The sequence below is a fragment of the Schaalia sp. 19OD2882 genome, from assembly GCF_018986735.1.
Lineage (GTDB): Bacteria > Actinomycetota > Actinomycetes > Actinomycetales > Actinomycetaceae > Pauljensenia.
In genome coordinates this window covers 2,011,924-2,069,594 of record NZ_CP065521.1, presented here as the reverse complement: position 1 = coordinate 2,069,594, position 57,671 = coordinate 2,011,924, and the positions used below count along the sequence as shown (strand labels likewise).

At 68.6% G+C, this 57,671-nt stretch carries 45 protein-coding genes (2 of these 45 only partly in view); 28 read left to right on the top strand and 17 right to left on the bottom strand.

Translation table 11 applies throughout. The features are described from left to right. Window positions 1-3,103, top strand: partial view of a cadherin-like beta sandwich domain-containing protein gene (locus I6B53_RS08990; protein ID WP_253953849.1) — the 3' portion only. The gene continues 443 nt to the left of window position 1, outside the view; 3,103 of the gene's 3,546 nt are visible here — the last part of the coding sequence; its start codon lies beyond the left edge, outside the window; the stop codon is at window positions 3,101-3,103. A gap of 55 nt (window positions 3,104-3,158) precedes the next feature. Here the strand turns inward: I6B53_RS08990 and coaA are convergent, their stop codons facing one another. After that, a complete protein-coding gene (gene coaA / locus I6B53_RS08985; RefSeq protein ID WP_253953848.1) occupies window positions 3,159-4,121 on the bottom strand; it encodes a type I pantothenate kinase in 963 nt (320 codons plus the stop codon). Between the two features lie 200 nt (window positions 4,122-4,321). On the opposite strand from coaA, the gene I6B53_RS08980 reads away from it, so the two are divergent. The 14 genes from I6B53_RS08980 (at window position 4,322) to tsaD (ending at window position 22,288) form a co-directional block, all read left to right on the top strand. Continuing rightward, window positions 4,322-8,011 carry a cell wall protein gene (locus I6B53_RS08980; protein WP_216763900.1) on the top strand — a complete coding sequence of 1,230 codons (3,690 nt, stop codon included), beginning with the start codon at window positions 4,322-4,324 and terminating at the stop codon, window positions 8,009-8,011. Between the two features lie 78 nt (window positions 8,012-8,089). Then, complete coding sequence (glmS, locus tag I6B53_RS08975; protein WP_216763899.1) at window positions 8,090-10,006, top strand: glutamine--fructose-6-phosphate transaminase (isomerizing); 1,917 nt, start codon at window positions 8,090-8,092, stop codon at window positions 10,004-10,006. 16 nt (window positions 10,007-10,022) lie between these two features. Beyond that, complete coding sequence (locus I6B53_RS08970; protein WP_216763898.1) at window positions 10,023-11,630, top strand: bifunctional ADP-dependent NAD(P)H-hydrate dehydratase/NAD(P)H-hydrate epimerase; 1,608 nt, start codon at window positions 10,023-10,025, stop codon at window positions 11,628-11,630. A gap of 151 nt (window positions 11,631-11,781) precedes the next feature. Continuing rightward, on the top strand, window positions 11,782-12,735 hold the full coding sequence (locus I6B53_RS08965; protein ID WP_216763897.1) for a sugar phosphate isomerase/epimerase: 954 nt from the start codon (window positions 11,782-11,784) through the stop codon (window positions 12,733-12,735). A 90-nt stretch (window positions 12,736-12,825) separates the two neighbouring features. Beyond that, on the top strand, window positions 12,826-13,725 hold the full coding sequence (locus I6B53_RS08960; protein WP_216763896.1) for a GRP family sugar transporter: 900 nt from the start codon (window positions 12,826-12,828) through the stop codon (window positions 13,723-13,725). 115 nt (window positions 13,726-13,840) lie between these two features. Next, on the top strand, window positions 13,841-15,043 hold the full coding sequence (gene alr, locus I6B53_RS08955) for an alanine racemase (RefSeq protein WP_216765443.1): 1,203 nt from the start codon (window positions 13,841-13,843) through the stop codon (window positions 15,041-15,043). Beyond that, window positions 15,040-15,600, top strand: coding sequence for a tRNA (adenosine(37)-N6)-threonylcarbamoyltransferase complex ATPase subunit type 1 TsaE (tsaE, locus tag I6B53_RS08950; RefSeq protein WP_253953847.1), 561 nt, complete (start codon window positions 15,040-15,042; stop codon window positions 15,598-15,600). Before alr ends, tsaE begins: the two co-directional genes overlap by 4 nt. 10 nt (window positions 15,601-15,610) lie before the next feature. Beyond that, a complete protein-coding gene (gene tsaB / locus I6B53_RS08945; protein WP_216763894.1) occupies window positions 15,611-16,330 on the top strand; it encodes a tRNA (adenosine(37)-N6)-threonylcarbamoyltransferase complex dimerization subunit type 1 TsaB in 720 nt (239 codons plus the stop codon). Beyond that, window positions 16,327-16,773 (top strand): ribosomal protein S18-alanine N-acetyltransferase, encoded by a 447-nt coding sequence (gene rimI, locus I6B53_RS08940; protein ID WP_253953846.1) that lies wholly within the window; start codon window positions 16,327-16,329, stop codon window positions 16,771-16,773. Before tsaB ends, rimI begins: the two co-directional genes overlap by 4 nt. A 209-nt stretch (window positions 16,774-16,982) precedes the next feature. Beyond that, a complete protein-coding gene (locus I6B53_RS08935) occupies window positions 16,983-17,684 on the top strand; it encodes a succinate dehydrogenase cytochrome b subunit (protein ID WP_216763893.1) in 702 nt (233 codons plus the stop codon). A gap of 16 nt (window positions 17,685-17,700) precedes the next feature. Beyond that, window positions 17,701-19,680: a fumarate reductase/succinate dehydrogenase flavoprotein subunit gene (locus tag I6B53_RS08930; protein WP_216763892.1), complete on the top strand. Its 1,980-nt coding sequence runs from the start codon at window positions 17,701-17,703 to the stop codon at window positions 19,678-19,680. After that, window positions 19,677-20,420: a succinate dehydrogenase/fumarate reductase iron-sulfur subunit gene (locus I6B53_RS08925; protein ID WP_216763891.1), complete on the top strand. Its 744-nt coding sequence runs from the start codon at window positions 19,677-19,679 to the stop codon at window positions 20,418-20,420. Before I6B53_RS08930 ends, I6B53_RS08925 begins: the two co-directional genes overlap by 4 nt. A gap of 192 nt (window positions 20,421-20,612) precedes the next feature. Further along, the gene (locus I6B53_RS08920) at window positions 20,613-21,155 is read left to right on the top strand and encodes a zinc ribbon domain-containing protein (RefSeq protein ID WP_216763890.1); all 543 of its coding nucleotides are present in this window, start codon (window positions 20,613-20,615) and stop codon (window positions 21,153-21,155) included. Window positions 21,156-21,223: 68 nt separating this feature from the next. Continuing rightward, a complete protein-coding gene (gene tsaD / locus I6B53_RS08915) occupies window positions 21,224-22,288 on the top strand; it encodes a tRNA (adenosine(37)-N6)-threonylcarbamoyltransferase complex transferase subunit TsaD (protein WP_216763889.1) in 1,065 nt (354 codons plus the stop codon). A gap of 36 nt (window positions 22,289-22,324) precedes the next feature. Here tsaD and I6B53_RS08910 read toward each other — a convergent pair whose 3' ends face one another. Both I6B53_RS08910 and I6B53_RS08905 read right to left on the bottom strand, forming a co-directional pair. Continuing rightward, window positions 22,325-23,548, bottom strand: coding sequence for a glutamate--cysteine ligase (locus I6B53_RS08910; protein WP_253953845.1), 1,224 nt, complete (start codon window positions 23,546-23,548; stop codon window positions 22,325-22,327). A 106-nt stretch (window positions 23,549-23,654) separates the two neighbouring features. Beyond that, a complete protein-coding gene (locus tag I6B53_RS08905; protein ID WP_216763887.1) occupies window positions 23,655-24,905 on the bottom strand; it encodes a methyltransferase domain-containing protein in 1,251 nt (416 codons plus the stop codon). Between the two features lie 155 nt (window positions 24,906-25,060). On the opposite strand from I6B53_RS08905, the gene groES reads away from it, so the two are divergent. After that, window positions 25,061-25,375, top strand: coding sequence for a co-chaperone GroES (gene groES, locus I6B53_RS08900; RefSeq protein WP_301554143.1), 315 nt, complete (start codon window positions 25,061-25,063; stop codon window positions 25,373-25,375). Window positions 25,376-25,494: 119 nt separating this feature from the next. On the opposite strand, the gene I6B53_RS08895 is transcribed toward groES, so the two are convergent. From I6B53_RS08895 to I6B53_RS08885, 3 genes are all read right to left on the bottom strand, one after another. Then, the gene (locus tag I6B53_RS08895) at window positions 25,495-26,358 is read right to left on the bottom strand and encodes a cytochrome c biogenesis CcdA family protein (protein WP_216763885.1); all 864 of its coding nucleotides are present in this window, start codon (window positions 26,356-26,358) and stop codon (window positions 25,495-25,497) included. Window positions 26,359-26,374: 16 nt separating this feature from the next. Further along, the gene (locus tag I6B53_RS08890; RefSeq protein WP_216763884.1) at window positions 26,375-27,250 is read right to left on the bottom strand and encodes a thioredoxin domain-containing protein; all 876 of its coding nucleotides are present in this window, start codon (window positions 27,248-27,250) and stop codon (window positions 26,375-26,377) included. A gap of 177 nt (window positions 27,251-27,427) precedes the next feature. After that, window positions 27,428-27,718: a WhiB family transcriptional regulator gene (locus I6B53_RS08885; RefSeq protein WP_216763883.1), complete on the bottom strand. Its 291-nt coding sequence runs from the start codon at window positions 27,716-27,718 to the stop codon at window positions 27,428-27,430. Window positions 27,719-28,086: 368 nt separating this feature from the next. On the opposite strand from I6B53_RS08885, the gene I6B53_RS08880 reads away from it, so the two are divergent. The 4 genes from I6B53_RS08880 to I6B53_RS08865 all read left to right on the top strand — a co-directional run bounded on the left by I6B53_RS08880 (window position 28,087) and on the right by I6B53_RS08865 (window position 32,778). Beyond that, a complete protein-coding gene (locus tag I6B53_RS08880; protein ID WP_216763882.1) occupies window positions 28,087-29,001 on the top strand; it encodes a MerR family transcriptional regulator in 915 nt (304 codons plus the stop codon). 109 nt (window positions 29,002-29,110) lie between these two features. Further along, window positions 29,111-30,388 carry an AGE family epimerase/isomerase gene (locus I6B53_RS08875; protein WP_253953844.1) on the top strand — a complete coding sequence of 426 codons (1,278 nt, stop codon included), beginning with the start codon at window positions 29,111-29,113 and terminating at the stop codon, window positions 30,386-30,388. 73 nt (window positions 30,389-30,461) lie between these two features. Continuing rightward, entirely contained in the window at window positions 30,462-31,985 is a 1,524-nt protein-coding gene (guaB, locus tag I6B53_RS08870; protein WP_216763881.1) for an IMP dehydrogenase, read from the top strand. Window positions 31,986-32,076: 91 nt separating this feature from the next. Beyond that, complete coding sequence (locus I6B53_RS08865) at window positions 32,077-32,778, top strand: transaldolase family protein (protein ID WP_216763880.1); 702 nt, start codon at window positions 32,077-32,079, stop codon at window positions 32,776-32,778. Window positions 32,779-32,808: 30 nt separating this feature from the next. On the opposite strand, the gene I6B53_RS08860 is transcribed toward I6B53_RS08865, so the two are convergent. Then, the gene (locus tag I6B53_RS08860; RefSeq protein WP_216763879.1) at window positions 32,809-33,540 is read right to left on the bottom strand and encodes an exonuclease domain-containing protein; all 732 of its coding nucleotides are present in this window, start codon (window positions 33,538-33,540) and stop codon (window positions 32,809-32,811) included. Between the two features lie 51 nt (window positions 33,541-33,591). On the opposite strand from I6B53_RS08860, the gene I6B53_RS08855 reads away from it, so the two are divergent. From I6B53_RS08855 to I6B53_RS08845, 3 genes are all read left to right on the top strand, one after another. Next, on the top strand, window positions 33,592-34,716 hold the full coding sequence (locus tag I6B53_RS08855; protein ID WP_216763878.1) for a GuaB3 family IMP dehydrogenase-related protein: 1,125 nt from the start codon (window positions 33,592-33,594) through the stop codon (window positions 34,714-34,716). A gap of 1 nt (window position 34,717) precedes the next feature. Then, on the top strand, window positions 34,718-35,353 hold the full coding sequence (locus I6B53_RS08850) for a hypothetical protein (protein WP_216763877.1): 636 nt from the start codon (window positions 34,718-34,720) through the stop codon (window positions 35,351-35,353). A gap of 180 nt (window positions 35,354-35,533) precedes the next feature. Then, window positions 35,534-38,473, top strand: a complete 2,940-nt coding sequence (locus I6B53_RS08845) for a CshA/CshB family fibrillar adhesin-related protein (RefSeq protein ID WP_367880381.1) — start codon at window positions 35,534-35,536, stop codon at window positions 38,471-38,473. A 12-nt stretch (window positions 38,474-38,485) separates the two neighbouring features. Here the strand turns inward: I6B53_RS08845 and I6B53_RS08840 are convergent, their stop codons facing one another. The 5 genes from I6B53_RS08840 to I6B53_RS08820 form a co-directional block, all read right to left on the bottom strand. Further along, window positions 38,486-39,253, bottom strand: coding sequence for an ABC transporter ATP-binding protein (locus I6B53_RS08840; protein ID WP_253953843.1), 768 nt, complete (start codon window positions 39,251-39,253; stop codon window positions 38,486-38,488). 20 nt (window positions 39,254-39,273) lie between these two features. Beyond that, window positions 39,274-41,682 carry an FtsX-like permease family protein gene (locus I6B53_RS08835; RefSeq protein WP_216763875.1) on the bottom strand — a complete coding sequence of 803 codons (2,409 nt, stop codon included), beginning with the start codon at window positions 41,680-41,682 and terminating at the stop codon, window positions 39,274-39,276. A 124-nt stretch (window positions 41,683-41,806) separates the two neighbouring features. Further along, window positions 41,807-43,138, bottom strand: coding sequence for a HAMP domain-containing sensor histidine kinase (locus I6B53_RS08830; protein WP_216763874.1), 1,332 nt, complete (start codon window positions 43,136-43,138; stop codon window positions 41,807-41,809). Beyond that, on the bottom strand, window positions 43,135-43,860 hold the full coding sequence (locus I6B53_RS08825) for a response regulator transcription factor (protein ID WP_216763873.1): 726 nt from the start codon (window positions 43,858-43,860) through the stop codon (window positions 43,135-43,137). Before I6B53_RS08825 ends, I6B53_RS08830 begins: the two co-directional genes overlap by 4 nt. Window positions 43,861-43,915: 55 nt before the next feature. Then, complete coding sequence (locus I6B53_RS08820; protein ID WP_301554133.1) at window positions 43,916-45,586, bottom strand: fumarate hydratase; 1,671 nt, start codon at window positions 45,584-45,586, stop codon at window positions 43,916-43,918. Between the two features lie 326 nt (window positions 45,587-45,912). On the opposite strand from I6B53_RS08820, the gene I6B53_RS08815 reads away from it, so the two are divergent. From I6B53_RS08815 to I6B53_RS08800, 4 genes are all read left to right on the top strand, one after another. Beyond that, entirely contained in the window at window positions 45,913-47,229 is a 1,317-nt protein-coding gene (locus I6B53_RS08815; RefSeq protein WP_216763872.1) for an MFS transporter, read from the top strand. 117 nt (window positions 47,230-47,346) lie between these two features. After that, window positions 47,347-48,234: a class I SAM-dependent methyltransferase gene (locus tag I6B53_RS08810; protein ID WP_216763871.1), complete on the top strand. Its 888-nt coding sequence runs from the start codon at window positions 47,347-47,349 to the stop codon at window positions 48,232-48,234. Between the two features lies 1 nt (window position 48,235). Then, window positions 48,236-48,607 (top strand): cupin domain-containing protein, encoded by a 372-nt coding sequence (locus tag I6B53_RS08805; protein ID WP_216763870.1) that lies wholly within the window; start codon window positions 48,236-48,238, stop codon window positions 48,605-48,607. Between the two features lie 55 nt (window positions 48,608-48,662). Continuing rightward, window positions 48,663-49,148, top strand: coding sequence for a DUF456 domain-containing protein (locus I6B53_RS08800; RefSeq protein WP_216763869.1), 486 nt, complete (start codon window positions 48,663-48,665; stop codon window positions 49,146-49,148). 10 nt (window positions 49,149-49,158) lie between these two features. On the opposite strand, the gene I6B53_RS08795 is transcribed toward I6B53_RS08800, so the two are convergent. The 3 genes from I6B53_RS08795 to I6B53_RS08785 are packed head-to-tail and all read right to left on the bottom strand — an operon-like array spanning window position 49,159 to window position 52,936. Then, window positions 49,159-50,421 (bottom strand): alpha-amylase family protein, encoded by a 1,263-nt coding sequence (locus I6B53_RS08795; protein WP_216763868.1) that lies wholly within the window; start codon window positions 50,419-50,421, stop codon window positions 49,159-49,161. Continuing rightward, on the bottom strand, window positions 50,418-50,810 hold the full coding sequence (locus I6B53_RS08790) for a hypothetical protein (RefSeq protein WP_216763867.1): 393 nt from the start codon (window positions 50,808-50,810) through the stop codon (window positions 50,418-50,420). The genes I6B53_RS08795 and I6B53_RS08790 overlap by 4 nt, the downstream gene beginning before the upstream one ends. Beyond that, window positions 50,807-52,936, bottom strand: coding sequence for an NAD(+) synthase (locus I6B53_RS08785; RefSeq protein WP_216763866.1), 2,130 nt, complete (start codon window positions 52,934-52,936; stop codon window positions 50,807-50,809). The genes I6B53_RS08790 and I6B53_RS08785 overlap by 4 nt, the downstream gene beginning before the upstream one ends. 386 nt (window positions 52,937-53,322) lie before the next feature. Between I6B53_RS08785 and I6B53_RS08780 the strand changes: the two genes are divergently transcribed. Next, window positions 53,323-55,587 (top strand): bifunctional UDP-sugar hydrolase/5'-nucleotidase, encoded by a 2,265-nt coding sequence (locus tag I6B53_RS08780; RefSeq protein WP_216763865.1) that lies wholly within the window; start codon window positions 53,323-53,325, stop codon window positions 55,585-55,587. 82 nt (window positions 55,588-55,669) lie between these two features. On the opposite strand, the gene I6B53_RS08775 is transcribed toward I6B53_RS08780, so the two are convergent. Both I6B53_RS08775 and pta read right to left on the bottom strand, forming a co-directional pair. Beyond that, entirely contained in the window at window positions 55,670-56,863 is a 1,194-nt protein-coding gene (locus tag I6B53_RS08775) for an acetate/propionate family kinase (protein WP_216763864.1), read from the bottom strand. A gap of 55 nt (window positions 56,864-56,918) precedes the next feature. After that, window positions 56,919-57,671, bottom strand: partial view of a phosphate acetyltransferase gene (gene pta / locus I6B53_RS08770; protein WP_216763863.1) — the 3' portion only. It continues 747 nt past the right edge of the window; the window shows 753 of its 1,500 coding nt (coding positions 748-1,500); the start codon falls outside the window, past its right edge; it ends in the stop codon at window positions 56,919-56,921.

Below are 57,671 nucleotides of genomic sequence, written 5' to 3'. Positions count from 1 at the left end.
GAAGTGGCGCACGGATGTGCAGGCCGGGACGTGGGGACAGGGTGTTGAACTCGCCCACGCCTCCGAGCTCGTGAAGACGAATGAGGAGCAGTACATCACCTTCGCCAGGACGACGAAGCCCGTCATCACCTTGACCGGCCTGAGCGCCCTGGTCCCGGCGAAGAAGGACATGGCCCTGTCCGACATCAAAGTGCTGCCCTGCGACGCCGACGGCAATGCCATCACCGACCACCCGAAGACGCCGGCTCCCGACCCCCGGCCCAAGCCCGAAGTGCCGCACCCGAGCGAACCCGGCGCCGGGGAGGGTTCGGATGCTCTGGTCCTCGACTTCGTCATCGACCAGCTTCCGTACGGCAAGCCGGGCGAGCCCGTCGACTTCGCCGCGGGGACCCACACCTACGAGGCGACCGGCTACTTCCACGCGCGTGAGGTCTCGGCGCGCATCCGGACCGTCGAGGGCGCCACTGCCTCGATCAACGGGGCGCCGGTCGACGAGAACGGGCGCGTGTCCGGCCTCGAATTGAGCGACGGCCTCAATGTGGTCACCGCCGAAGTCAGCAAGGGCGACGAGAAGGCGACCTACGTCGTCAACATCACCAAGGTGGCCACCGATTTCCGCGGCAATGTCCTCATACCCGCCAAGGCCTCGGTCAACGGTGGCACTGCAGCCGACAATGCGGCCCTGACCGACGGCGACCGGAAGACCTCCTTCACCGCCAAGCCGCTCAAACGCGGCCAGGAGTGGAGCCAGGAGGTCACCGGATTCGAATTGGACCTGGGGGCGACGCGCCACGTGCACCGTGTCAACGCCTTCGGCTGGCCCGAACTGCCCCCGGGTGTCGAGGGGTGGCACGGAGGAAACTCCGTGGCCATCGCCGTCCAGGAGAAGGAGGGGGCCCAGTGGAAGACCATCGTCACCCACGCCTCTCTCACCCGTGACGCCAGGGGCCTGTGGTACTGGGACTTCAACGCCTACCACGCCGCCCACAAGATCCGCGTGTGGATGAACACCGCCACCGAACCGCAGACGCCCCAGAACATCGCCACCGCCGTCGAGATCAAGGACGTCGAGGTGTGGGGCCTGCCCGAGGGCGAGCAGCCCAAGCCCCCGGTGGTCGACAACTCCGTCTACGAGCGCTACCACGACTTCGACCCTGGCCAAGGCAAGTGGGGCGTGAACCGGGCGCAGACCCTTGCCCTCCAGTACGGCGTCATGATGCCGGCCTGGGTGCCTTCCGAGGGCTACGGGCGCGGCGGCTTCGACGCCCATGAACGGGACCTCACCAACGGCGCCTTCCCGATGTTCTACGACCTGCCGATGTTCAACACGGCAATGATGGAGTCCTTGGGCAAGGGCGCTCCGTGGGCGATCGCGAAGGCGCCCTTCGGCAAGAACGGCATCAGCGCCGCCGGGGAGCCTCGCGACTTCTTCAACGAGTACATGAAGCCCTACGCCAAGACCCTGGTCGACATCCAGTACGGGGACGAGGGAGGCTTCACCAAGTACGAGGCCGACAACTTCGGCAAGTGGTTCGACTGGTCCAAGACGCACATTCCGGGCGCAGTGGTCCACGCGAATTCGTGGAACGACCCGTCGTGGTTCCACCCGGCGCACCTCGACTACTACGTGCGCAATGCCAAGCCCGACCTGCTCAGCTGGGACACCTACTACTACGGGGTCAACCGTGGTCCGGCTCCGTCCGAGGTCGTCCTGAACCTGCTCAACACCCAGACGTGGAAGGCGCAGCGCGAGTACGCCCTCAAGGGTCTGAGCGGCGACGGGGCCAGTCCGATCCTGTACGGCCAGTACCTGGACTACAACTGGGACGCCAACGTCTCCGAGTCGCAGAAGGCCATCGTGCCCGCACTGGGTCTGGCCACAGGCCAGAAGTGGTTCGGCCTGTTCCGCATGGAGTACAACGGCTACGACCGCTCCTCGATCATCGACCACGACGGTGCGCCGACCCGCTCCTTCTACGAGTTCTCGAAGATCTTCGGGCACGTGCGTCACCTGGGTGACTACACGAAGGCCATGAACTCGACCTTCGTGGCCTACAAGTCGGGCGAGTACGAGGGGCGCGCCGGCGCTGCGAAGCTGGAGGGGTACACCTACGGCAACTTCGCCGAAGGTGAGGCGGCCAAGGCGGCCAACGCCGCCGTGGGCCTGGAGGACCTTTCCGTGAAGAACGTGGGTTCGGTCAATGGCGGCAAGGCGGGTGACGTCGTTGTCGGCTACTTCGAGCAGATCCCCGGCCTGAGCGCGGACAAGTCGAAGGAGATCTTCGGCCAGTCCACGAGCGCCCCCAAGGGCTTCATGGTCGTCAACGCCCTGACCGGTACGACCAAGTTCCCCTCCCAGCTGTTGGATCCGCGAACCGATGACGGTTCCTTCGCCGAGACCGCCCAGGACATCACCTTGACCGTGAGGAAGCCGTCGGCCGACTCCCACCTCGTCCTCGTCGACCCGCAGGCGAAGACCGCCGACGAAGTCGACCTGGGCACGGGTGAGAGCGCCACCGTGACGCTTCCTGCCGTCGGTGGTGGCGATGCGCGCCTCCTGTACTGGGTGACGCGCGACGCTCCGGCTCCCAAGCCCCAGATGAAGGTCGAGGTCAACAAGGACACCTTGGGAGTCGGTGATGAACTGGTGGTCTCCGTCTCCGGCCTTGCCGCAGGCGAGAAGGTCACCGCCACCATTCACTCCGACCCTGTGACCATCGGCAGCGTCACCGCCTCCGCGGACGGTGCAGCCGGCTTCACGTGGAAGGTTCCCGACGGATTCGCCGCGGGCCAGCACCGCCTGGTCGTGGCCGCAGCCCAGAGCGGAACGGTGGAGAGGAAGCTCACCGTGACGAAGTCGCCGACGCCCCCTGCACCCAAGACCGAAAAGGGGGGGCGCGCAGTCGAAGACCGACAAGGGGAGCACCTCGCCCAGCGGCAAGGACACGAAGTCCCCCCTGGCGAGGACGGGCGCGGCAACGCTGCTCATTATCCTGACCTCCGCCGTGGCCCTGTGCGTGGGCCTGGGGCTTCGTTTGACCCGCAAGCACCTGGCACGGGTCAAGAAGTGAGAACCCGTCGGATGACCCACACGGGCCAATGACACGGCTCGAAGGCGGGGTGGCCGAAGCGCCGACTTCGACCACCCCGCCCGTGTCTCAGTCCTTCCTCAGCAGGATCGACTCGACACGGTGGTCGGGGCCCTTGGTGAAGACCATGGTTGCGCGCTCGCGGGTGGGGGCAATGTTCTCGTGCAGATTCGGCAGGTTGATGGCGCTCCACACCATGCGGGCCGTGGCTTCGGCTTCGATGTCGCTCAGCCCCGCATAGGTGCGGAAGAAGGATCCCTTGCGTGAAAAGGCCGTGCGACGCAGGGTGAGGAAACGGTCGACGTACCACTGTTCGATGTGGGCCTCGTCGGCGTCGACGTAGATGGAGAAGTCGAAGTAGTCCGACACGGCGACCCTGGCCCCACCCGGGCGAAGACGCGGCGGCTGCAGGACGTTGATGCCCTCGACGATGAGGACATCGGGACGGTCCACCACCGTGAACTGCCCGGGCACCACGTCATAGACCAGGTGCGAATACACCGGCACGTGCAAGTCCCCCACACCGGCTTTGACCGAGGCCATGAAGTTCACCAGTGCGACCCGGTCGTAGGACTCGGGGAAGCCCTTGCGGGCGAAGATGCCGCGCCGCTCCAGCTCCGCATTGGGCAGCAGGAATCCGTCGGTGGTCACCAAGTCCACGCGCGGGGTGTGCGGCCAGCGCGAGAGCAAGAGTTGCAGCAGGCGCGCCACCGTCGACTTGCCCACCGCCACCGAACCGGCAATGCCGATGACGAAAGGAGTTTCGGGGGCACCGGTCTCGCCCAGGAAGGCGCGCCGTTCGGCGGCAGTGCGGCGCCTCCCGTCCACGTACAACTGCAGCAGGGCCGACAGGGGCCGGTAGATCGCGTCGACCTCGCTCATGTCGATCGGGTCGCCCAGGGAGGCGATCCGATCGATGTCCTCCTGGGTCAGGGGCAGGGGAGTCCGGTCGGCCAGCCGGTCCCATTCGCTGCGGTCGTAGTGCGAGTGGGGTGAGGGCGGGTCCGCGTGTGTGTCGACGATGGAGCTCACGTGGAAATCCTGCCGCAGTGCGCAGTGCGGACACGGGCGAGCCGGGCCACATGTGTCGTGAGGAAGCCCTCATTGGCGCCCTCGGACGCCCGAGGTCGGATCCGACCCCTTGGAAGTCGCCCACGGCTTTGCTACCATCACTTCCTGTCGTGAACTAAACCGCTTCAGTAGATGTGCGAACACGAGCAAAGGAGCTTGTCGTGCGGACTTCATCACATTCACGAGTCGGCGTCACCTCGTCAAGGCGGAAGGGCAGGGTGGTCGCCTTCCTGCTCGCGCTGTCGCTGACCTTCCCCCTCGTCCCCAGTGCGCTCGCCGCGGACACCTACCCTCCTGATGAGGATTCACGCGTGGGCAGTGCGCAACCTGTCATCACGGGGTATCGAATCCAGGACCTCAAGACGTGGACGCCGGAGGGCGACCCGTATTCGAAGCATCTGCGGGCCAGTGTGCCCCTCCAGGAGCGGATCGCCCGCAACCCCGACACGCAGGTCAAGCCCGAGCTCGATGGCAAGGCGCAGATCATGCTCATGCAGGGCGACTACGGCAACGCCTTCTTCGACGCCACCACGCACAACAACACCTTCACCGACCACGCCATGAACTTCTGGCAGTACGTCGACTACTGGGCCCCATGGCACGGCGGGGCATCCTTCGGAGTTCCCAAGGGGCTGTACGATCCGGAGAACTCACTGTGGACGAACAGAGGATTCGAATTCGGGATCCTCTCCATTCCCACACCCGAATACACGAACGCCGCGCACCGCAACGGTGTGAAGTCGATCGCCGTGTTGTACTTCGACCCGTCGTTCCGCCCCGGACTCACCTTGAACGAGATCTTCGACAAGGACGACTCCGACGCCTACATCGTCGCCAAGAAGCTCGTCGAGATGGCGAAGTACTACGGCTTCGACGGGTACTTCCTGAATGAGGAGGAACACGGGGACCGTCGCGACGAGTTCAAGCCGTTCATGTCGTACCTGACGTCCCAAGGGCTCTACACCCAGTGGTACGACACGAACTCGTCATTCAACGCGAGCAAGGCGCAATGGCTCCGGGACGCCCAGTATCCACGGATCCACGAATCGGTGTTCGTCAACTACGGAAACGACGGCCGATCCATGCACGACTGGGCGGTGAAGAACGGATACGATCCCCATGCGGAAGTCTTCGCCGGCATCGAGGCGAATCAAACCGGGTTCGACGGTCGCAGGCACAGTGGAGTTCGTGACATCCGGGCAGGGTACTCCTCCGATGACAACCATTCGCCGCTGACGTCGATCGCCCTCTTCGACCCGTCCAACTTCTACCAGCGAGGACTCGACGACCAGATCGAAGAACTGACCGGGCGGAAGAGCCCCCAGCGTCCTTTCATGCAGCAGCAGCCCTATCAGTGGATGATCGCTCAGCGTGAACGCATGTACTTCTCCGGAATGAAGCAGGACGTCACCCGCACCGGCGAGGAGGCTGCGAACCCCGACGTGGCGATTGACTCCCCGGGCAGGTGGATGGGGGTCGCAGATTTCACTCCCGCACGCAGTGTCATCCAGGGCGATTCCTTCCACACCCACTTCTCCACGGGCAAGGGGATGGCCTCGTACACCGATGGTGCGATCACGAACACGTCGGCATGGACCGACATGGGTGCCCAATCCATTTTGCCGTCATGGCAGTGGTGGATCACCTCGAAAGGCGAGGTGACGCTCGGTGCCGATTTTGACTACGGTGAAGAGCCGCGCGTGGACATCCGCGGGGAATCCATTGCGTCACCATTTGTCCCTCAAGGCGCTTGGCAGGGCGGCAACTCACTCGTCCTCCATGGAAGCGCCGGGACGCCCCAGACGATTCGACTCTTCAAGACGGACCTCGGCGTGTCCTCCCGATCCACGGCGACAGTCACGTGGAAGAGGAGCGTCGGAAATGGCGAACTGAAGCTCGGGCTGGTCTTCGCCGACGCCCCGGAGGTCGTCGAAGAACTCGCCCTCCAAGCCGATGGTGGGAACGAATGGACGAGCTCGACCGTCGACCTGGCTCCGTACGCCGGCAGGAGGATCGCGACCATTGGATTCGTCGTCAGAGGTGCTCAGGGCGAGCAACTCCAGATCAACGTGGGGCAGGTGTCACTGGGGTCCGCAGGTGCGAAGCCCGCAACGCCGTCCGGACTGCGCGTCGATGAAATCACCTCCGATGGTGAGCTCAACGTCTCCTGGGATCGTGCCGACTTCTCGGAGGTGGACAGTTATCGCCTCGAAGCCCTCGATTCCCAAGGCCGTGTCCATCATCTCGCCGATGCCTATGCCGACACTCGATACGTGAAGAACGTCGGCATCGACGGGGACTTCACCGTGCGTCTCAGGGCCATTGGCAAGGATGGATCGAGTTCCGAGCCGGCAGATCTTCCGGTCTCCCGTCTTCACCTGCCCGGCAGCGTCACCATCGACACGGCGAAGGATTCGACAGGACTCCACGTCCACGCAGCCGAGGCGGGAAAGGTGTCGGTGCACTGGACGCCACCTGCTTCAGGAGCGCCCAAGGGCTACAAGGTCAGGATCGAAACCCTCTTCGCCGGTGCCGACAACCCCTACCGCGGACATGCGGAGATCGTGGTCCCCGCCGATGCGACCAGTGCCACACTCCAGGCCCCTCCGGAAGGGCTTCCTTTCAGGGCGAGCGTCGAACCACTCGGAGAGGAAACGGTCGGCGCACTGTCGGTCCGTGGGCGCTACCACGACCACTTCGCGCGGCCCATGGGAACCGAGGACGTCGTCGTCGACCAGGGCCGTACCTTCCACCTCAACAATCCGGCCACAACCGATTGGCGGCGCATCGACTCCACGGGCGACCAGACCTGGACGGCGACACGCGGCAAGAACAATCGTTCGGATTGGGGCAACGACGACGAGAACGGCCAACTGGGTCGCCCACGTCGAGTGGACAACACCTTCTCATTCGTCATCGGCGACTATGCCGGCAACACGTCGGAGGTCTTCGGACTGACTCGCAAGGGCGAGAACCTGGAGGTCGTCGATGCGGCGGCTCCTGAGGTGTGGGCGACACCGTGGCAGGACCAAGACGTGCCCGCCGGCGAAGAGATCACTGCGATCACCGTTTCAGCACGTGACAACGTGTCGAAGGCGCGTGTCGCGGTGCGCCTGAGGGACGCTGCCCGGCCGCAGGATCCGCCAACGGAGGACCTGCAGGGCCTGACCTTCGATCCGGCCAAGAACTCCGTCACGGGCTCTCCGCGGTGGGACGGCCTGCGAAGGCTGGAAGTCACCGCCACCGACGAGGCGGGCAATGCGGCCACCTTCACTCTTGACATCAAGGGGCACGGCGCCTCGCCCGACCCGGACCCCAAACCGAACCCGGACCCCAAACCGAACCCGGATCCCAAACCGAACCCGGATCCCAAACCCAATCCGGATCCCCAGCCGCAGCACCTCGTCCTGGAACTGAGCACGGATTCGGCGGCTCCCGGCGAGTCGGTGGTCATGACAGCCTCCGGTGCGACGGCGGGGCAGGACGTCGAGTTCACCATCCATTCGGATCCGCTGCGTCTTGGAAGCGTCAAAGCATCCTCGGACGGGCAGGCGAAGCTGACGTGGGTGGTTCCCGAGAACTTCCCCGCAGGAACGCATGAGGTCATTGCCACCACGGCGAAATCGCGGGCGACGAAGTCCCTCGTCATTCGCTCCGACGGCACTGGGCCGAAGGCCCCACGAGACGGATCGGGCTCGACCGAGGGCTCCACGAAGGGCAATCTGGCTGCGACCGGCGCAGACCTCGCCACGGTCCTGGGTGTGGCCGGGGCCCTGGGGCTGGTCGGGATCGTGGGAGGAGTCCTCGTGCGCACAAGGCGACTTCAACGCAAGGTCGACTCGTCGAAGTGAAGTCCTCCGCTTCGCGCCGTCGTCCGGCGTCGGGACTGCTGTGGATGTGGGTGGGTGGCCTGTGGTCCAATGGCTGCCATGTGCGGAATCGTCGGCCACGTGGCCTCCACCCCCTCCCAGCGTTCACGCGAGGTCGTCCTCGCAGGTCTTGCCCGTCTCGAGTACCGCGGATACGACTCCGCCGGCGTCGCCCTCGTCGACGCGGACTCGCTGCACGTCCACAAGGCCGTCGGCAAACTCGCCAACCTCGTCGACCTGCTCGACACGGCCGAAGTGGCCCCTGCCCTCAGCGGCATCGGCCACACCCGCTGGGCCACCCACGGGCGCCCCACCACCGCCAACGCCCACCCCCACACCTCCATGGACGGACGCTTCGCCCTCGTCCACAACGGCATCATCGAAAACGCCGATGCCCTGCGCGAGAAGTTGCGCGGAGAAGGCGTCGTCCTCGCCTCCGAGACCGACACGGAGGTCCTGGTCCACATGCTCGCCCGCGCGGTCGACGACCCGCAGGTGCCCGCATGGGAAGGAGACGTCGCCGGGATCGCCCCGCAGCACCACGACACTGCCCGCGCCATGGTCGGCGCCATGCGTCACGTCGCCGGCCGGATCGACGGCACCTTCACCCTGCTCCTCGTGTGCGCCGACGCACCTGACGTCGTCGTCGCCGCGCGCCGCTCCTCCCCGCTGGTCGTGGGCCTGGGCCAGGGGGAGAACTTCCTCGGATCCGATGTCCTGGCCTTCGTCGAACACACCTCCACCGCGGTGGAGATCGGCCAGGACCAGTTCGTCGCCGTCACCGCCACCGCAGTGACCGTCGTCGACGCCGACGGAAGCGTCATCGCCTCGCCCAAGACCTACGAGGTCGACTTCGCCTCCGACCGGGCCACGAAGGACGGGTGGCCGACCTTCATGGAAAAGGAGATCCACGAGCAGCCCCGCGGCGTGGCCGACACCTTGGCGGACCGCCTCGACTCCCTCGGGCACCTCACCCTGGACGAAGTCCGCATCCCCGAACACGTCCTGCGCACCATCGACAAGATGGTCATCGTCGGCTGCGGCACCGCCTCCTACGCCGGTCAGGTGGCCAGATACGCCATCGAACACTGGTGCCGCATCCCCGTCGAGGTCGAATTGGCCCACGAGTTCCGTTACCGCGACCCGGTGGTCACCGAGAAGACCCTGGTCGTGGCCATCTCCCAGTCGGGTGAAACCATGGACACGATCATGGCGATCCGGCACGCCCGCGAGCAGGGGGCCAAGGTCGTGGCCGTGGTCAACACCCCGGGCTCGACCATCTCGCGCGAGTCCGACGCGGTCCTGCTCACCCACGCGGGCCCGGAGATCGCCGTGGCCTCCACCAAGGCCTTCACCTCGCAGGTCACCGCCTGCTTCATCCTGGGCCTCTACCTGGCGCAGGTGCGCGGCAACAAGTACGTCGACGAGATCCAGGACTACCTGGAAAAGCTCGGCAAGCTGCCCGACCAGATCCAGCACGTCCTGGACGGCGGCGAAACCGTCCGCCAGGCGGCCCGCGTGATGAAGGACGCCACCTCCGTCATCTACCTGGGGCGTCACGTCGGCTTCCCGGTGGCCATGGAAGGCGCTCTCAAACTCAAGGAGATCTGCTACATCCACGCCGAAGGCTTCGCCGCAGGAGAACTCAAGCACGGCCCGATCGCCCTGATCGACGAGGGGCAGCCCGTCATCATCATCGTGCCGACCCCGCGCCGGCCCGAATTGCACAACAAGGTCGTCTCGAACATCCAGGAGGTTCGCGCACGCGGGGCCCGCACCATCGTCGTGGCGGAGGAAGGGGACTCCTCGGCGGACGAGTTCGCCGAGATCGTCTTCAGGGTCCCGCCCACCCCGACCCTGTACGCGCCACTGCTGACCGTGGTGCCCCTGCAGATCTTCGCCTGCGAGTTGGCCACCGTGAAGGGCTTGGACGTGGACCAGCCGAGGAACCTCGCCAAGTCGGTCACCGTGGAGTGAATGGAGTGAATCGCCCGTGATTCCCGCGCACGTCCCGCTCGCCGTCCGCGAAGCGGAAAGGACTCCGGTCGCCTCCGCGGCGGCCGAGGGCGAGCCCGACCGGTACATGCTGCGTGCCGCGCGGGCCGTCGCCGACTCGGTCCGGGTGCGCCTTCGCCAGGGCGAGGAGGTCCTCGCCCTGGTCGGGGGAGGGGACAACGGGGGCGACGCCCTGTACGCCGCCGCCATGCTCGCCGACGAGGGTGTGGCCGTGCGCGCCGTCCTCGTCAGCGACCATCCGCACGCCCATGCGTTGGAGGCGGCCACCCGTGCCGGGGTCGAGGTGGAGACCCTGCCCCTGTGGTCCTCCCTGCAGGCCCCCGGCGAGGGCGACCTGCTGTGCCTGCCGGCGTCGATGCGCGACCGCGACCTGCTCGACGCCCCCGTGTGGATCGACGGGGTCCTGGGCACGGGGGCGTCCTCGCCCATCCGACGCCCCTTGGCCACAGTCATCGAATTCCTCGCCGAACAGGCCAAACGCCGCAGACCCTTCGTCGTCGCCGTGGACATGCCCTCGGGCCTGTGGCACCCCGACGGCGAGGTGGAAGGGCCGGTCCTGCCCGCCGACCACGTGGTCACCATGGTGGCGGCCAAGACGCCGCTGCTCCTCCCGCCCGCCTGCCACCTGGTCGGCAGCGTCGAGGTCGCCGACATCGGGATCCCCGCCCCCACGGCCGCGGTGTGCGGAATGCTCGAAGCCGCCGATGTGGCAGGTACCCACCTGGTGCCCGGAGTGCACGACCACAAGTACACCCGCGGCGTGGTCAGTGCCGCCGTCGGATCACGCAGCTACCCGGGTGCCGGAGTCCTGGCCGTGCGCGGCGCCCTTGGGGCGGGCCCGGGAATGGTCCGCCTGCTCGCCGACCCGCGCGTGGAGGCCCTGGTCGTCTCGCGCCATCCGGCCGTGGTCACCGTCCCCGGCCGCTTCCAGGCGGGCGTGGTCGGGCCGGGAATGGACGAGGAGTCGCGGGCGCGCGCCGAAGCCCTGGCCGGCCAGTGCCTGCGCAAGGCACTGCCTCTGGTCGTGGACGCCGAAGCCCTGGGGCTGGTCGATTCCCTGCACCGCGCCCACGGGAGCCTGGCCCAGGTGATCCTCACCCCGCATGCGGGTGAGGCAGCGGTCCTCCTGTCCGCCCTGCGCCGTGACGAGGGCGTCACCCGCACCTGGGTGGAAGCCCACCCCGTGGCCGCCGGGCGACTTCTTGCCGAGGCGAGTGGAGCCGTCGTCGTCCTCAAGGGGGCGCGCACCGTCGTGGTGGCTCCCGACGGGCGCATCTGCGTGGCCCCGACGGGCATCGGCTGGGCGGGTGTGGCCGGGGCCGGGGACGTGCTGGCCGGGGTGCTGGCCACTTTGGCCGCCGCCGCGCGTGTGCGGGCCGAGGCCGCCACCTCCCCCGGGGGGCGGGTCACGGTCGACATGTTGGAGGTGGCCGCCAGGGGAGTGTGGATCCACGCCGAGGCGGCCCGCGCAGCCTCACTGCGTCTCGGGGCGGTGGGAGGTCCGATCCTGCCCGATGACATCGCCGAGGCGGTGCCTGGCGTCATCGGCGCCGCCCTGGAGCAGGCCCGGCCCTGCCGGCGTTGAAGCCCCCCGGTCCGCAAAACCTTGAACAAGTGCGGGCGCGGCCGGTAACGTTCAAGGAGCGGTGCACACGGGAGTGCCGACTGTGCCGCACCCGGTGACGACAAGAGGCGATGGGGCCTTTGCGCCGGGGAAAGCGAATGGGGTGGACGCAATGGGTGAACAAGTGGTGGACCGCTGGCGCCGACAGGTGCGTGAGCAGTTCCTGAGCGCCAAACGGGACAGGCCCGATGCCTTCGAACGCAGGATCGACCTGTCGTGGTCCAACTGGGGCTTCGGCCTGGAGGACCTGGAGGTGTCCTGCGCCAGACTGGCCCGCGAAGGCCTGTCCTTCATCGAATTGCACGGGAACCACTACGGGGACGACCTCGGCTACGACGTCGCCCGGACCCGGCGCGTCCTCGACGCCCACGGCCTGTCCACCTCCGGGGTGTGCGGAATGTTCTCCGACGACAACGACCTGTCCTCCAACCGGCCCCTCGAACAACAGGCCGCCATCGACTACATTCGCCGCGAGGTCGCCTTCACCGAGGAAATGGGCGGGCAGTACCTGCTGGTCGTCCCGGGCTCCGTCGGACGCCCCGACGCCTACGACTCCAGCGAGTTCCCGCGATCGGTGCAGGCCCTGCGCACAGTGGCCGAGGTCTTCGTCGAGGCCGGTGTCAAAGCCGCCATCGAACCCATCCGCTCCGCCGAAGTCTCCCTGGTGCACACCGTCGAGGACGCGGTGGCCTACATCGAGGCCGTCGACCACCCGGGCGTCGCCCACATCAACGGGGACGTCTACCACATGCTCGTGGAGGAGGCGAACATCCCGCTGGCCATCCTTGACGCAGGGCAGCGCCTCGTCAACCTCCACATGGCCGACACCAACAGACTTGCCCTGGGCAAGGGGTCCATGGACCTGGACACCATCATCATGGCCCTGTACCTCATCGGCATGAACACTCCCGGACGTTTCGTCACCCCTGAACCCCTCGGCCCCGGAGCCGGCCCCTACGCCGCGCGCACTGCCGTGCCCGATGCGGCGGTGCTCGACGCCCTCGTCCACGACACCATCACCTACTTCCGCGAGCGCGAGGAAGCGGTCCTGGCCATGGAGGAATGAGCCGTGCGCGCCCGGGTGTGACAGGTTCCGCCCTCGAAGGGGCACTTCGCGGTCAAGTCGTGGGTGCGCGGCGCACTAGTGTCTGACCTCGTGGCAGACCTACTCCTCGCGCTCAGCCCGTCCCTCATCCTCGGAACGATGAGCCTCATGCTCATCGCCTTGGGTGGGGACGACCGTCAACGGGTCATGGGCATGTACATCGGCGGCTTCGTCATGGCGGTCGTGGCCACGCCCTTCCTCGGCGTCCACTGGGACGCCAGGACCCTGCTCATCTCCTACGTCTCCGGTCTGCTGCTCGGATGGGGCCTGTTCGAACAGACCGTGTGCCTGCGGGTCCTGGGCGTCTCACGCACCATGCCGATCTCCACCGGCGCCCAACTGGTGTCCATGAGCCTTGGAGGGGTCCTCCTCTTCGGCGAGTGGCGCCAAGTGGGTTCCTTCGGTTTCGGCGCCGCCGCCATCGTCGCCCTCGTCCTCGGAGTCTGGCTGACCTCTCGCACGGAGAAGTCGGCCGAGCCCGCAGGTGGAAGCGCCCTCGACTGGCGTCGTGGCATCAAATTGCTCATCACCTCGACCTTCGGCCTGGTGGTCTACCTGCTTCTGGTCCAGTGGTTCGGCATCGACGGACGCTCCGCCCTGCTGCCCCAGGCCGCCGGCTACCTGACGATCGGCCTGGTACTGTCCGCCCCGCGCTTGACCCCGTGGGTGGGGCCCACCGAGACCCGCTGGTCGGTCGGCACCGCCAAACAGGTCCTGACCGGCATGGTCTGGGGCTGCGCGGTGCTCATCCTGCAGATCTCCGCCGCCCGCGTGGGGGTCGCCGCAGGATTCACCCTCTCGCAGCTCGGAGTCGTCATCTCGACCTTCGGCGGCATCCTGCTGCTCGGCGAGAAGCGCACCCGCAAGGAAATGGTGTGGACCATGACGGGGGTCGCCCTCCTCGTGGCAGGAGCCGTCCTGGCGGGGGTGGCCAAGTCCCTGGACGGGTGAGGGCACCGGGCCTCGGTGGAATACTGGCAGGGTGAATGAGGACCCGACCGCCACCCGCCCACCTGCCGACCAGTCGTCCCTCGCCCGGCCGACCCGGCAGGACTCCTCGGCCGAGGTGCACCACCCGGGGCGGGTCGTCGTCGACCTCGATGCCATTGCCCACAACCTTCACCGCCTGCGCGAGGCGGCCCCCAATGCCCTGCAGATGGCCGTCGTCAAAGCCGACGCCTACGGTCACGGCCTGCTTCCCGTGGCCCTGACCGCCCTGGAGGCGGGCAGCCAGTGGCTGGGCGTGGCCCAACTGAGCGAGGCCCTCACCTTGCGTGCCGGCCTCGACCGGGCCGGGATCCCCCGCACCAGTGCCCCCGTCCTCACGTGGATCGCCCCCACGCAAGCCCCGTGGGCCCGGGCGATCGAATCCGACCTGGACCTGTCGGTGTCGTGGACCTGGGTCCTCGACGAGGTCGTGGCCGCCGCCCGCAAGGTCGGTCGCCCAGCCCGCATCCACCTCAAGGTCGACACCGGCATGTCCCGGGCCGGCTCCACCCCGGAGGACCTGCCTGCCCTGGTCGATGCGGTGGCACGGGCCGTCCAGGACGGCCAAGTCGAAGTGGTGGGCCTGTGGTCGCACCTGTCCCGCGCCGACGACCCGAGCCCCGACGGCCTGGCCTCCACCGGCGAGCACCTGGAGACCCTCCTGTCGGCAGAAGAGCTGCTGCTCACGCGAGGAGTGCGTCCGCAACTGCGTCACCTGGCCGCCACCTCGGGCATCCTGTGGCACCCGGACACGCACCTCGACCTGGTGCGCGCAGGCATCGGCCTGTACGGCCTGAGCCCCGACCCGCAGGTCGCCACCTCAGCGGACCTCGGGCTGCGCCCCGCAATGCGCATTGAAGCGCCCTTGACCTCGGTGAAGAGGGTTGCCGCCGACAGGCCCGTCTCCTACGGCGGCACCTGGCGCACCCCCGGACCCCGCTGGCTCGGCCTCGTACCCCTCGGCTATGCCGACGGGATCCTGCGCACCGCATCCGGGCGGGCCCACGTCACCGTCCTGACCGGCGACGGCCCCCTCGATGCCGCGCAGGTGGGCCGTGTGTGCATGGACCAATTCGTCATCGACCTCGGCCCGGCCACCCCGGCAACGGCGGCCCCCGCACGCGTCGGCGACACGGTCGTCCTCGTCGGGGACCCCGCCGCCGGCCAGGTCGGCGCGGATGACTGGGCCGAGGCGGCCGGCACCATCAACTACGAGATCGTCACCCGCGTGGGGGAGCGCCTCCACCGCATCCACCAGTCACGGAGGACACCATGCGCATGAGCTTTCGCACGAACAGCCCCGACCAGACGCGCGACCTCGGGCGCGCACTGGGCGCCCTGTTGCGCGCCGGCGACCTCGTCATGCTCTGCGGGGGCCTGGGAGCGGGAAAGACCACCTTCACCCAGGGCCTCGCTCAGGGCCTGGGCGTGCGAGCGGGGGTGACCTCCCCGACGTACATCGTCGCCCGCGTCCACCCCTCCACCTGCGGTGGCCCGGATCTCATCCACGCGGACGCCTACCGGATCACCGGGGTCGAGGACCTGGAGACCCTGGACCTGGACTCCACCGTGGACGAGGCCGTGACCGTCGTCGAATGGGGCCGGGGCAAGACCGAGGCCATGTCCGAATCCCGCCTGGAGGTCGACCTGACCCGAGGCACCGGCGGCGCAGCCGACAGGGACGAGGAGGGCTCCCTGGACTTGGCGCACATGGACGACGGCTCCCGCCTCATCACCCTGAATCCCCACGGCGCACGCTGGGACGGGGTCCTCGAGGCCCTGGCCGACCGGGAAGCGATCAGCGGGACGCAGGGCGATCCCGCGGAGCCCGACGAGTAGGATCCATGCCGTGATCCACCTGTGCCTCGACACCTCCTCGACCACCTCCATCGCCCTCGTCAAGGACGGCCAGGTCCTGGCCCGCGCGCACGGGGACTCCCCGCGCCACCACGTCGAAGCCATCACACCCCTCCTGCGGCGGGTCCTCACCGAGGCCGGCCTTCCCACGGACCTCGCCAGGCACCAGGAGGACCTGGCGCCCGAGAAGCGCTTGGAGGCGGTCCTGGTGGGAACCGGACCGGCCCCCTTCACGGGCCTGCGCGCCGGGCTGGTCAGCGCCCGCGTCCTGGCGGCCGCCGTGGGCGTGCCCGTGTGGGGCGTGCCCTCCTTGGCGGTCCTGGCCAGGGCGGCACTGGACCGCCTGCCCCCCGAACGCAGCGTCTTCGCCGTCTCCGACGCGCGCAGACGTGAACTCCACTGGGGCCACTTCACCGCCGAAGGCCCCGATGACGTCGCGCTGGTCGGGCGCCTCGAGGTCGGCTCACCCGCCCAACTCGCGAACCAGATGCGTGCGAGCTCCGCCCTGGTCGTCGTCGAGGAGGCCCTGCCGGCCCACGCCCGCGACGCCATCGACACGGCCCTGTTGGGCCCGTTGGAGGCACTGGACCCGGCCGTCATGGTGCGCATCGTCGGTGCGCGTCTGGCCCGTGGGGACCGTGCGAGCCTGGGCACCGAGCCCCTCTACCTGCGCCGACCCGACATCCAGGGGCGCGCCCCGGAGCGGATGTGAGCGCCCCCGTCCTGCTCCCCCTGGGGCCCGAGGACGCCCAGGAGGTCCATGCGCTGGAATCGGTCGTCTTCGCCGAAGACCCGTGGACCTTTCCCATGGTCGCCGAGGAGCTGTCGTCCCCCCGGCGTCACTGGGTCGGGGTGCGCGAGGAGGGAGTCCTCGTCGCCTGGGCGGGGATCGCCCTGGGAGTGGATGCGGATGTCATGAGTGTCGGCGTCGCGCCTGCCCACCGGGGACGCGGTATCGGGCGGGCCCTGGTCGAAGACCTCCTGCGGGCCGCCCGAGAGGCCGGGGCCGAGCGCGTCTTCCTGGAGGTCCGACGCTCCAACGAGGGTGCCCAGCACCTCTACCGGGCGGTCGGATTCAAGGAGATCGGACGGGTGGCCCGCTACTTCCGAAACCCCGTCGAGGACGCCGTGACCATGTGCGCCCGGCTCGCGTGAGCAAATGTGAAGCGGAGTCCTTCGTAAAATGCAGGTCAGCCCACCTTGCGCCGATGGGTACCCGGGTGCGCCCGCACCGGGGAGGACGCTCGCCGAAGCAGAGTGGATCCGCGGAATTGCGCGGAAAATGATTGCGCCGGATTCGTCGACGTGACCGGGCGCCCATCGGTCCCACGATCGTGGCCCGCGACACCCCTAGTCTTGCGCTCATGGCCACAACGAATGTCGCGACGAAGAAGCGTCACGCGTGGACCACCACTGTGTTCGTCAAGCAACTCATGGCGGTCTCGGGACTTGTCTTCGTCTTCTTCCTGCTCTTCCACTCCTACGGCAACCTCAAGATGTTCCTCGGTCAGGAGGCGTACGACCACTACGCCGAGTGGCTCAAGGGGGATGCCCTCTACCCGATCTTCCCCCACGGTGGATTCATCTGGGTCTTCCGTGCGGCGATGCTGCTCATGCTCGTCATCCACGTGGCAGCCGCAGCCGACACGTGGGCGCGTTCGCGCAGGGCTCGTCGCTCCCGCTACGTGGTGAAGAAGAACGTCGCCGACGCCTACGCCGCCAGGACCATGCGGGCCACTGCCGTCCTGCTGCTCGGCTTCATCGTCTTCCACATCCTGCACTTCACCACCGCCACCGTCCGCACCGGCTTCACCGCGGACAACACCCCCTACGAGCGCATGGTCGCCTCCTTCCAGAACCCCGTCATGGTCCTGGTCTACGTCGTCTTCGTCGCCGCTGCGTGCCTGCACGTCTCCCACGGCTTCTGGTCCGCCTTCCAGTCCCTGGGTTGGGTGCGTGCCGGCACCCGCCGCTTCATGGAGATCGTGTCGGGCCTCATCGGCGCTCTCATCTTCGTGATGTTCGCCCTGCCGCCGCTGGCGATCGCCGTCGGGTACATCCACTGAGGAAGGCTGAACGCACATGACTGACAACCTGAACAAGGATCTGTACACCGAGGGCGAGCCCGCCCTCGACACCAAGGCCCCCATGGACGTGCCCCTGTCGGAGTGCTGGGAGGCCCGCAAGTTCCGCGCCGCCCTGGTCAACCCCGCCAACCGCCGCAAGCTCCGCGTCATCATCGTGGGCACCGGCCTTGCCGGTGGCGCCGCCGCCGCCTCGCTGGGCGAGATGGGCTACAACGTCGACGCCTTCTTCTACCAGGACTCCGCCCGCCGCGCGCACTCCATCGCCGCGCAGGGTGGCATCAACGCGGCCAAGAACTACCGCAACGACAACGACTCGGTCCACCGACTCTTCTACGACACGGTCAAGGGCGGCGACTACCGCGCCCGCGAAACCAACGTCTACCGTCTGGCCGAGGTCAGCGCCGCCATCATCGACCAGTGCGTCGCCCAGGGCGTCCCCTTCGCCCGCGAGTACGGCGGCCTGCTCGACAACCGCTCCTTCGGTGGCGTGCAGGTCTCGCGCACCTTCTACGCTCGCGGCCAGACCGGCCAGCAGCTGCTCATCGGCGCCTACCAGGCGCTGGAGCGGCAGGTCGCGGCCGGCACCGTCACCGAGCACCCGCGTCACGAGATGGTCGAGATCATCGTCTCCGAGGGTCGCGCCCGCGGCATCATCGCCCGCGACATGACCACCGGTGAACTGCAGACCTTCGTGGCAGACGCGGTCGTCCTGGCCACCGGCGGCTACGGCAACGTCTTCTTCCTGTCCACCAACGCCATGGGCTGCAATGCCACCGCCATCTGGCGCGCCCACCGCAAGGGCGCGTGGTTCGGCAACCCCTGCTTCACGCAGATCCACCCGACCTGCATCCCCCAGCACGGCGACCAGCAGTCCAAGCTCACGCTCATGTCCGAGTCGCTGCGCAACGACGGTCGCATCTGGGTGCCCAAGAGGGCCGAGGACTGCGAGAAGGACCCGCGCGACATCCCCGAGGAGGACCGCGACTACTACCTGGAGCGCATCTACCCGTCCTTCGGCAATCTCGTGCCGCGTGACATCGCCTCGCGTCAGGCGAAGAACATGTGCGACGAGGGCCGCGGTGTGGGGCCGAAGATCGACGGAGTCGCCCGCGGCGTCTACCTCGACTTCGCCGACGCGATCCAGCGCATGGGGCGGGCCGCCGTCTCCGCCAAGTACGGCAACCTCTTCGACATGTACGAGCGCATCACGGGCGACAACCCCTACGAGACCCCGATGCGCATCTACCCGGCCGTGCACTACACGATGGGTGGCCTGTGGGTCGACTACGACCTGGAGTCCAACCTTCCGGGCCTGTACGTGGCCGGCGAGGCGAACTTCTCCGACCACGGGGCCAACCGTCTGGGTGCGTCGGCCCTCATGCAGGGCCTGTCGGACGGCTACTTCGTCCTGCCCAACACGATCAACGACTACTTGGCAAAGTGCTTCAACCTGCCCAAGCTGGACGAGTCCTCTCCGGACGTCGTGGCTGCCCTGGAAGAAGCACAGGCCCGCATCGACCGCCTCATGGCGGTCGGTGGCAACCGTTCCGTCGACAGCTTCCACAAGGAGCTCGGCTCCATCATGTGGGAGTACTGCGGCATGGAGCGCACGGCCGAGGGCCTGAAGAAGGCGATCGGACTCATCCGTGAGCTGCGCGCCGAGTTCTGGGCCAATGTGCGGGTCCCCGGCAAGTCGATCGGCGAGCTCAACCAGTCCCTGGAGAAGGCCGGCCGTGTGGCCGACTTCATGGAACTGGGCGAACTCATGTGCATCGACGCCCTGGTGCGCGAGGAGTCCTGCGGTGGGCACTTCCGTGCCGAGTCGCAGACCGAGGAGGGCGAGGCCCTGCGCCACGACGACAGGTTCCTCTTCGTGTCGGCCTGGGAGTGGACCGGTGAAGGTCAGCCCCCGATCCTGCACAAGGAAGAACTGGTCTACAACAACATCGAGCTGAAGCAGCGGAGCTACAAGTGAACCTGACACTGAAGATCTGGCGTCAGAGCGGTCCCCAGGACCCCGGCGCCATGCACGAATACCAGATCCGCGGCATTTCCGAGGAGTCCTCCTTCCTCGAGATGCTCGACGTGTTGAACGAGGAGCTCTTTGCCCGCGGTGAGGAGCCCATCGCCTTCGACTCGGACTGCCGTGAAGGCATCTGTGGCCAGTGCGGCATCGTCATCAACGGTGTCGCCCACGGCCCGGAGGTCACCACCACCTGCCAGCTGCACATGCGCACCTTCAACGACGGGGACGTCATCACCATCGAGCCGTGGCGCGCACAGGCCTTCCCGATCATCAAGGACCTGGTGGTCAACCGTTCCGCCCTGGACCGGATCATCCAGGCCGGCGGCTACATCTCGGTGAACACGGGTGCAGCGCCGGACGCCCACGCAACCCCGGTGCCCAAGGGTGACGCGGACCGCGCCTTCGAGGCGGCGGCCTGCATCGGCTGCGGCGCCTGTGTGGCGGCGTGCCCGAACGCCTCGGCAATGCTCTTCACCTCGGCAAAGGTCACGCACCTGCAGTTGCTGCCACAGGGCAAGCCGGAAAACCTCAGGCGCGTCGTCGCCATGCTCAACCAGCTGGACGAGGAAGGCTTCGGTTCCTGCACGAACATCGGTGAGTGCGCGGCCGTGTGCCCCAAGGAGATCCCCCTGGACGTGATCTCCACCCTGAACCGTCAACTCGGCAAGGCCGCCTTCATGGGCGTGTGAGCCGCTTCGACGCTCGCGCGGCGCCCCGGTCGACTTCGCTCGGCCGGGGCGCCGGCGTCCATGGCCGCACTCCTGTCTTTCGGAGCGGGACGAGGGCGGCAGGGCCCGCCCCGACCCCATGGCCCCTGCCCGCGCGCGCCCTCGTGCCGGGACGGACGTATGGTGGTCAAGGATTCACACCAAGGAGGCCACATGAGCAGCCAGACGCCGCACCCCTCTTCCCCCTACGAGAGGAACGACCCCCGTCGCTATGACGTGGAGCCCTGGCGCAAGGTCGCCTACTACGGTGGGGCCGTCATCCAGGCGGTCGGCGTCCTCATGTTCCTGTCCGTCTTCGTGTCCTTCTTCGGCTTCTTCCACGCCCTCCAGTCGGCGGCGACCAGCCACGGGTTCTTCCCCGAGGACGGGATCAGGACTCCCTTCACCATGTTCCCCCTGGCGTTCATCGGGATCCTGCTCATCTCGCTGGGCCAGTGGGTGCGAGGGGTCGGCAAGAAGGGACTGGCGGGGTCGGGCATCATCCTGTCTCCCCAGGGCGAGGCTCGTGACGCCGAACCGTGGAAGCGTTCCGAAGGCGCTCAGGAGCAGGACAAACTCGAGGAGATGCCGATCATCCGAGACATGGCCGCACACATGGGGGCCGCCCAACCGCAGATCCGGGTGCGCTGCCCCAGGTGCTCCTACCTGGAGACCGAGGACGCGCGCTTTTGCTCCTCCTGCGGTTCCCCCATGTGAGTCGCCCCTGCGGGAGGCGCCCGGCGGCGGCCGGGGCCGCGCCCGAGGCGGGCCCTACACTTGAGCCCGTGACTGACGCTCTCGTACTCGGCATCGAATCGACCTGCGACGAAACCGGCGTCGCCCTCGTACGCGGATGCGCCCTGCTGGCCGACCGCACCGCGACCTCGATGGACGAACACTCCCGCTACGGCGGCATCATCCCCGAGATCGCCTCGCGCGCCCACCTGGAGTCCTTCCTGCCCACCCTGTCCTGCGCCCTGGACGAGGCCGGCGTCACCTTGGAGCAGGTCGACGCCATCGCCGTGGCCGCGGGCCCGGGGCTGGTCGGATCCCTCACCGTGGGCATCTGCGCGGCCAAGACCCTTGCCTCGACCCTTGGCAGGCCCCTGTACGGCGTCAACCACGTCATCGGCCACCTGGCCGTCGACACCCTTGCCCACGGGCCGCTGCCCGAGCACTTCATCGGCCTGGTCGTCTCGGGCGGGCACTCGAATCTGCTGGAGATCCGCGACATCGCCACCGACGTGCGCGAATTGGGAGGAACCCTGGATGACGCGGCGGGTGAGGCCTTCGACAAGGTAGGGCGCCTGCTGGGCCTGCCCTACCCGGGCGGCCCGCACGTGGACCGGCTTGCCCGCGAGGGTTCGCGTGAGGCCGTGCGTTTCCCCAGGGGTCTGGCCGCGGGCAAGGACAAGGAACGCCACCGTCACGACTTCAGCTTCTCCGGGCTGAAGACGGCGGTGGCCCGCTACGTCGAAGGCGCTGAGGAACGCGGCGAGCAGATCGACGCCCGCGACGTGTGCGCAGGTTTTTCCGAGGCCGTCAACGATTCACTGACCGCCAAGGCCGTCCAGGCCGCCATCGACTCGGGTGCGGGCGTGATCGTCGTGGGCGGGGGATTCAGCGCGAATTCGCGGCTGCGGGAGCTGCTCGCCGAGCGCGCCGAAGCCGCCGGCGTCCGGGTGCGCATCCCTCCGCTGCGCTTTTGCACCGACAACGGGGCGCAGATCGCCGCCATGGGCGCGGCCCTTGTCCGTGCGGGGGTTGCGCCCTCGGACTGGGACTTCTCCCCGGACTCCGCAATGCCGCTGACCCAAACCTCCATGGTGGGTGGGGCGCCCGCGCGCTGACGGACGAATCTCACGGATCGGAGAGGGTGGGTGCCTTCACAGGCGGGAGGCCCCTCGGGAGTTCGCGTGGGGATCCTCGCGGGTGGCCGTGCCCCCACGGGGCGCGCGCAGGAACTCCGCCGGCTCCAAGGGGCGGTCCGCCCTCATCTCCGAGCGCAAGAACTCGACGACGTCATCCAGGGGATGACCTTGCGAGGCCGCGGCCACCGCACGCTGGCGCTCATAGGCGGCCCCCACGCGCAGGATCTCCTCCACACCCGCCAGCTCCTGGCTGCAGCCCAGGTCCTCGGCAATGGGGCAGAGGATCTCCAACAGGCGCGCCAGGCCCTCACGCGCATTCTCCTGGCGGCCGTCCCGGTCGACGATGAGTCGGGCGTCCAGCCCGTAGCGTGCACTGCGCCACTTGTTCTCGGCGACGAACCAGTCCGGCAACCACGGCAACTCCTCACCGCGGTCCAGGCGGCGTGAACACAGTTCGACCATGCAGTGGGTGAGCGCCGCGAAGGCCGCGACCTCCAGGGCGTTCGACGCGCCGTCGAAGACCCGGTTCTCCACGGTGCCGAGCTTCGGCGAGGGCCGCACGTCCCAGCGGATCTCGTCGAATCCGGCCACCACCCCGGTGCGCACCATGTCCTGCACATAGGACTCCAGGTCCTCCCAGCGGGTGAAACGCCTGGGGATTCCAGCGGTGGGCAGCTGCTGGAAGACCATCGCCCGGTTCGACGCGTACCCCGTGTCCTCACCCGCCCACACGGGCGAGGAGGCCGAGATCGCCTGCAAGTGACCGATCCAGCACGCAAGGGTCGCCTGGATGGGCAGGACCTTGTCGCGTTCCTCGACTCCCACGTGCACGTGGACCCCGTACAGGAGCATCTGCCGACCCCAGTACTGGGTGCGTTCGACCAGTTGTGCATAGCGTCGGGTGTTCGTCACCCGCTGGTGGCCCGGCGTGGCGAAGGGGTGGGTGCCGGCTCCCACCAGGTCGATGCGCAATTCGTCGGTCAACGGCCGCAGGAACGCCACCGTGCGGCGGATGTCCGCCATGCACTCGGCGACGCTCCGGTGTGCGCCGGAGACCACTTCAACGGTGTTGAGCAGCATCTCGCGGTGCACATGCGGATGACGCCGCCCGTCCACGACTGCCTTGTCGATGACCGCGTCAGCGGCCTGCCGCAGGTCGTTGGAGTCCTTGTCGACCAGCTGGAGTTCCCATTCGATGCCGATCGTCGAGCGTGGTGACGGCGTGAAGGTGAGGGTCACGTGCACGCCTCCCTTCCTGGACACAGGCTGGCGTGGATTCGACCAGCCGTTCCAATGATGACGCGGCTGGCGCAGCGCCGCCACCCTTGGAGGCCGCAGGCCCCGCTCAGTCCACGTCCTGGACGCGCCGTGCGACGACCGCCCGGTGGGACCCCTGGATGCGTGTCGCCAGGACCACGGCGCCCACGGGCGAGTCGGCATCCAGGTACTTCCGAAGGCCGGCGCGAAGGGCGGCCGGGTCGATGTCCGCGCCGCGCTTCTTGACCTCCAGGTGGCCCACGTCCAGGGTTCTCAGGGTTGCGCCGATCACCTTGGTGCGCAGCGGCACGACGTCGATCACCTCGAAGACGTCGGCGAAGGGGCCGAGAGCCAAGTCCTCACCCGTGAGGTAGGCGATCCTCGGGTCGACCAGATGCGCGCCGAGGTCCTCGCACAGCAGGGCGAGCAGCCCCGCCCGGATGACGGCGTCGTCGGGTTCGGCAAGGAACGCGCCGACCTGCCCGGACGGCGCCGGGCGCACGGGAGCCTGCGGGGAGGTGCAGGTGGGATCGACGATGACATGCGCCACCGTGTCGCGGATGACCTGGGCGGAGCGGCCGGGGCCCTCGGGCGCCAGCGGCGGCGTCCACAGGGCGGCCTCGACGAGGTCGCCGTCGACGCTGGTCCACTGGGCGTGCAGGTCGGCGCGGATCGCGTGGTGGCCGATGCCGGGCGCCACCTTGACGCCGAGGGCGGGGACGGCCTCGGCCCAGGACAGGACGGTGGACAGGGGAGGGGCCCACTGCTGCGGGTCGTTGATGCGGGCGCCGCCGCGGGCCGAGCCGGTTCGCCGGGCCGGGTCGGCGAAGAGGGCGTCGACCCCGCGCCCGGCGAGGTCCTGGATGTCGAGGTCGAGGACGTCGCCGCGCATGACCTCGGCGTCGGGCAGGTCGCGAAGGTTGGCGGCGGCCGCAGCGGCGGCGTCCTCGTCTATGTCGACGGCGAGGACCCGCATGCCGAGCCCGCCTGCGGCCAGGGACTCGGTGCCGAGCCCGCAGCCCAGGTCCGCCAGGAAGGTCGTGCCGGCCCTGCGCAGACGTTGGGCGTGACGCACGGCGACGGCCAGGCGGCTGGCCTGCTCCAGGGTGTCACGGGTGAAGAACATGCGGCGCGCCAGGGGGCCGAACTTCGCCTCGGCGGCATCTCGCAGGGCCAACTGGGCGCTGACGGCGGAGGCCACCTGTGGGGCAAGGCCCGTGCTGCGCAGCGCATCCGCCAGGGCAAGGGGGTTGGTGCTGCGACGCTCGGGGCGTTTCTCCCAGGCCTGGAGGAGTTCCCATCCGGGGGAGGAGAACAGGGGCGCGAGGGCGGAGGTCATGCCCTGATTCTGACACGCCCGCTCCACGCTGGCACTCGGCTTGCCCGAGTGCCAGCGTGGTTCTAAGCTTGGCGATGGAGCGCGGCCGAGGCCGCCACCGCGTCCTGCGCCTGACCCCCGCGACGGCAGGCAGGGACGAGAGGACCCGAACCTTCATGCAAAGGAGTTCGACAGTGTCGATCACCATCAAGCCCCTCGAGGACCGCATCGTCATCCGCCAGGTCGAGGCGGAGCGCACCACTGCCTCCGGTCTGTACCTGCCCGACAACGCCAAGGAGAAGCCGCAGGAGGGCGAGGTCATCGCCGTGGGCCCCGGCCGCGTCGACGACAACGGCAACCGCGTCCCCATGGACGTGGCCGTGGGTGACCACGTCATCTACAGCCGTTACGGCGGCACCGAGGTCAAGTACGACGGCGACGAGCTCATCATCCTCTCGGCCCGCGACGTGCTGGCCGTCGTCGAGCGCTGACGCACTGACGGAGCAGGGCCCGTCCACCCGAGCGGTGGACGGGCCCTGTCGCATGTGGGCCGGTGCATCTCAGCCGCCCGAATTCGGCTCCGGCCCCCACCGTCGAAGCGCTCGCCCGGTCACTCTCCGTCCTTCCGTCGCGGCCACACGAGGGCGAGGGCGCCCGCCAGCAGACCTGCCGCCCCCAGCAGCACCCACCAGGGAATCGCGGCGGTGGCGGTGAGGATGTCCGACTCCCATGCCGCCAACACGCTCTGGTCGACCAGGGCGCCCAGAGGATTGTGGGCGCCGAAGACGACCAGTGCAATGCCCAGAAGGATGAAGAGGGTGCCCGAGACGACATTCGTCCACGTCGTCCACCTGCCGAGGAGTTCCAAGGGGCGAGGGCGCATCCACGGCCGCTCCGACAGGCGCAGCCAGTGCCACACCAGGGCGAGCAGCCCCAAGGGAAGGGCCATGCCGGTGGCGTAGAGGACCATGAGGCCGGCTCCCGCCAAGGGGGAGCCTCCGATTCCCGCCAGTGCCAGGACGGCCCCGAGGATCGGACCCGCACAGCCGACTCCCGCGAATCCGTAGGTCAGTCCCAACAGGTACACGGACAGTGAGCTGGCGGCGCCCTCGTCCTTCGGGCCCGTCCCGGTGGGGGCGGCCACCGCGGTGCCCACCGCGCGGGTTCGGAGGCGGGGGCGGGGCACTTCGACGGCGAAGACCTGCGCCACACCCAGGGCGATGACGACCAGGGCCGCCACCCATGTGATCACCCCGCTCCACTGGCGCAACAGCAGGCCGAGCGAAGCGATGGCGGTTCCCAGGGGCACCAGGGTGGTGAGCAGACCCGCCCAGAAGACCACGGTGCGTGTGAGCAAGGTCCTGCGCGAGGTGAAGGCATAGGCGAAGAAGGTCGGCAGGACCATCACCGAGCACGGGGCGAAAAGGGTGAGGACCCCGCCGAGCAGGGCCCCCAGGGGTGAGATGGTCGTCATCGTGTGGGGTTGCCCGTCACTTGGCGCCCAGGGTCTTGGCCTGTTCGAGGACGGTGCGACGCACGTACTCGGGGTCACGGTATCCGCTGATGACCGCATCACCGACGAACATGAAGGGGGTGCCGGTGATGCCCAATGCGTAGGCGTCGCTCTTGGCTTTGGAGACCGCCGACACGCTTTCCTGGGAGGTCGTGGTCGCCGCGAACTTCTCCAGGTCGGGCACGCCGGCGGTGCGGGCGAACTCGGTCAAGGACTCGATCGTGTACTCCGGGTGCGCGCCGGGCTGGGCGGCGGCGTAGACAGCGTCGTGGAACTCCCAGAACTTGCCCTGTTCGGCGGCCGCCACTCCCGCCTGGGCGGCCAGGGCGGAGGTCTCGGTGATCTGAGCCAGGTCGCGCCACTCCACGCGCAGGACGCCCTGGTCGACGAGGTCCTTGAGTGCGGGGTCGACGTCCTGGGCGATCCTCGTGCACCACGGGCAGGCGAAGTCCGACCACAGGACCAGGACCACGGGTGCATCGGCCTTGCCCTTGGCCCGTCCGTCGGCCGGGTCGCGGCGCTGCTGGGAGTGGATGAGTTCCAGGGCCTTCGGGTCGGCGAAGGAGGGGGCGTACTCGTCGCCGCCTGCGGCCTTGGTGCCTCGGGAGGCGCCTGAGGAGGAGGGGGCCTCCGCGGAGGATGTGCCCGCACTCTGGGAGGACGAGGGCGCAGTGTCGGCGGTGACGGGCCGGTCCTTCGTGGCCAGCCATGCGATGGCCAGCGCCTGCACGGCGATGACGACGAGGAGCAGGGCGACCAATGGCCTCGGAACCCCCGGACGGGCAGGACTGCGTGGCGGTGGGGCAGTGGGGGTCACAGGGGCGTGGGAGAGGTTGAAGGAGTCCTGGCTCATGTTCGGTGGGTTGGCCTTGTCTGTTTCTGGGGGTGGGTGGGAAGCCCTTCACCCACCGCCACGAGGTGGCACCGAGATTCTTCCACGACTACGGGGCGTCGCGCGTGTCCGCGCGACGCCCCGCGCGTCGTCAAGTTCCCGGTTCGGGCGGATGCGGGCCTTGAAGGCCCCGGTGGGTCAGGAGATGCGGCGCGCACCCGAACGTGTGAGCTCTCGACGCTCCTCTTCGGTCATGCCGCCCCAGATGCCGTAGGGCTCCTGTGAGGACAGTGCATATTCGCGGCACTGGTCCAGGACCGGGCAGGTCGCGCACACGGCCTTGGCCGCTGCGGCGCGCCTGCGGCGCGTGGAGCCTCGTTCGCCCTCGGGATGGAAGAACATCTCGGTGTCGAGTTCCCGGCAGGCTCCGTCGTACTGCCACTCCCATGCTTCAGCCATGGGGCCGGGCAGTCGCGAGACATCGGTCATCGCCTTCCTCACCATCCTCGGTCGGTGGTCCGGGGACCATCCCCGTGTCGACCGGCGTCAGTCTATGAAATTGTGCGTGGCTTGTTCAAGCCGCGCCCCGCATTCCCCGCGAACTCTCAGGTAGGACAGGATTCCTGGGAGTTTCCTGAATCTGTTTGGGTGCCCAAGGTGAACAAGATGTGAACAACCCTGTGGAGCCTGTGTGCAGCGCTTGAAACCTGTATCAGAACTTGGAATCGCAAGCATTCGGGTGGCGAGGAAGCATCGGATGAACAAGGATCTGAACAGGCAGGTGCCCGGACCTGTTCATGGGACGGGTGCCCGGTCCCGGACTCCCCGGAAGTCGGACAGCGGAGGTGAGGTCAGACGTGTCCAGAGCGCATTTCGTGACCATCGGAAAGACGGACGCGCCCCTGAGCGTCGCGGCGCTGGCACTGCGTCTGGGGGTCCCTCCCTCGACCCTGCGCACCTGGGAGCGCCGCTACGGGTTGGGGGTCAGTGACCGGCAGGCCGGAGCCCACAGGCGCTACCTTCCCGAGGATGTCGAACGCCTGGCGCGCATGGTCGAATTGGTCCACTCCGGAGTCCCCACGGGCGACGCGGCCGCCCTCGTCCTGGCGGAAAGCGCCCGCAACAAAGGCGGGGCCGACGGTCGACGCAGACCCACCCGCGCCTCCGACCTCGTGCGGGCCGCCACCGAAGACGCCCCCGAAACCCTGGTGCGCATCATCCGACGTGAGATCGCCGAGATCGGACTGGTGCGCACATGGACCCGCCTCATCGAACCGGCCATCGAGGCCATCCGCTCCTCCGACGTGGGGGAGGACCCCGGGCACGCCCCTTCCGCCTCCCTGACCGTGGCCTGCCTGCAAGTCCTGCGCGAGGTCGCCGACGAAGGGCCCCACCCGGACCCCGACGCCCCCACCGAAGTCCTCGTCCTGACCGACCAGGACCACTGCCTGGGCGCGCACGTCCTGGGCGTCGCCCTCGAATGGCAGGGCCTGTGCACCCGGATCGTCGCCACGGGCTCGGGGGCCGGACGTGACGGGTGCGACCGGGTCAAAGGACACCTCGCACGCCACGCGGTGCGCATCTGCCTGCTCATGGGCAGCGGAGCCACCTGCGAGGAACTCGTCGACGCGCTGGCCCACGAGCACGACCTCGACGTCATCCTCGTCGGCGCGAACACCCCCGCCTACCTGGACCCGAAGGTCCAGCGGGTGCGCACCCTGGGGGCCGCCCTGGAGGAGACCCTGTCGGTGGCGGGAGTCGACCTGTCCTGAGGTCGATCGGCCCTCATCCCATTCACCTGGGCGCCCCATTTCGGGATACCGTGGATCCATTCCGACGACGCAGCGGCCCGACGGCCCGACGCACTCCAGGAGGACTCCAGTGGACACACCGTGGCGGGAGCCCGCGCTCGTGACCTCCTTCGCGGCGGAGTTCGACGAACTCACCCGATTCGCCCGCAACTCCCTGCGGCCAAGCGGCTTCGGACACCTCGACGCGGACGGGGTCGTCGACCGCTCCAAACCCGTTGAATTGTGGATCACCTGCCGCATGACCCACGTCTTCTCCCTGGCCGCCATGCGCGGCGACAAGGACGTCGTACAGTACGCCACCCACGGAGTCCACGCCCTGACCAGCGTCCTGCGCGACCTCGACCACGGGGGCTGGTTCTCCGCCGTCCAACACGGTCTTGACGGCGAGGGGCATGGAGTGTGCGTGGGGGAAGGCCGCAAAGAGGCCTACGCCCACGCCTTCGTCGTCCTGGCCGCCTCCACGGCCACCCTGGCCGGGATCGAGGGTGGGCGACGCCTTCTCGACGACGCCCTGGCCGACCAGGAGGAACGCTGGTGGGAGCCGCAGTGGGGAAGGGTGCGCGAGTCCTGGGACCGGGCCTACACCGCAACCGAGAACTACCGGGGGCTCAACGCCAACATGCACACCTGCGAGGCCTACTTGGCGGCCTTCGACGCCACAGGGGAGCGCCTGTGGCTGGACCGGGCGCGCGCCATCCTCCACTTCGTGGCGGACCTCGGCCAGGAATGGGAGTGGCGACTGCCCGAACACTTCACCCCTGACTGGCAGGTCATGGCCGACCACCACATCGACCAGCCCTCCCACCCCTTCCGCCCCTACGGGGCCACCCCCGGCCACGGCTTCGAATGGGCCAGCCTGGTCCTGCGCGCCCGCACCGCCCTCATCGAGATCGGCGACCCCGAACCCGACTGGGCGATCCCCACCGCGGCCGCCCTCGTCGAGAGGGCCGCAACCGACGGATGGGACCGACGAAACGGCGGATTCGTCTACACCACCGACTTCGACGGACACACCGTCGTGGCCACCCGCATGCACTGGGTCCTGTGCGAAGCGGTCAACGCCGCCCTGACCCTGGGCCGCACCTTGGAAGAGCAGGGGGACCGATACGAGGACTGGGTGTCGGCCACCGCCAACCGCTACGCCAGGTGGCTCGCGTGGGCGGACCGACACCTGCGCGAGGCCCCCGGACGTTGGCACCACGAACTCGACCCCCAGGGGCGGGTCGGGACCACCACGTGGAGCGGCAAACCCGACGCCTACCACGTGGCCCAGATGCTGCTGCTGCCCGGGCTGCCCGAGGCGGCAAGCGTCGCCGGGGCACAGGCGCGCGCCCGGCGCCGGCGGTGAGACGCGCCACCCCGCTGCGCCATTCCTCAGGCCCGCGTCGGGGCGCCCTGGGGCGCACGCCTAGAATCGACCCATGGGTGAACTTCTCGCGACCGACCCCTTCGGTCTGACCGGTCTGACCTACGACGACGTCCTCCTGCTGCCCGAACTCACCGATGTGGTGCCCTCCAGCGTGGACACCATGGCGCGCCTGACCAAGAAGATCTCCTTGAAGATCCCGTTGCTCTCCGCAGCCATGGACACGGTCACCGAGGCGCGCATGGCAATCGCCGTCGCCCGCCAAGGCGGCATCGGCATCCTGCACCGCAACCTGTCCATCGAGGACCAGGCCCAGCAGGTCCGCCAGGTCAAGAGAAGCGAGTCCGGCATGGTCGAGGACCCCGTGACCGTGGGCCCCGACGCCACCATCGAGGAACTCGACCGGCTCTGCGGCCACTACCGGGTCTCCGGCCTGCCCGTCGTCGACGAGGACGGCGCCCTGGTCGGCATCATCACCAACCGCGACCTGCGTTTCGTCCCGACGCACGAGTGGGGCACACGCGCCGTGCGCGACTGCATGACCCCGCGCGAGCGCCTGGTCACCGGACACGTGGGTATCTCCCGCGAGGACGCCAAGGCCCTCCTGGCCCGGCACCGCGTCGAGAAGCTGCCCATCGTCGACCAGGAGGGGCACCTCACCGGGCTCATCACCGTCAAGGACTTCGTCAAGACCGAACAGTACCCCAATGCCACGAAGGACGAACGCGGACGCCTGGTCGTCGGCGCGGCCGTCGGCTACTGGGGTGACACGTGGGAACGTGCCACGGCCCTGGCCGAGGCGGGTGTGGACGTGCTGGTGGTCGACACCGCCAATGGAGGGGCCGGGCTCGCCCTGGAGATGATCCGCCGCATCAAGTCCGACCCCGCATTCGCCGGGGTGGAGGTCATCGGCGGGAACGTGGCCACCACCGAGGGGGCCCAGGCCCTCATCGACGCCGGGGTCGACGCCGTCAAGGTCGGCGTGGGACCCGGCTCCATCTGCACCACCCGCGTCGTCGCCGGTGTCGGCGTCCCGCAGATCACCGCCATCCACCTGGCCGCCAAGGCGTGCATCCCGGCCGGGGTGCCCCTCATCGCCGACGGCGGCCTGCAGTACTCCGGCGACATCGGCAAGGCGCTCGTGGCCGGCGCCGACACCGTCATGCTCGGCTCCCTGCTGGCCGGCTGTGAGGAGTCCCCGGGAGAACTGGTCTTCACCAACGGCAAACAGTTCAAGCGCTACCGCGGCATGGGCTCCTTGGGGGCGATGAGCTCACGCGGACGCGCCTCCTACTCGAAGGACCGCTACTTCCAGGCCGACGTGTCCAGCGACGACAAGATCGTCCCCGAGGGCATCGAAGGGCAGGTGCCCTACACGGGCGCCTTGGCGGCCGTCGTCTACCAGCTGATCGGTGGGCTGCACCAGACGATGTTCTACCTGGGGGCTGCGGACATCCCGACCTTGAAGAAGAAGGGGCGTTTCGTGCGGATCACCTCCGCGGGTCTGCGCGAGTCCCATCCGCACGACATCCAGATGACCACCGAAGCGCCGAACTACCACAGCTCCGGCTCCAAGTGAGGGCCCGATGGTCGCTCCTGGTGATGTGAGGGATCTCCTAGAATGTCCAGGAAGCGTCCGCTGAGGACGCACTGACGAAGGACGCCATCCCATGCTCATCCTCATCGACCATGCCGACCCCGCCGCCATCGAGGACACCCTGTCCTACCTGCCGGTGGACGGGGTGACGACGAATCCGACGATCCTGGCCCGCCACGGCGGCAACCCCTTGGCGACCCTCAAACGCATCAAGGAGATCCTGCCCTACGGTTCCCAGCTGCACGCCCAGCTGGTGTCCACCCGCACCGAAGACATGGTCAAGGAGGCCGCCGCCCTGCGGGAGGTCCTCGGTGAGGCGATCTTCGTCAAGGTGCCCGTGACGCGCCAGGGTTATGCGGCGATGCCGCTGCTCAAGCAGCGCGGATTCCTCATCACCGCCACCGGCATCCACTCCGCCATGCAGGGGTTCATGGCGGCCAAGGCCGGGTGCCGTTACATCGCCCCCTACGTCAACCGCATGGACAACTTCGGCATCTCCGGCGTGCGCGTGGCCGAGGACATGCACAAGATGCTGCGCACCCAGGGCATCCAGGCGGACGTCCTTGCGGCCTCCTTCAAGAATTCCGAGCAGGTCCTGGAACTGGTGCGCGCCGGAATCGGCGCCATCACCGCCGCCCCGGACGTCCTGGCGCACCTGGTGGGCAATCCGGCCACCGAGATGGCCATTGCCGAGCAGAACCAGGACTTCGCCCAGCTCATCGGGTCCTCAAAGACCTGGGCGGAGCTGGTCGAGGACGAGAACTTCCCGGACTGAGCAGACCCGGGGTCCACCCCGGGCCCGCCTTCAGGCCAGGGGCCACTGGCGGGCGATGGCCTCGTCCTTGCCCTTGGAGCGCAGGAACGCCTCGAAGTCCTCGGCCCAGGCGGCATGGGCCTGCTCTTGGAAGGTGTGCAGGTCCTCGCAGGTCAGCCCCGAGAGCTCACGCGGATGCGCCTTGAGCATCCCCGCCAGCACGTCCAGGGTCATCGCCACGTCGACCTCCGCCGTGTGGGCGTTCTGGTCCGGGGTGACCCCGTAGACGGGCGCCATGTCCGTCAGCGTGCGCTTGCCCTTGCGCCAGCGGTCGACCTTGCGGTCCAGGACCAGGGGGTCCACCACGGGACGCGGCTGGTGGCCCAGACGATCGCTGAGGGTGGCCAGGCCGTGGCGCGCCAACTCCGACTCCACCAAGGTGATGTCGTATGCGCCGTTGAAGACGACCACGGGGAAGCCGCGGCGCCAGTGGTCCACCAGGGTCACGGCAAGTTCCTCCAGGACGGCCACCACCGGGCGCCCGTGTTCACGGGCGTACTCGGTGGAGATGCCGTGGACCCGGGTGGCCCGCTCCGGGATGGGCACCCCCGGGTCCGCCAGCCACGTGCGAACGAGGTCGGGGCCCGTGGGGGCGGCGCCTGCGCGGCGAAGGACCAGGGCGGCGGTGACCAGGCGGTCCTGGTGGGCGTCCACACCCGTGGTCTCGGTGTCGAAGCCCAGCCAGGGAACGTCGGTCCAAATGGGGGAAGGATTCGTCGTCATGCCTCCAGTGTCGCGCACCCCACCCACATGTGGCGTCGATAGGATCTGGGGGTGAGCAACGAAGTGGAGATCGGGCGCGGCAAGAGAGGCCGCCGCGCCTACACGCTGGACGACATCGCCCTGGTGCCCGCCCGACGCACGCGCGACCCCGAAGACGTCAGCGTCGGCTGGCAGATCGACGCCCATCACGTCGACATCCCCGTCATGGCCGCCCCCATGGACTCCGTCATGAGCCCGGCCACCGCCATCGAATTCGGCAAACTCGGCGGCATCGGCGTCCTGGACCTGGACGGCCTGTGGACCCGTTACGAGGACCCGACCCCTCTCCTGGAGGAGGTCTCCCACCTGGGAGGGGAGGAATCCATCCCCTTCCTCCAGCGCGTGTACTCCGAACCCATCAAACCCGAGCTCATCACCGCGCGCCTGGCCCAGATCCGACAGGCCGGCGTGGTCGTCGCGGGCAAACTCTCTCCCCAACGCACCCAGAAGTACTGGCGGCACGTGGTGGATGCGGGCGTGGACCTGTTCGTCATCCGTGGCACCACGGTCTCGGCCGAACACGTGTCCTCGCGAGCCGAACCCCTCAACCTCAAGCGCTTCATCTACGAATTGGACGTGCCCGTCATCGTCGGAGGGGTGTCCACGACCACCGCCGCACTGCACCTCATGCGCACCGGGGCCGCCGGCATCCTCGTGGGTTTTGGAGGCGGGGCCGCACACTCCACGCGCCAGTCCCTGGGCGTGCACGCGCCCATGGCCACCGCCATCGCGGACGTGGCCGCCGCCAGACGTGACTACATGGACGAATCCGGCGGACGCTACGTCCATGTCATCGCCGACGGCGGCATCGGCCGATCCGGAGACCTCGCACGCGCCATCGCCTGCGGCGCGGACGCGGTGATGCTCGGCGCAGCCCTTGCCCGCGCCGAAGAGGCCCCGGGCCGCGGGTGGCACTGGGGGTCGGAGGCCACCCACCCGGACATGCCGCGCGGCCAACGGGTCGAGGTGGGCACCACCGGCACCCTGCGCGAGATCCTCCACGGTCCCTCGACCCGCGCCGACGGCTCCTTGAACTTCGTCGGCGCCCTCAGACGCGCCATGGCCTCCACCGGCTACTCCGAGGTCAAGGACCTCCAACGGGTCGAGGTCGTCGTCAGTCCCTACCGTCCCAGCTGAAGTGGAGATCACCGTGCCCTGGTGGGAGATCATCGGATGGGCGGGCTCGGTCCTGGTGGTCCTGAGCCTGGTCGTGCCCAGTGTGCGCAAGTTCCGTGCGCTCAACCTGACCGGAAGCCTCATCGCGACCGTGTACAACGTCGTCTTCGGCATCTGGCCGTATGCTGCGATGAACGCCGTCATCGCCCTCATCGACGTCCACTGGCTGTGGCGCCTGCACCGCCAGGGCGAACGCCACTACTCGGTGTGCCCGGTCGGGGCCGACTCGGCGCTGGTCGCGCGATTCGTCGAACGTCACCGCCAGGGCATCGCCGGGGCGCACCCGGGTTTCGCCTCCGAGTCGCTGGCGGGCACATGCGCCTACCTGACCCTGTGTGACGACGAAGTCATCGGCCTGTTCATCCTTCGCGTGGACCGGGGCGGGCAGGGGCGTGTCCTCCTGGACTACGTCACCGACCGTTTCCGCGACCTCACCCCGGGAAAGGTCCTCTACGCAGATGCGCAGATCCGCGCCGGCGGACTCGACAGGCTCACCGTCGATCCGACCTCGGTGACGGACACGGACTATTTCCGCACGCAGGGTTTCGTCGAGGCCGATGGGCTCCTTGTGCGGACCTTCGAGGCGGCGGCGCAGTAGGGCGCGTCCATTCGTGTCAGAACTCTGACACAGGACTCTGATACAGGGCATCGTCCCTGCTCACAGCCGTGCTGCGTCGAATGCGGGCACCTGGCGCCCGCGGACCCTTGCCCCACGGGGCTACGGTGAGCGGACAACCATCTGCGCCAGTGCGCCTTCCCCCATCCAGGAGTATCTTCCGTGTCCACCCCTCCGACCGCGTCCACCAAGCGAATCGATCGGAACCGACGCATGCGACGTTTCCTCGTCGGCATGTGTGCGGCCTCCGTACTCGCCCTCCCGTGGATCGCCTCGCCCACCCATGCCGAAGACGCGCCCGTCCTGGACGCCGTCTTCGCCACCGGAGGAAGCGGACGCTATGTCGACACCATCCAGTGGCTCCAATGGGCCGACTACTCGGAATTCGCCGGCAAGGCCAAACCGCGCGTGCCCGTCCTCGACTACGGTGCGACCAAGGAGATCAAGAACCGACGCGACCTCGGCGACGCGGGTGTGCTGACCACCTCCTGCACCCTGTCCAACCTCACCTACAAGGGGCACGGTCCGGACGCCGTCGACGCTCAGGCCAAGGGACCCTTGGTCGCCACCGTCCCCGGAACGTGGGCCGGGGACGGCCTCGACAATCTCTACAACGTCAACGGCCCCGGACAATGGGTCGACGGCAGCGCCACCTGGCACCCGGGGCTCACCTACCCGACCGACTACGTCAACAACAACCAGATGGTCATCGGCCTGGCCAACGGCTACGCCTACAACGGCACGAATGCACTGGACGGCAAGCCGTGGGGAACTCCGGGATCCGACCCGACCCCCACCGGCTACACCTCCCGCGTGAGTGTCGACTACGCGTGCTCCGCCGAATTGCGCACCCCCCAAGGGGTAGTCCTGCCCGTGCCGATCAAGGGCCTGGTCTTCGCCGATGCGGAAGCCTCCTCGCGCAGGTACGGAATCAAGTCCTGGGCCGACACCCCTCGCCAGGACGAGTGGGTCTCGGCCAGTACGACCGACCCCGTCACATGGCGCGTCCTGGACACCCTGCGTTCGCACGACTGCATCTCGAAGACCACCGGCAAGCAGGTGACCACCACCGTCGACCTCGAAGACGGGGGCCGTACCGCCCGCCTCATGCCCTCCGACGAGGAGTGCGTCTACCAGAAGGACGCCAACGGGACCGCCGGCCAGTACGAGCGCCCCAATGGGCTGGGCGGACCGGATGTCGTCATGCTCATGGAAGGGGCGACGAAGGCCACCGTCACCCTGCAGGGCTCCGGCTACTCGGCAGTGGCCCTGGGTCTCATAGTCGCCACGGACTTCGGCGACGCCCCCAAGAGCTACGGCTACGCCGGCTCCCTCTTCCAGCCCAAGTGGGAGGGCGGCGAGGTCACGTGGGCCGGCGGCACCCCCGGTACCTACGACGGGGCCGACATCCGTTCCACGGACGCTTTCGCGGTCAGCCCTCTGGCCTCCATGCGCCTGGGCGAGGGCGGTCCGCGCCTGGGCGAGATCATCGACGCCGAGGGCTACCAGGACTTCTCCGCCACGGCAAAGGCGGATGACGACAACGCCGTTTTCGACGACGAGGACTCCATCGACACCACCGCGTGGAACCATGGCTACAAGGCGATCCTCACCGCCCTCGGCAAGGTCTACCGACAGCCCGTGCGCTGCTCGGGAGTGGGCAAGGTCGCCGGGTGGATCGACTGGAACAACGACGGACACTTCGACGAAGCCACGGAGAAGAGCGACGAGGTCGCCTGCGCGGCGGGTGGGGCACTCATTTCGTGGACCGTTCCCTCCGAAGTGACGAACACGAAGCGCAGTGTTGATGGTGAGCCGGGCTCCCTGCCCGACTCCTACATGCGTGTGCGCATCACGGATGACAACGGGGGAGTGGGCCAGCGCGCCATCGGCATCACCTCCTCCGGCGAGGTCGAGGACTACAAGGTCTCCATCCGCGTGCCCACCCTGACCCTGGAGAAGAAGGTCGACAACACGTGGGCCGGCGCCCTGGGCCTGGCCCCCGACCAGTGGAGCGTCTCGGCCAAGGGGCCCCGCGCCGACCTCACCTTGAGCGGAGCCGGAAGCACCGGCAACCCGCAGACCGTCGTGCCCGGCAGGTACGACCTGGCTGAAAAGACGACGAATCCGGACGCCGCCGGGTACACGACGGGCACATGGACCTGCGTGTCCACCCCCGGCACCGTGGCCGACCCGAACTCGCCCTTCTCCTCCACGGTGGGCGCCACGAACGCCGGTGGCGCCGCCACCGCCACCGTGCGCAACGAGGACCGTGTCTCCTGCCGGATCACGAACACCGCCAAGCCGGGTTCGCTGACCTGGGGCAAGGTGGACGAGGACGGAACCACCCGCATCGGCGGCTCGCAGTGGCGTCTGCGCGGCCCCGGCCACCCGGCGGGGCTCCTGGTCGACGACTGCACCCAAGGGCCGTGCACCGGCCCCGACACGGACCCCACCGCAGGCTCCTTCCGCGTCACCAACCTGAAATGGGGGGACTACACCGTGGAGGAGACCCGGGCGCCGATCGGCCACATCCGCTCCGAGGCGTCCTTCGCCTTCACGAGGATCACCGGGCGGGCCCTGGAGGCCACCCTGGTGCCCGCCCAGGGCGTCAAGGACGGCGCCGTGGTGAATGCGCGCATGACCGGCTCGGTCACCTGGTTGAAGGTTGACGCCGACATTCCCTCCAACCGCCTGGCCGGATCGGCCTGGAGCCTCAGCGGCCCGAAGGTGCCTGCGAACACGGTGGTCACCGACTGTGTGAGCGCCCCCTGTGCCGGCGGGCCCTACACCGACCAGGACCCGGCCCCCGGCGTCTTCACCGTCAAGGGCCTCACGTGGAGCCAGGACCCGTACTCCCTGGTCGAGAAGGAAGCGCCCGTCGGCTACGTCCTCGACACGACGCCGCATCCCTTCACGATCGCCAAGGACGCCCTCGAAATCACCTTCTCCGACCCGATCGTGAACGCCAAGACCACCGTCCCGGCGATTCCCCTGACGGGCGGCTCCAGCGCCGACGCCTACCTCATCGCCGGTGGCGCACTGCTGGTCACCGCCGCAGGGGCGGGTGTGGTGGCCAGGAGGAGGCTGGCGCGGGCCTGAGGCGCGTCCGGGTCACCAGCCCATCTCGGTGAGGAAGACCGACAGGGATGTGGTGCGCTCGTCGTCCTCGGCGGCGCCGGCGCGCGGCCCCAGGTCCAGTTCTCCGCGTACCTTCCCGTCGCGCAGGTACAGGATGCGTGAGCCGCGGGCGGCCGAACGAAGGTCGTGGGTGACCATGACGATGGTCTGGCCGCCGGCATTGACCCGTCCCAGCAGGTCCAGGACCATGCCCGAGTACTCGGAGTTCAGCTGGCCGGTGGGCTCGTCCGCGAAGACGACGGCGGGGGAGTTGACCAGGGCGCGGGCGATGCCCACACGCTGCGCCTCGCCGCCGGAGAGCATCGCCGGGAACTTGCCCCACGTGGATTCCTCCACCCCGACAAGGTCCAGAAGCTCCGCGCAGCGCGCGCGTAGCGCCTTGCGGTTGCGCGTCACCAGCAGGCCCACCGCCATGAGGTTGTCGATGACGCTGAGGGAGTCGAGCAGGTGGATCTGCTGGAAGACGAAACCGCAGTGGCGGCGGCGGAACTTCGCGCGACGGTCCTCCGACAGGTTCGAGATCACCGTGCCCGCGAGGCGCACCTGACCCAGCGTCGGGGTGTCCAAGCCGGACAGGGCGTACATGAGGGTCGACTTGCCCGCCCCTGAGGGGCCCATGATGACGGTGAAGGAGCCTTTCTCGATGTCGAGGCCGACATTGCGCAGGACGTGCTGTTGGGTCCCTGAGTGGGAGAAGGTCTTCGAGAGGCTCTCGGTGGTGATGACGGGGGTGGTGGTCATGGGGGTCTCCTTGTCGGCCCTCATTCGCGGGCCATTGATTCGCTGGTCGTGGCGCGCCCGGCCCGGAGTGTGAGGACCTGGATGAGCAGCCACGCAAGGACGAGGACGGAGGCGGGCAGGCCCGCCCACAGCAGCGGGGGCACGTCGACGTCGATTGCAAGTGAGCCGACCCGGCGCAGCAGCAGCCCGACGGCGTCCTCCAGGGTGACAAGGACCAGGGCTGAGCCGATCACCGCACCCAGGGCGACCCAGGGCAGCAGGGTCCACGCGAGTTGGGCGCGCACCTGGCGGCCGGTGAAACCCAGGGCCCGCATGACGTTCATCTGTCGGCGCTGCTCGCGCAGGATCGTTCCCGTCACCAGTGCCACGACCAGGAGGACCGTGACGACGCAGAAGGCCGTGAGAAGGGTGATGGTCGCGGGCACCACGCTCAGGTAGGCGTCCAACATGACGAACATCGATTCGCGGAACTTCGAGGTGGCCAGGTAGTCACTGCCGATGGTGTCCCGGATGCGGTCGATGACCCTGTCGGTGAGGGCGGCGTCGTCGGGGTGGTCGAGGTGGACGGCCAAGGAGTTCGCAAGGATCTTCGGGTCGATCCGCTTCGCCCCGTCGATGGTGACGTAGGCGAAGTTGCCGAGTTGGCGCCCTCCGCTGGCCACGCCTGTGACCAGGAAGGAGACCTGTGTGTCGTCGGTCGCCACGGTCAGGGAGTCCCCGACCTGGATCCCGGTCCGATCGGCCGCGGCCACACCGATGACGATCTCATCAGCGCTGCGCGGGTAGCGTCCGATGCGCACCGGGCGCGTGCGGAACTGGCTGTCCGAGTCCGCAGCGACGACGGCGGCCTCGCGCCCCTCGATCCGGGGGAAGAGCGTCGTCTTCGGGTAGGCGTGGACCACCCCGTCGAGGGCCTCGACTTGTGCTTCGAAACGCGAGGCGTCCGTTCCGGGGCGGGTGTGGACGGTGAGGTCCTCGATCTCGCCTCCGATGATCGCCAGCGTGGTGTCCTTGTCGCCGAGGAGCGCATTCCCCAGACCCAGGATGAGGCCGGCCGCCAGTGTGGCCAAGGTGAGGGTGGAGACCACCATGAGGCAGCGACGCGGGGAGTGCAGCGCGCGCCCCACCCCCATGAGCAGCGACAACGGCCCGGGCGTGGCAGACAGGGGAAGAAGGGAACGCGTGAAGGAATGGTCCGCCTCTCCGCCCCGCAGGGCCTCGACGGTACCGCGCCGGCGCAGGCGACGCACTCCTGACGCACAGGTGACGAGGACGACCAGCCCCACCGCCGCGGCTCCCGGCACCACCGAGAGCGGGGTGAAGGTCGGCGTCCACGTGGTCCCCGACTGGGCGGCGAGAAGCTGGACCAGGGCCGGCAACACCGCGTAGGAGGCCAGGCCGCCGATCACACTGGAAACGAGGGCGACCAAGGTGAATGCCACGGTGAGGGAGCGGGTCGCCTGCGCCGAGGTGTAGCCGAAGGCCCGCAGGGTTCCCAGGGAGCGCAGATCCTGGGCGATGATCGACCGCAGCGTCGATCGGGTGGTCAATGTGGCCACCAGGGTGATGAGCACTGCGGCGAAGACGAGGATTCCCGACAGGATCCCGGTGGACAGGGCCTTGCCGCGCAGGACGGACTCGTGTTCGACGCTCAGGGAGAAGGACGAGACGGGGTCCGTCGGATCGCCGACCTCGTGCCCGACCGTCGCATTCGCCTCCGCGGCCGCGTCGGGGGAGGATCCGGTGACTTCGCTCTGCCAGGCGCGATGGACGCCCACAATGGCCCCCGACGTGGCCGCCTCCGCGCCCTCGTCCGCGCGGGCGGGGGCACCGGCCCGCCACGCGGCGGTGAAGGCCGAGGGTTCCAGGCCCAGGAAGAAGTAGTTGATGCCGGCCACACCCGAGTACGAGTCCTGGAAGAAGCCGCGGATGTGGAAGGTCGTGTTGGCGCGACTGGTCCGCACGAGGATCGGGTCGCCCAAGGCGTAGTGGCCGCCGATGCGCAGTTGGTCGGGCACCCACACGGGGTTGTCCAGGTCGGCGCGGGTCTCGGCGGTGACCGAGGCGTGGGTGAGTCGGCCGCGGGCGCGGAAGTCGTGGAAGACGGCGACTCCTTCGAGGGTGTGCTCGCCGGCGTCGATGCGCACCTGGTCGACGAGGACCGGGGTGACCTCCGCCTGGGTGACGCCGGGCTGTGCTTCGAGTCTGGCGGTGATCCGGTCGGCCGTCAGGGACGAGGGGAAGATGGCCAGGGAGTCGGCGGTGTGCCACTGCTGGCCGAGGAGGCGCGCGTGCTGCGGGTATTGGACCAGGAGCAGCGTCGAGATGCTTCCGAGGAACCCCGCCAGGGCGGCGAGGACCGCCACGGCGAGGACGAGCGCCGGGTGCCTGCGCAGGTCGCGGCGGGCGAGCAGAGGTGTGGGTCCCATGGGGCCTCCTTTCGACGCCTCCCACGCTAGGGCGTGGGTGCTGACGCGCCGGCAACCGAATCCTGACGATTCTCCGACGATGTGCAGCGGGTTCCACGGCGGCGGGCTCGGGCGGTGGCCCCAGTCAGGCCAGTGGCACGAGGAGGGTGACGACGAAACCCCCGTCCTCCCCGCGCGAAGCGGTCAGTGCCCCGCCCATGCGTTCCATGAGGGTCGCTGCTGTGTGCAGGCCCAGGCCCTGGCCGGGCGTGCCGACCGCGTTCGAGCCGCGGGCGCCGCGGGCGAGGAGCAGTTGCGGATCCTCGGCCGGCGGATCCGAACCGTGGTCGGCAAGGGTGAGTTCCAGGAACCCTTCACCCGGCAGGACTCGCGCGCCCACCTCCACGGGCGTGCCGGCGTACTTGCGGGCATTGGTCGCCGCATTGCCCACCACCTGGGCGAAACGTGCGGGGTCCAGCCTGACGAGGACCTCGGGCAGGGGCGGGCAGCGTACAAGACCCTCAGGGTCGACCTCTGCCAGAATGGCCGCGATGCGCGTGGTCGGAAGTTCCTCGACGCAGACGGCAAGGCGCGGCTCTTCCACCGCGTGTTCGCGCACGAGGTCCGTCACCAGGGCGTCGATCCTCCCGGCCTGCGCGGCAATGAGGGCGAGGCGCCGGTCCTGCGAGTGGTCCGTGGTGGTGGCGGCGACGAGCTCCGCGGTGGTGGTGATGGTGGACATGGGAGTGCGGATGTCGTGGCCGATGTCCGCCACGAGTTGCTCCTTCGAGTCGCGGATGCGGTCCTCGCGTTGGCGGGCCTCACGCAGTTCGCGGCGCATGAGGTCGAAGGATTCCGACCATGCGCCGAAGGCGTGGGAGCGGTCCATGGGCAAGGCGGTGTCCAGATTCCCGCCGGCCACGTCGCGGGCGAAGACCCGTAGGCGGTGGAAGGGGGCGATGAGCCGCCGGTGCACGAGGGCCAGGGTTGCGGCCGTCGTGGCCAGGGCTGCGGCGATGACGCCGGTGGCGATCCCGGCGACCCGGGTGCGCTGGGCGCGCAGGGTTTCGTTGGCACCGTCGTCCACCCACACCATGCCGACCAGGTGCCCGTCGACCAGTACGGGGGCGGTGAGGACCCGGTTTCCGGCGCCTCGGGCCAGAAGCTCGATGGGGTTCACTGCCGACTGGGAGGCGCCTGCCCGGGCCGCCCTCGTCGAGTCGGCATCCGCCCGGCGCCCGGCGACGAGCCGCACCTGGGCGTCGCCGCCGACCACGCCGACCTCGGCGTCCACGTCGGCGAAGTCCGCGGCGTCCAGGTCACGCCAGTGGTCGGCGGCCGTGTGGGCCACGTGGTTGAGCAGGGCGGCGTCGGGGCGCGGCAGGGGAGCCAGGGCCACGGCCCACACGAGGACGATGCCGAGCGCGGCAACTGCCGCCACGACCGCCGCCGTCCGCGCGATCCACGAGGTCCTCACGAGGACGCCTCGAAAAGGTAGCCGCGGCCCCACACGGTGCGCACGTGGACCGGATTGTCCGGGTCGGCCTCGATCCGGGTGCGCAGTCGACGCACGTGGACGGTCAGTGTCCCCTCACTGGTGAAGGGGTCGTCCCACACGGCGTCGATGATCTGCTGTTTGGAGCACACCCGGCCCTGGTTGCGCGCCAGGTGGTCGAGGATGCGGTGCTCGATGGTGGTCAGGTGCACCTCGGCGCCGTCGACCCACGTGCGTCCGGCCTCCAGGTCGATGCGCAGGCGGCCGTCGTCGATGATGGGCGCAGCCTCCTGCGCAGCGCCCGGCGGCACGGGGGCCTGTGGCGCGGAGCGCCCGGTGCGCTCCAGGGCGCGGCGGACCTTCGCCACGAGCACCTGGGGTGAGAAGGGCTTGGGCAGGTAGTCGTCGGCGCCGAGCTCCAGGCCGAGGATCTGGTCGGCCTCCGTGGTTCGGGCTGACAGGAAGAGGACCACGACCCCGGGGTGGCGGGTCTTCAGCTGCGAACACAGGGCGAAGCCGCTCATTCCGGGCAATCCCACGTCGACCAGGACGACGCGCGCCCCGCTCTCCTCGAAGGCCGCCATCGCTTCCTCGGCGTCGGTGACGTGCTGCACTGTGATGCCGAAGGCGTACAGGTAGTCGACCGTCGATTGCGCGAGATCGACCTCGTCCTCGACGAGAAGGACATCCACTGCAGTGCTCATGCAGGCAGTCTCCCACGCCCCCACACCTGCGGGTCCGGTGTGGGGGCGCAGGGGCTCACAGGCCCGGGCGCTTGCCGATCGTCAGGGTGACCTCCTGGGTGCCGGCGAAGAAGTCATTGCCCTTGTCGTCCACGACGATGAAGGCCGGGAAGTCCTCGATCTCGATCTTCCACACGGCCTCCATGCCGAGCTCCGGGTACTCCAGCAACTCGACCTTCTTGATGCAGTTCGCGGCCAGCTCGGCGGCCGGGCCGCCGATGGAGCCCAGGTAGAAGCCGCCGTGCTTCCGGCACGCGTCCGTGACCTGCTTGGAGCGGTTGCCCTTGGCCACCATGATCATCGACCCTCCCAAGGCTTGGAACTGGTCGACGTAGGAGTCCATGCGACCGGCGGTGGTCGGTCCGAAGGAGCCCGAGGGCATGCCCTCGGGAGTCTTGGCCGGGCCCGCGTAGTACACCGGGTGGTCCAGCATGTACTGCGGCATGGGTTCACCGCTTTCGATGCGCTCGCGGATCTTCGCGTGGGCGATGTCGCGTGCCACGATCATCGTGCCGTTGAGGGCAAGACGGGTCTTGACCGGGTACTTGGACAGCTCCGCGAGGATCTCCGACATGGGCCGGTTCAGGTCGATGGACACCGCGCCGGTGTCCTCACCCAGTTCCTCGGGTGAAGTGGCGGGCAGGAAGCGGCCGGGGTTCGTGTCGAGCTTTTCCAGGAAGACGCCCTCGGGGGTGATCTTCGCCTTGGCCTGACGGTCGGCAGAGCAGGACACGGCGATCGCCACCGGCAGCGAGGCGCCGTGGCGGGGCAGGCGCACCACGCGCACGTCGTGGCAGAAGTACTTGCCGCCGAACTGGGCGCCGATGCCCATCTGACGGGTGAGCTCCAGGACCTGCTCCTCCATCTCGACGTCACGGAAACCGTGCGCCTTCTCGGAGCCCTGGGTGGGCAGGGAGTCCAAGTAGTGCGCCGAAGCGTACTTCGCGGTCTTGAGCGCGTACTCGGCGCTGGTGCCGCCGATGACGATGGCCAGGTGGTACGGCGGGCACGCGGCCGTGCCGAGTGAACGGATCTTCTCCTCCAGGAACTGCATCATGTGTTCGGGATCGAGGATCGCCTTGGTCATCTGGTACAGGTAGGACTTGTTGGCGCTGCCGCCCCCCTTGGCCATGAACAGGAAACTGTACTCGGTTTCGTGACCCGGGTGGGTGTCGGCGTAGACCTCGACCTGTGCAGGCAGGTTGCACCCGGTGTTGCGCTCCTCGTACATGGAGATGGGGGCGTTCTGCGAGTAGCGCAGGTTGAGTTCGGTGTAGGCGTCGTAGACGCCGTGGGACAGGGGACGCTCGTCGACGCCCTCGGTGATGATGCGCTGGCCGCGTTCACCCTTGATGACGGCCGTGCCGGTGTCCTGGCACATGGGCAGCACTCCGGCGGAGGCGACGTTCGCGTTGCGCAGCAGGTCCAGTGCGACGAACTTGTCGTTTGCGGAGGCCTGCGGGTCGTCGAGGATCTTCGCGAGCTGCTCCAGGTGGGCGGTGCGCAGGAAGTAGGAGATGTCGTGGTAGGCCTCGCGGGCCAGGGTCCGCAGCGCCTCGGGGGCGACCTTGAGGTACGTCGTGCCGTCGGGGCCTTCGACGGTGCTCACGCCTTCTGTGGTGATGAGGCGGTACTCGGTCGTGTCCTCCCCGTGGGGGAGCATGTCCTCGTAGAAGAACTCGGTCACGGTGTGGCTCCTTCGCGTCTTGGCAAGATCTCGCCCCGAGCGTATTTGACCGCAGGGCGATGACGGTTGGGACCCGTGGTCCCGGCGGGCAGCGGGAGGGCGACAGGGTCGTGCACCTGCACAGATTTCGGCGAGATTGCGCGCTTGTGCGGGTGTGGATCCGCGGGGGACGAGGGCGGGGCGGCGATCGGGCGGCAGGTTGTGGACGCCTGGACTGCCGTCGCGAGATCCTCTTTTCGCCAGAGGAACGTCAGGTTAATGCGCCGGACCACGGACTCGGCCGACCGTTAGGATTCCTCAGGTCCGCCCCGCGTCAAGGAGGCCCTGTGGAATCCCGAGAATTGCGACGCCAGGTCATTCGCGCCCGATGGGCCGTCTTCGTGCTCTTCGTCACCAACGGCGCGTTCTTCGCCAATGTCGTGCCGCGCTATCCGGAGGTCAAGGACATCTTCGGCTTGGGGGACACCGCATACGGGGTGACCATCGCCATGTCCGCAACGGGTTCGCTCCTGCTGGGGCCGCTGGCGGTCACGGTCATGAGGCGATTCGCCTCGGCGCGCACCGCGGTCCTGGGAACCATCGGCATCGGGACCATGCTCACCATGGTCGGGCTGCTCACCACGTGGCGCCAGTCGATGGGGGACCGGCCCGGCACCATGGGGCTGCTGGCGTTGCTGCTCTTCGGCGCGACCTTCTTCGTGGCCGGCGGCATGGACGCCATCACCGACGTCGGTCAGAACGCGCATGGCCTGCGCGTCCAGCGACTGCTGGGGCGCCCCGTCATCAACTCCTTCCACGGTGGCTGGTCCGTGGGGGCCATGACCGGCGGCGTGATGGGCAGTGTCGCCGTGGGACTTGGGATCCCCTTCGGCTGGCACCTGACCGGCGCCGCGCTGGTCATCGTTGCAGTGGGCGTCATCTGCCTGCGCTTCACCCTTGCGGGCAGGGACCCGGAGCCCGGACAGCCCGATCCTCTGCTCGACGGGGCAGGTGCCGGGACCGGGGCGCCCTTGCCCTCTGGGGCCGGGCAGGAGGCCGTCCTGCGCGTCCGCACCCTGCCCTGGCGACCCGCCCTGGTCATTGCGGCACTGACTGTGCTGGCGGTCTCGTGCATGTTGGTCGAGGACGTGGGCGCAACGTGGTCCGCCCTGTACATGCGCGACTTCCTGCACGTGGCCCCCGGCGCCGTGGGCCTTGCATACGTGGCCCTGCTGGCGTCCCAGACGATCGGGCGTCTGACCGCGGACTGGCAGATGTCGAAGCTCGGAGCGCGCCGCACCGTCTTGCTGGGGGTGGTCCTGATCCTCCTCGGGGCGATCCTGGCCGTCACCGTCCACGCCCCGTGGTCGACGATTCTCGGCATGGGGTTGGCCGGATTCGGCTGCGCACCGCTGGTCCCCATCGCCTACAACGCGGCCGACGACGTGCCCGGCCTGCGCCCGGGGGTGGGGCTGACCATCGTCACATGGCTCTGCCGCATCGCCCCCTTGGCGGGCCCGCCCCTGGTCGGGCTGGTGGTCGAGCACACGAGTCTGCTGGCCGCCGTCATGGTCCTGCCCTTTGCGGGGATCATCGGTCTGGCTGCCGGCCGGGTCATCGCCCGGGAAGTGACGGCGGACGAGGGCGAGGCCGCGCACCCGTGACAGGGGTGGGCACGACCTGTGGTGCGAAGCATTGACCAAATCTCTGAGGTAAGGCTAACCTGACCCGTGCTGGCCGGTCTTCGCCGCCAGAACACCCACGACCTCAGGAGACGCCCCATGTCGGCCTCGACGCAATCGGACGCCCAGGACGCCGCTGACCAGGACGCCGCCGAGCGCGACACGCCGACGCAGCGTCCGCGCACCCCCTTCGCCGACAGGCCCACCGCCAGCGCCCCCGGACACTGGGTCCTGGCCCGCATGGGCAAGAAGGTCCTGCGCCCCGGCGGAGCCGAACTCTCCCGACGCATGCTCGACCACGCGGGGCTGGCCGGCGCCGACGTCGTCGAATTCGCGCCGGGCCTGGGACACACCGCCGCCCAGGTCATGGCCGCAGCCCCGGCCTCGTACACGGGAGTGGACGCCGACCCCGAGGCCGTGCGGACCGTCTCGGCGGTGGTCGGCCCGGCCGGGACGGTCCGCCACGGGGACGCCGCGGCCACCGGGCTGCCCGACGCATGCGCCGACGTGGTCATCGGCGAAGCAATGCTCACCATGCAGGGCGAGGCCGCCAAGAAGGCCATCATCGGCGAAGCCGCCCGCCTGTTGCGCCCCGGCGGTCGCTACGTCATCCACGAACTGGCCGTCACCCCCGATGACATCGACCCCGCAGTGCACACCGAGATCCGCAAGGCCCTGGCTCGCGCCATCCACGTCAACGCCCGCCCACTGACCCCCGCTCAGTGGGCCGAGACGCTCCAGGAGGCCGGCCTCGTCGTCGAATGGACCGACACCGCCCCCATGGCCCTGTTGGACGCACGCCGCAACCTCGCCGACGAGGGCCCGGTCCGGATGCTGCGCATCATGTGGAACCTGCTGCGCGACGGCCAGATGCGCTCGCGTGTGATGGCCATGCGACGTACCTTCAAGGAACACGAGAAGAACATGTGTGGTGTCGCTCTGGTTGCCCGCCGCCCGCATGGTGAATCCGAACCACAGGAGGACTGACATGTCCGTGTCCGAGGACCCGCAGACCGCCACGCCGCGGCCCGTCATGACCGTCGTCGAGGACCTGGCCTCCATGATCTCGGTCAACGAGGGCGCCACGGTCAGCCGCACCGTCATGCACTGCGAGAACATGCGGCTGGTCCTGTTCAGCTTCGACACGGGAGAGTTCTTGTCGGAGCACACTGCCGCCATGCCCGTCATCCTGCAGACCTTGCAGGGGGCCCTGGAGATCGAGGCCGACGGGCGCGCCGTCGTCCTTCGTCCGGGCGATGTCATGCACTTCGGGACCCGCCTGCCGCACGCCGTGCGCGCACTGGAGCCCTCCAAGCTGGCCCTGTTCATGTTGGATCCGCGCGAGCGCGCCAAGGGCTGAGACCTTCGAGGAGGATTCCTCCGTCGGCAATGCCCCGGAGCGCAGAATTGAGACCATGGAGTACACCATCGTCGTGGACGTTGCCGTGGGGCTGGCCATCCTCGTCGGCATCGTCGGGGCCGTCATCCAAGTCATTCCCTCCAGCCCGGTCATCGGCGGTGCCGTCCTGGTCTGGGCGCTTCTCACGCGAAGCGGGCCGGCGTGGGGCGTCTTCGTCGCAGTCCTGGTGGTCCTGCTGGCCGGGACGGTGCTGAAGATCCTGGTTCCGGGCAAGAGGCTGGCCGCCTCCGGAGTGCCGAACACCACGCTGGTCATTGCGGGCCTGGCGGCCGTCGCCGGCTGGTTCGTCCTGCCGGTGGTCGGCATCCTCGCCTTCCCGGTGGTCCTCCACCTCATGGAATGGCGGCGGCTCGGGGAACACCGACAGGCCGTGGGCTCCACCGTGGCGACCCTGAAAACTGTGGGCCTGTCCATCCTCATCGAGTTGGCTGCGGCCCTGGTGGCCGCCTCCATCTGGCTGGTGAGTCTGTTCTTCGTGTGAGGCTCGACTGTCAGCCGCGCAGACTCCACAGGCAGGTCCCGCCCTCGTCCTCGATCCGGACGTCCGGGCAGGTCGACACGTCCAGGTGGACTGTGAGGCGTGCACTGTCATCGGCCGCCACGGCCATGTAGGTCATGCGTTCATTCGACAACTCCACAGTGCACGTGCGCGCCGAATGCAACCACGGGTGGCGCCTGCGCAACCCGATGAGATCCTGGTGGGCGCGCAGCACGCGGGTGCCCTCGGGCGTGAGGCGGGCCAGCTCCGAGGGCAGGGCCGGCAGAGCCGGACGGATCGCGTCGTCCCCACCGAGCCGTTCCTCCTTGACGCCGAGCAGGCCGACCTCGTCCCCCGACCAGATCGACGGGACGCCACCGACCGTCATGAGGACGGAAAGGGCCACCAGCGCCCCCTCCACGCCCACGCGTGAGGTGACGCGGGTGACATCGTGGTTGCCGACGAAGGTCTGCGGGACGAAATGCTCCAGGAACGCGTTGTGGCGGCCCAGCGCGTGGTCCAACTCGAAGAAGTTCCAGTCCAGCACCGAGGACCACATGGCTTTCCACAACTCGTACTGGGTCAGGGAATCAATTCCGGAGGACTCGACGAAGTCCGGGTAATCGCCGTGGATCACCTCGCCGAGGAACCACGCCTGTGGGAAGCGTTCACGCACCCCGGCACCGTCGAGGACCCGGCGCCAAAAGTCCGGGGACACGCTGTAGGCGGCGTCCAGGCGCCACCCGTCGATGCCGCGCTCCAACCAGTGGGTCATCACCCGGGCAGTCAGGTCCACCGCCGCCTGGCGGCCGTGGTCCAGACGCACAAGAGCCTCGTGCCCCTCGAAGACGGGGAGGCGGGGCGCCTGCGGGTCGGAACGGTCCACATGGAACAGGGCGTCGGCCGGGGAGCCCGGGCCCCCATCCAAGGCCTGGCGAAGAAGCGGGTGATCGCGTCCCACGTGCGAGAACACCCCGTCCAGGAGGATGCGTACCCCACGCTGGCGGCAGGCCTCCACCAGGGCGTCGAAGTCCGCGTCGTCGCCCAGGCGCGGGTCGATGCGGAAGTGGTCCAGCGTGTCGTAGCCGTGCGAGGTCGACTGGAAGAGCGGTCCGAGCAGCAGCCCGTTGCACCCCAGGGCGACGAGGTGGTCGATCCAGGGGATGAGGGTGCCAAGACGCGGGGTCGGTGTGCGGTCGCCACCGCGGATCGGGGCGCCGGTGGCACTCAGTGGATACACGTGCCACCAGATTGCGTGCTCGGTCCAAGCGGTCATGATTCCTCCTCGTGAGCCACGCGATCTGCAGCAGAGCCTCCAGCGGCCCCCGCCACCAGCCACAGGGCGACGACGACCACTGCGCCGGAGCCCAGCAGTGGGTGAAGCACGGTGGTCCCGTCCGCCACGCCGATCAGAGCGCCCACACCCGTGAGCAGGACCCCCGCCAAGTGGACAAGGGCGACAGCGGCCCCCAGCAGGAGGATCGGCGCCGCAGCCCGGTGCCCCACCGCCCAGGCCTCGGGGCAGGCGCGCACGCGACGGTCGCGAAGACCCGCCCTCGACCCGAAGGGCAAGGTGCCCTTCCATCCCTTCAGGCCGACACCGCCCAAGACCCACGCGGCCGCTCCGAACAGGGCCAGGCCGGAAAGGACGAGAACAGCGGTCATCCTGCAGACTCCTCACCTTCGTCACCGGCAGGAACCCCGGAACCGGGCACACCCGCCACGGCCCTGGTCAGTTCGGCGACCCAGGCCCTGCCCGACACGTCCGAAGGCATCCGCCAGTCACCTCGCGGCGACAGGGAACCGCCCGCCATGACCTTCGGGCCATTGGGCAGGGTCGAACGCTTGAACTGCTGAGTGAAGAAACGTTCGAGGAACAGCATCTCCCACCGGACGATCTCCTCCAACGAGTAGGCGACCTTCTCGGCCTCCGGGAAACCCGCCGGCCATGCGCCCCGGCTCACGTCACCCCAGGCGTGCCAGGCCAGGAAAGCGATCTTCGAAGGGCGCGAGCCGCGACGCAGCACGTGGTGCAAGGTGAAGTCCTGCAGGTTGTAGGGCCCGATCCTGTCCTGCGTGGACTGCATCTTGGCCCCCTCGGCCACCGGGACCAGCTCCGGGGAGATCTCCTGGTCCAGGACCGACAACAGCACGGAGCCGACCTCGTCGGAGAACTGGCCGGAAGAGACCACCCACCGGATGAGGTGCTGGATCATCGTCTTGGGGACACCGGCATTGACCCCGTAGTGGGCCATGTGGTCGCCCACGCCGAAAGTGCACCAACCCAGCGCCAACTCCGACAGGTCGCCGGTGCCCAGGACGATGCCGCCGTGGTGGTTGGCCAAGCGGAAGAGGTAGTCGGTGCGCAGACCCGCCTGGACGTTCTCGAAAGTCACGTCGTACAGGTTTGCCCCGGCCGCGTAGGGGTGCTTCATGTCGGCCAGCATCTGGCGGGCCGCCGGACGGATGTCGATCTCCTCGAAAGAGACGCCCAGGCGGGTCGACAACTCGCGTGCGTTGTTCTTCGTCACCTCCGAGGTGGCGAATCCCGGCATCGTGTATGTGAGGATGTCCGTACGGGGCCGACCCAGCCGGTCCATGGCCTTGGCGGCGACGATGAGGGCGTGGGTGGAGTCCAAGCCGCCCGAGACCCCCAGGACGACCTTCGGATTGCCAATGGCCTTCAGGCGCTGGACCAGACCCGTGACCTGGATGTTGTAGGCCTCGTAGCAGTCCTGCTCCAGGGCCGCCGGGTCGTCCGGGACGAAGGGGAAACGGTCCACGCGGCGCGCCAGCCCCAGGTCCGTGTGCGGCGGGTCCAGCCTGAAGTGCACCCGGTCCACCGCCGACAGGAAGCGGTTCTCCGAGACGTCGACGCCCCGCAGGACATTGTCCCTGTTGTCCAGGAAAGAGCCTTGGCGTGCGCGTTCGGTGAGCAGGCGGTCCAGGTCCACGTCGGCCACGGTGACCTGGCGGCCCTCACGGAAACGCTGGCCCCGGGCCAGCAGGTCCCCGGCCTCGTGGATGAGGCTCTGCCCGTCCCACGCCAAGTCCGTGGAGGACTCGCCGAAACCCGCCGCCGTGTACACGTAGGCGCAGCCCAGACGTGCCGAGGCCGAACGGGTCATGAGCTCCCGCTCCGAGGCCCGCCCCACCGTCACCGGAGAGGCCGACAGGTTGACGACCACCGTGGCGCCCTCCAGGGCCATGGCCGAGGACGGGGTGACGGGCACCCACATGTCCTCGCAGATCTCGATGGCCACGACCAGCCCCGGCACGTCCTCGGCCTCCAGCAGGACGGGACCGAAGCCGGGGCACACCGGCCCCTCGGAACACCAGCGGGAGGCGTCCACGACGAAGGGAGCGTCCTGGCCGGGGGCGGCGAAGTGGCGCTTCTCGTAGAACTCCCGATAGGTCGGCAAATGCGTCTTGGGGACCACTGCCAGGACCTTGCCCCGGTGGATGGCCAGTGCGCAGTTGTACAGGCGCCCCCCGGCACGCACAGGCGCGCCCACGACCAGCAGGGGCATCAGGTCGACGCTGGCACCCACCACGGCGCCGATGGCCGCGTCGACCTCGTCCAGCAGCACGTCCTGGAGCAGCAGGTCCTCGATGGAGTAGCCCGACAGGCACAACTCCGGGAAGACGGCGACGGCCACGGCCTTGTCGTGGCACTCCTTCGCCGCCTCGATGACCTCGCGGGCGTTGTCGGCCGGGACGGCCGGGTGGACGGGCACGGTGACCGCGGCGACGCGGGCGAAACCTTGGTCGTAGAGGGAGTGGAAGTTCACGGGTCCTTCCTGAGGACGTGGGTGGCGCTGATGTGGTCGCCGTGCCGGCGGCCCATCCATTGTGCCCGCCATTGCGCGTGTGTGCCAGCTCTCGCACGAGAGCGGGCGCTGTTCCTGCCGGGGCCGTTCCACGGAATCGCTGACCTCGCACTCCTCTCGGGTGCACAATGTGGGTCCGCAGGTCCTCGGCCTGTGATTGATAATCGGTCGCCACACCGAGATGATGGGTGTCGCAGGAGAGCCGACCGCATGTCGACGACCACGGGAGTCCGTCTGAACGGGTACGGAAGGCCAGGCCACTCGCCCTCACGTCGGCGAAGACCGGTCCTCCTGCGCGCCCTGGTCGCCGGGGGAGGGCGACACCATCAACGAAGATCGGAGAATTGATGAAGGACACCACACGACGTCCAATCCTCGCCGCAGGGGCGGCCCTGGCCATGGTGCTCACCCAGGGGGTGGCCTTGGCGGCCCCCGCGCCGGACGGGGCCCAGAGCCAGGAGCCCGTCTCCTCGCTCGTGACCCTCGACCTGTACAACCTCACCGACGTCCACGGACACATCGAGCAGGTGTCCAAGAAGGGAGTCGTCCGCGAGGCGGGTCTTCCCGCGATGAACTGCTACCTCAAGCAGGCCCGGGCCGCCAACCCGAACTCCTCCTTCACGCTCTTGGGCGACAACATCGGGGCCTCCCCCTACACCTCGGGCTCCCTGAAGGACAACCCGACGATCGCAGCCCTCAACACGCTCTCGCCGCTGGCCTCCACCATCGGCAACCATGAACTCGACCTGGGCCAAGCCGTGTTCAAACAACGAGTCGACGGCTCCAACCCCGGTGAATTCGTGCAGGTCGGATTCCCCTACCTCGGCGCCAACATCGACGGCATGGGCTCCTGGTCGAATGCGGGGGTGCAGACCCCCTACCTGGGCGACTACAAGGTGTGGGCCTCCCCCTCGGGTGTGAAGGTCGCCTTCATCGGCGCGATCGCCGAGGACGTGCCCTACAAGCTCAGCCCCGGGACCACGGCGGGACTGACCTTCTCGGATCCGCTCGCCAAGATCGATTCCCTTGCCAAGGCCATCAAGGACTCGGGCGAGGCCCAGGTCGTCATCGCCATGCTCGACGATGACGTGAAGAACAACTATCCGAAGGTCAGTGAGCACGTCGACGGCATCATGGGAGGCGACACCCACGTCCCCTACGAATTCGACCACGTCGACTCCGCGGAGACCCTCGCCTCGAAGAACCCGCTGCTCGCGGGCGTCGCCTCGGGCTCCTACACCGACAACCTGGGCCTCATCCGCATTTCCTACGACACCGACGAACACAAGGTCGTCTCGGCCGACACCCAGCTGATCCCCGCGGCCAAGGTCGCCGAATGCGGCACCGACCCGCAGACCCAGGCGGTGGTCGACAAGGCGGTCGCCGACTCGCAGGAGGCCGGCAAGGCCGTCGTGGGAACCGGGTACACCCAGTCCTTCCGACGCGGTGTCTTCACCACGCCCTCGGGAGCCACCGACCCCGGCTCGAACCGTGGGATCGAGTCGAGTCTCGGAGACTTCGTGGCCGACGCCATGAAGGAGATGATCCTCGTCGATGGCGGCACCCCTGTTGACATCGGCATCATCAACGCCGGAGGCCTGCGCGACGACCTCGTCCCGAATGAGGACGGGACCATCACCTATGCACAGTCCTACTCGGTCATGCCCTTCTCGAATGAGCTCGGCCATGTCTCCATCACCGGAGCGAACTTCAAGAAGGCTCTCGAACAGCAGTGGAAGACCGACCTGAACTCGCAGAACTCGCGTCCCCTGCTCAAACTCGGCATCTCCTCCAATGTGCGCTACACCTATGACCCGGCCAGGCCCTACGGCGAGCGCATCACCTCCATCATGATCAACGACGAGCCCCTCGACCCGGCCAAGACCTACACCGTCGGCTCGGTGACCTTCCTGTTGGAGGGCGGAGACTCCTTCGACGCCCTCACCTCGGGCGGGCCGGCCAAGACCAATGGCAACCTGGATCGCGACAAGTTCAACGAGTTCCTCGCCGCGCACTCCGGCGCCGCGCCCCGTGCCGCCAAGGCGGCGATCGGCGTGACCCTCCCAGAAGGCAGCGTCCACGGAGCCACGGTGCCGGTCGAACTCCGAGGACTGTCCTTCTCCGAAGGCCCCTCCATCACCAAACATGTCAAGGTCGCCTTGGGCGGGGCTTCAGGACGGGCCGAAGTCGACAACTCCCTGGTGGATGAGCACGCCTCCGACGAGGCCGCGGTCATCACCACCGACGGGGCCGGCCGCGCGCACCTCGATCTCCAGGTCAAGGTCGGTTCCCTGTGCTCGGGCAAGTCCGAGGGCGACCTCGTCCGCCTCCCCCTCACGGTCGAGACCGACTTCGCGCAGGTCGTGACCGCGAACCAGGGCATTGGTGTGGACGTGGCGTGCCCCAAGGCTCAAGCACCCGGGCCCGCCGAACCACGTGAGCCCGGCACCCCCGCCCCGGCGCCCCGTTCCGGGCCTTCGCACGAGGGCGTGAAGCCCCCGTCGTCCCAGGACAAGCTCGCCCGAACGGGCGGACCCGTGTGGGGTCTGGGCGTCATTGCGGCGGCGCTCGCCCTCCTGGGTGGTGCGCTCGTGATGCGCAAGAACGCCTGATCGCTTGAAGCGCCGAGGCGGCGGAGCCCACCGGGCTCCGCCGCCTCGTGCCGTCACGGCCCAGTGGCCGGCTTCATCGGTCTCAGATCAGTGAGAGCGCTTGGCGCGCAATGGCCAACTCCTCATTCGTCGGCACCACCATGACCCGCACCGACGAATCCGGCGTGGAGATGGTCCGGGACTCGCCGCTGTGCACGGCATTGGCGGCCTCGTCGATCTTGACCCCGAAGGGGGCCAGGCGTTCGCAGACCTCCGCGCGCAGGGCCGCATCATTCTCCCCGATGCCCGCCGTGAAGGTGAGCACGTCCAGCCCTCCCAGCTCGGCCGTGTAGGAGCCGATGTACTTGAGGATGCGGGTGATGACGATGTCCAGGGCCAGGCGGGCGCGGTCGCGGTCCTCACCCTCGGGGCCCTGGGCCATCTCACGCACGGCGCGCATGTCATTGTTGCCGGTCAGTCCCTTCAGGCCCGACTTCTTGTTGAACAGGGTGTCCATCTCATCAGTGCTCCAGCCGGTCTGACGCTGGACGTGGAAGGCGACCGCCGGGTCGATGTCGCCCGTGCGGGTGCCCATGACCAGTCCTTCCAGAGGGGTCAGGCCCATCGAGGTGTCGATGGCGCGCCCGGCCTTGACGGCGGAGGCGGAGGCCCCATTGCCCAGGTGCAGGACGATCTGGCGCAGGTCCTGGTGCCCCAGGACCTCGCTGACGTGGGCGGACACGAATTGGTGCGAGGTGCCGTGCGCGCCGTAGCGGCGCACTGCGTGCTTCTCGGCCACCTCACGGTCCAGCGCATAGGTGGCGGTGGCCTCGGGCAGGCGCTGGAAGAAGGCCGTGTCGAAGACGGCGACGTGCGGAATGTCGCTCATGAGTTCGCGCGCCACGTCGATGCCCTTGAGGTGGGCGGGGTTGTGCAGGGGAGCCAGGGTGCACAACTCCTGGATGAGGTCGCGCACCTCGTCGGTGACCAGCGCCGGCCCGTCGAAGTACTTGCCCCCCTGGACGATGCGGTGCCCGACGGCGACCACATGGGACTCGGTGAGGTCCGGCCCGACCTCGTGGAAGAGACGCAGGACCTCACGCATGCCGGCCTCGTGGTCGCTGATCGGCTCGTCCAGTTCGGTGACGGACTCTGCGTAGGTGTGCCGGATGCGTCCTTCGGACTCGCCGATCCTTTCGACCAGGCCCTTGGCGATGGCGGCCCCGGTGCCGGGGTCGATGAGCTGGTACTTGATGGAGGAGGAACCGGAGTTGATGACGAGGACGGTCTGGGACACGGGACGGCCTTTCGGATGTGGTCAGATCGGGGGGGGGGGGGGGGAGGGGACGGGGTCAGCCCTGGGCCTGGACGGCGGTCAAGGCGACGGTGTTGACGATGTCTTGGACCAGGGCGCCGCGGGAGAGGTCATTGACCGGCTTGTTCAGGCCCTGCAGCACCGGGCCGACGGCCACGGCGCCGGAGGAACGCTGCACCGCCTTGTAACCGATGTTGCCCGCATTGAGCGAGGGGAAGACGAAGACGTTGGCGTGCCCCGCCACCGGCGAGTCCGGCAGCTTTTTCGAGGCGACGGCCCGGTCCACGGAGGCGTCGAACTGGATCGGGCCTTCGATGGCCAGCTCCGGGTCCTTCTCGCGGGCGATGCGGGTGGCCTCGACCACGGCGTCCACGTCCGGGCCGGAACCCGAGGTGCCCGTCGAGTAGGACAGCATGGCGACCTTCGGGTCGATGCCGAATCGGCGGGCGGTGGCAGCCGAGGAGATCGCGATGTCGGCCAGTTGCTCGGGAGTGGGGTTGGGGTTGACGGCGCAGTCGCCGAAGGCCCACACGCGGTCGGCCATGAGCATGAGGAACACGGAGGACACGATCGAGACGCCGGGGGCCGTCTTGATGATCTGGAAGCTGGGGACGATGGTGTGGGCGGTGGTGTGTGCGGCGCCGGAGACCATGCCGTCGGCGTCACCCATGTGCACCATCATCGTGCCGAAGTAGGACACGTCCTTGACCTTCTCGCGAGCCTGCTCGACGGTGACACCCTTCTTGGCCCGCAGGCGGGCGAACTCCACCGCGTACTTCTCGGACAACTC

What these genes read in the sequence shown, in the direction of transcription:
- glmS (WP_216763899.1), top strand. Translation starts at nt 8,090, where the DNA reads ATGTGCGGAATCGTCGGCCACGTGGCCTCCACCCCCTCCCAGCGTTCA.
- I6B53_RS08965 (WP_216763897.1), top strand. Translation starts at nt 11,782, where the DNA reads ATGGGTGAACAAGTGGTGGACCGCTGGCGCCGACAGGTGCGTGAGCAG.
- tsaE (WP_253953847.1), top strand. Translation starts at nt 15,040, where the DNA reads ATGAGCTTTCGCACGAACAGCCCCGACCAGACGCGCGACCTCGGGCGC.
- I6B53_RS08935 (WP_216763893.1), top strand. Translation starts at nt 16,983, where the DNA reads ATGGCCACAACGAATGTCGCGACGAAGAAGCGTCACGCGTGGACCACC.
- I6B53_RS08930 (WP_216763892.1), top strand. Translation starts at nt 17,701, where the DNA reads ATGACTGACAACCTGAACAAGGATCTGTACACCGAGGGCGAGCCCGCC.
- I6B53_RS08920 (WP_216763890.1), top strand. Translation starts at nt 20,613, where the DNA reads ATGAGCAGCCAGACGCCGCACCCCTCTTCCCCCTACGAGAGGAACGAC.
- I6B53_RS08905 (WP_216763887.1), bottom strand. Translation starts at nt 24,905, where the DNA reads ATGACCTCCGCCCTCGCGCCCCTGTTCTCCTCCCCCGGATGGGAACTC.
- groES (WP_301554143.1), top strand. Translation starts at nt 25,061, where the DNA reads ATGCAAAGGAGTTCGACAGTGTCGATCACCATCAAGCCCCTCGAGGAC.
- I6B53_RS08895 (WP_216763885.1), bottom strand. Translation starts at nt 26,358, where the DNA reads ATGACGACCATCTCACCCCTGGGGGCCCTGCTCGGCGGGGTCCTCACC.
- I6B53_RS08890 (WP_216763884.1), bottom strand. Translation starts at nt 27,250, where the DNA reads ATGAGCCAGGACTCCTTCAACCTCTCCCACGCCCCTGTGACCCCCACT.
- I6B53_RS08885 (WP_216763883.1), bottom strand. Translation starts at nt 27,718, where the DNA reads ATGACCGATGTCTCGCGACTGCCCGGCCCCATGGCTGAAGCATGGGAG.
- guaB (WP_216763881.1), top strand. Translation starts at nt 30,462, where the DNA reads ATGGGTGAACTTCTCGCGACCGACCCCTTCGGTCTGACCGGTCTGACC.
- I6B53_RS08865 (WP_216763880.1), top strand. Translation starts at nt 32,077, where the DNA reads ATGCTCATCCTCATCGACCATGCCGACCCCGCCGCCATCGAGGACACC.
- I6B53_RS08860 (WP_216763879.1), bottom strand. Translation starts at nt 33,540, where the DNA reads ATGACGACGAATCCTTCCCCCATTTGGACCGACGTTCCCTGGCTGGGC.
- I6B53_RS08840 (WP_253953843.1), bottom strand. Translation starts at nt 39,253, where the DNA reads ATGACCACCACCCCCGTCATCACCACCGAGAGCCTCTCGAAGACCTTC.
- I6B53_RS08835 (WP_216763875.1), bottom strand. Translation starts at nt 41,682, where the DNA reads ATGGGACCCACACCTCTGCTCGCCCGCCGCGACCTGCGCAGGCACCCG.
- I6B53_RS08825 (WP_216763873.1), bottom strand. Translation starts at nt 43,860, where the DNA reads ATGAGCACTGCAGTGGATGTCCTTCTCGTCGAGGACGAGGTCGATCTC.
- I6B53_RS08810 (WP_216763871.1), top strand. Translation starts at nt 47,347, where the DNA reads ATGTCGGCCTCGACGCAATCGGACGCCCAGGACGCCGCTGACCAGGAC.
- I6B53_RS08805 (WP_216763870.1), top strand. Translation starts at nt 48,236, where the DNA reads ATGTCCGTGTCCGAGGACCCGCAGACCGCCACGCCGCGGCCCGTCATG.
- I6B53_RS08800 (WP_216763869.1), top strand. Translation starts at nt 48,663, where the DNA reads ATGGAGTACACCATCGTCGTGGACGTTGCCGTGGGGCTGGCCATCCTC.
- I6B53_RS08795 (WP_216763868.1), bottom strand. Translation starts at nt 50,421, where the DNA reads ATGACCGCTTGGACCGAGCACGCAATCTGGTGGCACGTGTATCCACTG.
- I6B53_RS08790 (WP_216763867.1), bottom strand. Translation starts at nt 50,810, where the DNA reads ATGACCGCTGTTCTCGTCCTTTCCGGCCTGGCCCTGTTCGGAGCGGCC.
- I6B53_RS08780 (WP_216763865.1), top strand. Translation starts at nt 53,323, where the DNA reads ATGAAGGACACCACACGACGTCCAATCCTCGCCGCAGGGGCGGCCCTG.